This window comes from Sphingopyxis sp. CR5 (genome assembly GCF_059693785.1).
Map to the genome: position 1 here is coordinate 1 of NZ_JCATIE010000015.1, position 57,671 is coordinate 57,671.

Consider the following 57,671-nt stretch of genomic DNA (forward strand, 5'->3'; position numbering starts at 1 on the left):
TTCAACAAACTCAAGAATTGGCGCAGGGTCGCCACCCGCTACGACAAAACCAAGGAATCCTACCTCGGCTTCGTCGCGCTCGCCTCAGTTAAACTCTGGATACCCTTTGTCCACGAAGCCTAGCGACTTCCCGCCGACCGAATAACCGAGATACTCGGGCGAAAGGCTGATTCCGAAAGCGCCATAACCGGTCATCAGCAACGGCGTCTTGCCGGGGCTGGCCAGATCGCGCGGCCGCAGCAGATAATAGTCGACCAGCGTTCCATCTTTGGAGGCGGCCGTTTTCAGTTCCACGACGAAGCGGCTCGCATCGAACACCGGCTTCTCGCTGTAGAGCGTTGCGGGGCCCTTTGGGCCACCGACCAGTTCCAGCCGGTTCGGCATGAGGTAACCCGCGCGCTTCATGATCGCCACGTCGCTGGCAGGATCGACCCCAACAAACGTCACCGAAGTTCCGACAGGCTCGGGGACTGCCTCGGCGATTTTCCAGCCATCCGCCGTGGCGGTGGCCGTCGCGATGCGCTGAACACCGCGCTTTGTCAGGAGCATCTTCAGCGTCGAACGGCCGGGTGCCATGCCGCCATAGGGATCGCTCAGAAAATCTCCGTCACCCGGCGTATAGACGAGCGACAGCCGCTTGTCGCCAGGAACCGCGGCGTTCGTATCATAAGCGACGACGCTTTCGGCCGGATATGCGCGGCCATTGATGGTCGCGGGCTCGGCGAGCTGTGCAAACAGCTTGCCGCCGCCAACGGTTCCAAGGCTCATCTTGAGCTTGGAGGGAATTGCCGCCTTTTCGATGCGCCCGTCGCCGCGAACCAGAATATGCTCGAACGTCGAATAATCGATCACACGCGTGATGATGCCGACGCGGTTCTGGCCCTCCCCGGCGGCGCTGAGCGACATCAGCGCGTCGGTGGGCTGCGCACTGTAGACGATCTTCGCATCCGCGAGCGGCGTCCCGCGCGTCCAGATCGCGACACTCGCTGGCCAACCGGTGGGCAGCTTCGGCGCATCGCCGATGCTGTGCTCAATCAACAGTCGATCACTGTCGAGCCAGGTGACAAAGGAGCGGCTGGCCGGCGTCCGGAACCCGTCTTGCACAAAGGCCCCGGCAGTCAGGTCGAATTCGCGCAGCTCGACTTCGTCGCCGCCCTGCGGCGACAGCGAAAAAATGCATCGCGTATAGTCCGGCGGCGCGCAATTGGGGGTCCCGCCAAAATGTAGCTCATACGCCGTTCCCTCTGCCTTGCGGAGCGCATCAACGTCGAGCACATCGCGCCAGTCCGTGGGAACGCCGTCATCCCCCCGTTTTCCGACCGACAGAACGCCATGCGGGTGGGCAACCGACCGCTGGAAGCGAAGCGCGACAGAGCCCATCAGTTGATATTCGGGCGGCGGATCCCCTGCCGCGAGCAGCGCCTTCAGCTCGGCCTCGATTTCATCGTGGCCAGGCATCTTCCCAATACGGGCCTGGCTGTCCTGCGTTTCCTTCTTCGCCCACTCGAGGGCGCGCGTTTCCTGCGGCGCCTCGAGCCACTGATAGGGGTCCTGCGCCGCGGCGGACATCGGCGCCATAAGCGCGACCGCCGAACATGCTGCAAACCAAAGCATCCTCATTTCGTGACCCCCTTCAGATATTTGTCGAACCAGGCGACGGTGCGCTCAGCGGCGTCGATCTGGTTTTCGCGTTTGACGAAGCCATGCCCTTCCTCGGCATAATAACGGGCGTCCACGATCTTCCCCGCCGCCTTCAGCGTCGCGACAATCTGCTCGGCTTCATAGGCCGGGACGCGAATGTCGTTCTGCCCCTGGAGCACCAGCATCGGCGCCTTGGTGTTGCCAAGATAAGTGAGTGGGCTGACGCGCGCATAGACGTCGCGATCGGTCTCAGGGTCGCCGATGAGCCCGCGCTGATATTCGCGAAGTGCGGGCGAACCGCGCTCCCACATCGAATTCCAGTTGACGATGCCATAGGCTTCGACGCCCGCGGCCCAGAAATCGGGCATCCGTCCGAGCGCCATCACCGTCATGAAGCCGCCGTAGGACCCACCGGTAATCCCGATCTTTTTCGGATCGGCATAGCCCGATGCGACGAGAAACTTGGCGGCCCAGGCTTCGTCCTCGAGATCGCGGCCGCCGAGGTCGCGACGATTGGCCTGCTCGAAGGCGCGGCCATAGCCGGTCGAACCGCGAACATTGGGCGCGATGACCATATAACCGCGCGACGCCAGCGCCGCGGCCGTCGCATCGAAGTGGTCGGTCGTCTGGCCGGTGGGCCCGCCGTGCGCGACGACGACGACCGGGGCCGATCCGTCGCGCTTCAGGTTCCACGGCATCCAGAGCACAGCGCTGATCACCGTTCCATCGGCGCTCTTGTAGCGCACAATTTCAGTGCGAGGCAGCGTCTCGCCATCGACGCTGGCGAGACCCAGGCTGGTCAGCCGTGTGGCTTTTCCGGCGGCGATGTCGAAGGTCCAGTAGTCGAACGGCGCGCTTCCGGACGAATAGGGAAAAAGGAGCCGGCTGCCATCTGGCGAAAAGGCCGGCAAAGTCCCGAAATAGCCTGCGGATTTTCCCTGAGGCAAGGGCAACGCCCGCACGCGCTTGTTGGCGACGTCGTAGAGATAAACGACGTCGCGGCCATCGACATTCTCGATCGCAAGCAACTGGCGGCCGTCCGGCGAAAAGGCGCCGGCTTCCTGTGGCCAGGCGCCGGGATGGATGGCGTTGCGCTTGCCGGTCGCGAGGTCGAGCAGCACCGCCTGCCGAAGGCCCGCACCATTCTCGCTCGTCACCGACAGGCTCTTGCCGTCCGGAGAGAGCGCGATCGCCGCCTCATAGGGTGCGCCGGGGCCGCCCGCGATCTTCGTGGCGACGCCGGTTGCCACCTCGATGCGCCAGATCGAGCTTTCGGTCTGCCCGGCGTTGGAGCGATTGGCATAAACGTGGGTTGCGCCGGGATCGAAGCCGACGACCGCCCAGTAAATGCCGGCCTCCTTCTCCTGCGTCAGAAGTCGCACCGAACGGTCCGCGAGCGTCATGACGGCGACGTTCGTGCTGGGCTCGGTAGCAACGCGCCGGTTGAATGCCAGAAGCCTGGAGTCCCGGCTCAGCCGCAATGTACCGGTGTCCGATGCATCGGGCGTCGCGGTGAGGTTGATCGCCGCGCCGCCGTTCGCCGGGATGGCGAAGATGTCGTAAATCTCGCGTCCGCCGATGTCGGATGCGTAAAGGACGGTTTTGCCGTCGGGCGTGACGGCGGGATAGAAGGTCTTGTCTTCGGTTTGCTGCAGCTGCAGCGGAAAGCCGCCCGACCCCGGCACCCGCCAGAGGTTCATACGGCCGGTCAGATCGGTGGCCATCACGACATCGCCGGCCGGCGTCCAGGTCGCGAACCAGCTGGAACGCAGGAAGAAGAGATCGGCGATCGGGATCGGCTGGGCGTCGGAGCGCGGCGCCGAGACGAGCGACTTCGGATCGGTCAGGGGCCGTTCGGGCGTTCCGCTGAGCACGGCAACGCCGGGTCGCCGGGGATCGAGCCCATCCTGCGCGATGCCGGCATTGGCGACGAGTGCGCTCGTCGCCAATGCCGCGGCCAGAAGCGCGCGCATCAACGTACCGGCCCGCCGAAGCGCGCGGTCAGTTCGATCCCGAACGTCCGCGGCCGCAGGCGGTTGGACGTGATGTCGTTCACCCCCGGTGCGATTTCCTGGACGCCGCGATAGCTGGTGGCGCCGCGGTCGTCGGTCAGATTGTCGGCGAAGAGTGCGATAGAAAGCTGCTCGAGATCGACCCCGATGCGGGCATCGANCCCGGTGCGATTTCCTGGACGCCGCGATAGCTGGTGGCGCCGCGGTCGTCGGTCAGATTGTCGGCGAAGAGTGCGATAGAAAGCTGCTCGAGATCGACCCCGATGCGGGCATCGATGCGATCGATGGTGTCGCCCGGCAGATAGCCCGGGAAGGCCACGAACCGGCGCGGCGACGAATGCTGCCATCCGACGCGCGCAAAGCCGTCGACGCTGCCGGCGAGGGTCGTACGATAGTCGACCGACGCGTTCGCCGTGAACTTCGCGACATCGTCGACCACCGCGCCGTCGACGATGCCGGTGCCGGGCACGCTGCCCGAATAGGTCGCATCGACATAGGCGCCGCTGGCGGTCAGGGTGAGGCCACCCGCGGGACGCAGGACAACGCTGAGTTCGGCGCCTTTGGTCGTCGTTCCCTTGGAATTGATGAGGCCGTTAAACCCGGTGTTGCCGATCGGGATGCGGACGGTGACGTCCTTCCAGTCGCTATAGTAGAGCGCGCCCTCGAGCGTCAGCTTTCGGTCGAACAGCTCGGCCTTGCCGCCGATCTCGTAGGTCCAGATCGAATCCTGGCCGAGCGCGGCGGGGAGATCGATACCAAGCGGACCCGCCAGCGCGAGCGAAACGGTCGGCTGGAGCTGACCCGCCCGGAACCCCTTCGCCGCGCTCGCATAGATCGTGGAATTGGCGGTGGGATGCCAGGCGATCGACACGCGCGGATTCCAGCTTTCGTAGGTGTCGCCCGGTTGAGGCGTGATCACGCCGGCGTTGGCCTCGAAGCCGCGGAGCCGCTCGTGATAATAACGCAGGCCTGCCGTGATATCGACCGGCGCGAACGGCAGCGTGTAAGTGCCTTCGCCGAACAGCGCGCGCGCCTTGCTGGTCACCTCGCCCGTGTTGTCGATGCCGAACAGCGCGAACACGAAATCGTCAGCGCGGACCGCGTCGCGGGCATAACCGCCGAACGTCCATTGCAGCGGGCCGTCGCCGGACGAAGCGATCCGCGCCTCGTGCGCGTCGACCGTAATGCCGATATTGGCATCGAGCGTTCCGCCGAGCAGGCTACCCGACTGCGGCAGGTCGACCTTGTTGTGCGAATAGCTGTAGAAAGCCTCGGCACCGCCCAGATCGTAACGCGCCGTGGCGCCGTAAAGGCGATATTTAAACCCGCCTGCCAACACCGCCGTGCGCGACTGCTCGCCTTCGTCGCTGGCATCCGATCCGCCACCGGGGAAGCTGCCCTTGTAGAACCAGTAACTACCGGTGATCGACAGCCGCCCGGTGGGGTCGAAGCGTGCCTTGGCGCGGAAGGTGGTGAAGGTCTGATCGTTGAGATCGGTTTCGCCGGCCGCGGCATTGTCGATCCAGCCGGGGAAACGCTCGCCGGTGCCCGCGACGCGGACAGCGAGAATGCCGGGCACGATCGGCGCGTTGAACGCTCCCTTGATGCCGCGATTGGTGCCGCCATCCTCAGTCTGCGAGACGAACGCCGAGCCCTTCGCTTCCCAATTGTCGAGATCGGCGCCTTTGGTCAGGATGCGGACGGTGCCGCCCATCGATCCTTCGCCGAACAAGGTTCCCTGCGGACCGCGGAGAATTTCGACGCGGTCGAGGTCCCATGCCCGCACGTCGGGCGCGATCGGAACGGTCACCCCAGTGAACGGCAGATCGTCGAGATAATAGCCATTCTCGTTCGCGCCAAGCGACGTTGAAATCCCACGGATCGTGATCTTCTGGCTGCCCGAGCCTTGATCATATACGCCGACGCCCGGTGCCTCCTGAAGAAAATCCGAAAGATTCTTGGCCCCTCGCTGTTCGAGCGCCTCGCCGCTAATCGCGGTCAACGCGATCGGCACGTCGATCGCGCGTTCCTCGCGCTTGCGCGCCGTCACAACGATCTCATCGTTCCAGCTTCCCGAAGCTGCCGTCTCGGCGGGTGCATCGGCGCGGGTTGCCTGTTGCGCCATCGCCGGCAGGGCTTGCGCAGCGGCGATTGCCGCGAGTGAGATGCGGAACAGATGCTTTGCGTTCACGGTCATTGGAAGCCCCTTTTTGAATCTGCGTCCAAGGGGCAGGACGCACCACCGGCGCCGAGGGATAGCGGCCAGTTACATTTTTTCTGCAATTTTATGTCAGATGCCGGACGGTGCGGCGCGCGGTCTCGATGGCCGGTGCTTCACGTCAAGTGTGAACTCGAACCGACAGTTCTGGCCGGTGCACGAACCGCTGCGCGGATTAGTGCTAGGTGTTTAGTCCCAGCATGTGATGGTGTAAGATTATCATCATCACAGCGGGAGGGATTATGGGCCAGCTTTTACATGGGAGCGCCAAGACCACGCACGCCGTTCGAGCGGAACTACAGCGATCGCAAGCTCCGGTCGCGCAGCTCGCGAAGCGGTAAGCTGGCGCCGGGCCTGCGTGAACGTGCGACTGCCGCGGGTCGTCGGGCCCCAGATAGCGTCGGCCTCCAACTCCAGGCGGCGCAGCTCGTCGGATACACCGGTCAGGCCAGACCCCGCAGCGAACAGCGTGCGACCGACATCGTTCTTCGCCTCGACCATGGCTTGTCCGCCCAACCGGAGCGCCTCCTGATCCAGACTGAAGGAAAGGCCGAACGTGTCACGGGTCTGGCCGCGTAGCATCGCGGCGAGCGGCCCCTCGTCGATCGCGGCGTCGTCGGCACCAAGCAGCGTGCCGCCCGTCCCCTTCTTCCGGCGGCAAGCGAGCGTCGTGCCGCCGTCCTCGAGCACCGCGCCGACGCGGAGTAACGAATACGAGCGCTGACCGCAGCAGGTCCTCCGCGTCGTCCATGCACGCCCCGGCGCAGTTCACGTCGAGACGCGCCCAGCGGATCACATCGAGCTCGACCCGCTCCACCAACGCTACCTCGCCGTCGGCCACATCAACCAGGACCGCGCCCTTCGCACCGGTCTCCCTAATGGTCCGGCCCTGCACGTTACCGGGGAAGACGACGTACGGCTCGACGCTGACGACCTCGAACTCGTGAACGTGACCGAGCGCCCAGTAGTCGTAGCCGCGCGACCGCAGGTCCTCGACGCTGCATGGGGCATAGTCCGCGTGCCCCTGCCGGCCGGCCAGAGCCGTGTGGAGCATGCCGATGTTGAAGAAGTGCGGCTCGGCCGGCGGATAAGCGAGGACAAGGTTCTCGGTGACCGCCGGCGTCGAGAAGCTCTGGCCATGGATCGCTACGGCGAGGTGGACGAGGCGGTGCGGCTCGGGCCTCCTCGATCCAAACAGATGGACGTTGGCTGGCCAAGGGACAGTGCGCGAAACCACCGAGGCCGCGTCGTGGTTGCCGGCCAGCACGAATGCCGGGATGCCCGCCTGATCGAGCCGCCCCATCGCCTTCGCGAAGTAGAGGCCGGTTGCCATGTCACGCCAGTCGCCGTCGAAGAGGTCGCCCGCGATCACGACGAAGTCGACCGCCTGGTCGATCGCGAATTGCACGAGGTTGTCGAAGGCAGCGCGCGTCGCCGAGCGGATCTCGTTGACGGGCAGGCCCTCGTACCTCGACAGGCCGTGCAGCGGGCTGTCGAGGTGGATGTCGGCTGCGTGCAGAAACCTGAAACTCGTCAACTCATCCCCCCTGTGCCAGACCGGCCTCGTGTTCGGGCGCGCCGCCAAGCCAACCGATTGTGTGGGCAATTCGTCGCCGCTTACAAGGCTTAATACGGGTTCGCACCAGATCGGACCCAACAACGGGCCGTCGCACGATCGATCAGGCGGCCCTCATCGCCTTTGGGGATTCTAGCCGACAGTTACGAATTGCGTGCGTTGAAGGTCTGCGTTCAACAACCCTCTACGGGCCCTCTCTTCGACTCAGAACTTCTCGAATCTGTCAACTCACAGGTCGGTGACTGATGTCTGCTTTCGGGATCATGCCAGCACCCATTGAATGACCGTTGCGAGGCGCAAAGCCGTCACATCCCTCCATCGCGTCGCATCAATCCGCGATAACCGCCATCTACCATCCGCCGAGCCTCGCGCACCAGCCGCCTGACCCTTGAACGCAGCGAGTCGGAAACGGTGCGCCAGTCCGACGAAACCCTCTCGCCTCCGAACAGGACCACCGCGATTTCGCGCTGCGACGCCCCCGCGCTCAGCGCATCGGCGACCCTCAGGACATCGATCAGCCTTTCGACGCGGCGCTCCGCCGGGAAAAGCGCGGGCAGGAAACGCCCGGTCCGCAGCAGCCCTACCAGCCGGCGAAGCGGCAGGAGCCGCGCGTCGGTGTGCTGGCCGACGAAGCCTTGCATCGCGTAACGGAGAAGCACGGGCCGACCGCAGCCAAGACGCCCTTGCTCGATGTCGATCCGAATGCGCCGATAGCCGTCCGAGAGTACGGCGTGCTCGCGCCCCTCGGGATCGACGACGATATCGAGCCATGACGCGAACCGGCCAAGATCGAACCGGTCGACATGCTCGGCATCGACGGGCAGCGCATCGACGCGCAGGATATCGGGATCGACGCGCGCATGCCAAACCAGGCGCGCGTCGGGTGACGCCCGGGCCGGGTCCTCGGCGAAAGTGCAGGCCCCACGTCAAGCGATCGGCGGCGCCGGGCTGGTCGCGCGTCGCCTTGCTCGCCGAGGTATACCAGGCGACATAGGCAGGGTCGCGCCGCAGCCATTCCCACCGCATTCCCGCACGGTCGATCCCGCTGAGCCGCCGATATGGTGCCGGGTCACGCCAGTCGGGACGAGACGGCGGCGCCATTCAGCTCGCGCGCCCGATAGGCGTCCGATAGGACAAAAGGCCTGCAAACAACGGGTTGCGTCTCGTCGTTCGATCGATATGATCGGCCCTGGTTCCAGCACGCGGGCGCGGCGGATACGGAAAACCGCAAGGGCGCCCGGCCAGGCAGGAAGGGACGGCCCGGGGGGTCGCGGCGGCTTGAGACGCTGCCCGGGGCCGAGATCGCGCATGAGAGACATGCGTGCGGAGGTCGAGTGGTTCCTCGACGCGATCACGGTCGCGGGCGATGTCGATACGCTCGCGATGATCCTCGGCGAGATGACCGATCGCATGGGGTTCGCGCATTTCGCGCTGACGCATCATGCCAATATGACCGACGCATCGAACAAGCTCATCCGGCTGCACAATTATCCCGAGGCGTGGGTCGATTATTTCGATCGCAACCGGCTTGGCCTGTCGGACCCGGTCCACCGCGCGAGCCACAAGACGAGCGCAGGCTTTCGGTGGGACAGCATCGCCGAGCTGATCGCGATGACGCCCGGCGACCACAGGCTGCTCGCGCTCGCGCAGGACCACGGCCTCGCCGACGGTTTTACCGTGCCGGCGAATATCGTCGGCGAAGCGACGGGTTCGTGCAGCTTTGCGTCGGGACCGCACCACGACCTGCCGGTCGATGCCCTGCCCTGGGCGCAGCTTGCCGGGACAGCGGCGTTCGAGGCCGCGCGGCGGATCTGGCTCGCGCGCGCCGCTCCGCTGCCTCCCCGCCCGACGCTGACCGATCGCCAGCGCGATTGCCTGGTCTGGGCGGCGCGCGGCAAGACCGCGTGGGAAATCGGCCGCATCCTGGGGATCAGCGAAGCGACGGCGGTGCGCCATCTCAAGCAAGCCCGCGAAAGATATGGGGTCGATAAGCAGACATCATTGCTGATCCGCGCCCTGTTCGATGGAATAATCAGCTTCTCCGACATTTTCGGGCATTGATATGCCCATTTCTGGGAATAGCGCGATCGCGGCCATGGCCTGACCCTCCCGTGCACATACAAGACGGGAGCCTGAACCATGCTGCACCTCGTAGAAGCCGATTGCCGCGCGAGCGAAGACGATGTGCTGCGCGCGATGTTCGCGGCGCGCAAAGACGTCTTTGTCGACCTGCTGGGCTGGAGCGTCCCGGTCCTCGGCGGGCGGTTCGAGATCGACCAGTTCGACGACGAACACGCAAATTATCTCGTCGTGACGGGTCCCGATGGCGGGCATCGCGCCTCGGCGCGGCTGCTGCCGACGACGCGGCCGCATATCCTCGCCGATCTCTATGCGCCGCTCTGCGACGGCAAGGTGCCGCGAGGGCCGGGCATCGTCGAGGTGACGCGCTTCTGCCTCGACCGCCATATCGACACGCGGGCGCGGCGCGCGGCGCGTGACCAGCTCGTGCTGGCGATCGCGGAGTTTGGGCTCGCCGAGGGCATCAGCCTCTACACCGGCGTTGCCGAGGTCGGGTGGCTCGAGCAGATACTTGCGTTCGGCTGGCGCGCCTATCCGCTCGGCACGCCGCAGCGGATCGGCGGCATGCGCCTTGGCGCGCTCGCGATCGAGATCGACCGCGACACGCCGCAATTGCTCGCCGATGCCGGGATCGGCGCGGCGGCGACCCGCACGCGGGAGCCGCACCATGCGCTCTGAAACCCTCGCGTCGGCGGCAGCGAGCCTCGATCGATGGTCGGCCGATCTGGTTCGCGACGGCTATTGCATCATCGCCGACGCGATGCCTGAAGCCGAGATAAGCCGCCTCGACGAGGCGCTGCGCGCCGATTTCGAGACGACGCCCTTTTGCGAAGGCGGCTTTTATGGCGAGCGGACCAGGCGCTTCGGCCGCCTGCTGGCGCGCTCCCCGCTCGCCGCGCGCTTCGTCGCCCACCCGCTCATTCTCGGTATCGCCGAGGCGGTCCTCGGACCATGGTGCGACCGCATCCAGCTCAACCTGACGCAGGCCATTGCGCTGCATCCCGGTGCGCTGCCGCAGCTTCCGCACCGCGACCAGGACATGTGGCGCGGCGCAATTGGCGAGACCGAGTACCTGGTCAACGTGATGTGGCCGTTCACCGACTATCGCGCCGACAATGGCGCGACGCTCGTCTGGCCGAAAAGCCATGGCGCGGCCGCGCTGGCGCCCGAGCCGGCAGGCGATCCCGTCGTCGCCGAAATGTCGCCCGGGTCGGCGCTGCTCTTCCTCGGCTCGACGCTCCACGGCGCGGGAGGCAACATAAGCAACGACATCCGCCGCGGCATGATCGTGAGCTACTGTCTCGGCTGGCTCAAGCCCTATGAAAACCAGTGGCTCGCCTACCCGCCGCAAGTCGCGCGCCATTTCGATCCCGAGCTCGCCGCGCTCGTCGGCTATCGCCAGCACCGCCCCAACCTCGGCAATTTCGAGGGGCAATGCCCGTCGATCCTGCTCGGCGACCAGCTTCCCGAACGGATCGGCGCGATCGACGCGCTGCGGCCCGACCAGCAGCAATTGGTCGAAGCCTATGTCGCCGGCCAGCGGGCCTCGCCGTGACGCGCCCTTCATGAACGCGGGGGTGACCTCCGAGCGCGTTTACGACGCGCTCAAGGCGCGCCTGCTCGGCGGCGACGTCCTGCCCGGCGAGCGGCTCGAGCCCAAGAAGCTCGCGAGCCTGCTCGCCAGCAGCGTGACCCCGGTGCGCGATGCGCTGCACCGCCTCGCGGGCGAACAGATCGTCGAGATGCGCGCGGCCGAAGGATTCCAGTTCCCGCTCGTCACCGAGCCGGGCCTGCGCGATCTCCTCGGCTGGAACCACGCGCTGCTTCGCCTCGCGCTGCAGCGCTGGCCCGCGGGCATGCCTGCGCCGCTCGAAACGGTGCCGGACGGCAATGACGCCGGTAGCGACCGCGCGCTCTTCGGTGCGATCGCCGAACGGTCGGGCTCGGCCGAACTCATGCGCCAGGTCGAGGCGGCGAGCGACCGGCTCGCGACCGCGCGCGTCGCCGAGCGCGACGTGATTCCCGGAATCGCCGACGAACTCACCGACCTGGGGGCCGCGATCGCGGGCGGCGAGGCGCGGGCCGTCGCGCGCCGTGTCGCCGCCTATCACCGGCGGCGCCTTTCGCGCATCCCGGCGATCGTCGAGGCGATATACCGCCACGGCTGACGCGGCCGCGCATCGCGCGGTAATATTCGGCAAATATTCCGCGTATAAATTTCGGATAGCCGCCCGGCCTTCCTACTCTTCTCGCTGCCGCAATCCCGCGGCAGCAAGGAGAAGTCTCATGGATCGTGAACATGAAGAACTGATCGACCTCGGCGCGGCGAGCGTCGAGACGCTCGGCCCGCCCGACATCGGGGTCGAGCTCAGCGCCTTCACGCGCCCCCTCGGCATCAGCGACGAAGACTGATGCAGGCGGCGGGCGGGTCGCCGGCCCGCCCGCCAAGGCGCGCGCGGCCGCATGACCAATATCCGCCTCCGTCCCGGTATCGCGCATCGCAGTTTCCGCGACTGCGCGATCATTCTCGATGTCGATCGCGACCGTTACTGGCAAGTGTCGGGGCACGTCGCGCGGCTGCTCGACCGGCTCGCGAGGGGCGAGGCAGGCGCGCTGACGCCCGCCGATCGCGCCTGCCTCGAAAATCTCGGGCTCGTCGAGAGCGCCGGCGGCGATGGCCCGTCGCCTTCCCTCATTTCGCTCCCCGCTCCCGCTGCGAGCGCCATCGAGGAAGAGGTGCCGACCGGGCGCTTCCGGCTCGCCGAGGCGGTCGAAATCGCTTGGCTCGCGGTGGCCGCGCGCCGCCGGGTTCGGCGCCGCTCGCTGCGCTCGGTCCTTGCCGCGATCGACGGGTGGCGCGATGACGAAAGGCGGGATGCATCAGCCGACGCGGCGGCGCTCGCGCGCCGCTTCGCGCGCTATCGCCGTCTCGTGCCGCTCGCTCCGCTCTGCCTCCCCGACGCGATCGCCTTCCTGCGCTTCGCCGCGCGCCGCGGCTGCTTTCCGCGGCTCGTTTTCGGGGTCGAGGCGTGGCCGTTCGCCGCGCACTGCTGGGCGCAAGCCGACGATATCGTGCTGACCGACGCGCTGCATCACGCGCGCTCCTTTGCGCCGATCCTGGTCCTGTGAACCCGCCGGTCTTCCTCGCGATCTACGATCCGCGGCAGTCGGACGCTGCGGCAGCCTGGCGGCAGCGCGCCCGGCACCGAACGGCCCTCGTTCCAATTATCGACACGGCGGCGCTCGCCATCTTCGTGTCGCCCGGCACCGCCTGGCTTCCGCTGGCGCCGACGGGCGCGGTCATCGGCAAGCTTTTCGGGTCGGGGAGCGCGACGCGGGTCGAAGAGCTCCCCAGCGCGCCGCTCGACGCGCACGGCACGAACGGCACGAACGGCATGTTCGCCGAACGCTATTGGGGCGATTATGTCGCGATCGCGGGCGATGCGGGCGGCGCCCGGCTGGCCACTTTTCGCGCACCCTCGGGCGGCGTCCATGTATTTCGCACGCGGGTCGGCGAAGTCCTGTTCCTCGCTTCGCATGTCGAACTCCTCCGCGACCTCGAAATCGTCGCGCCGGCGATCGACTGGGAATTCGTGGCGCACCACCTTGCCTTTTCGCACCTGCACGGGCGCGCGACGGGGATCGCCGGGATCTCCGAGGTCTTGCCGGGCGAGATGGTGATCGACACGGGCGCCGAAAACAAACGGCACGTCCTTTGGTCGCCCTGGTCCTTCACCACCCCCGAACGGCGCCTCGATGATCGCGAAGAAGCGGCGCGGCAGGTGCATTACGCCGTCGGCCGCGCCGTCTCCGGGCTGGTCGAGCCCGGCGCGCGGGTCGCGCTCGAACTTTCGGGCGGGCTCGATTCGTCGATCGTCGCGGCAGCGCTTGTCTCGGCGGGCCGCTCGGCGGTCGGCATCAACCTGATGACCCCGGGCGGCGACGGCGATGAACGGAGCTATGCGCGGGCCGTCAGCAAGAAGACCGGGATCCGGCTGATCGAGGCGCCGATCGCGGGCGACATCGACTTGACCGAAGTCGAGCCGCGCCTCGAAGCGCGCCCGGGAATGCTCGCCATGCTTCGCCTCGCCGATCGCAGCATCGCCGCGATCGGCGCCGCGGAGAGGGTGAGCGCATTCGTCAATGGTACCGGCGGCGACTGTGTTTTCTGCTCGCTGGGATCGTCGGCGCCGGCGGCAGACCGGTTCCGCGCGCACGGCCTCGGCGCCGGCCTCGCGCGAACGATCGCCGATGTCGCGCGCGTTCATGACAGCCATATCTGGAAGGTGGCACGCATGACGATGCGCCGGGTGCGGCGCGCCCGCGCGTCGCCGGCCTGGCCGCGCGGCAGCCTTTTCCTCGCCGAGCATCGCCTACCCCGCGCTCCGGCGTCCCATCCCTGGCTCGACGAACCGCCGGGCACGCTCGACGGATCGCGCGCGCATGTCCACGCGATCCTCGCCTCCTATGCCCACCTCGACGGCTATGGTCGGCACATTGTCGCGCCCTCGCTCTTTCCGCTGCTCGCGCAGCCGGTCGTCGAAGCCTGCCTCTCGATCCCGAGCTGGCTGTGGGTCGCGGGCGGCCGCGACCGGGCGGTCGCGCGCGCGGCGTTTCGGCGCGAGCTGCCGGCGATCGTCGCCGAGCGGCGCTCGAAAGGGGCAATGGATGCCTTCTGCGCACGCACCTTCGAGACCAACCGCGCGCGGCTGCGCCCCTTCCTGCTCGACGGACTGATCGCCAGCGCGGGCCTGCTCGACCGTGACGCGATCGACACCTATCTCGCCCGCCCCTTCGCCAACCGCGACCGCGATTTCTACCGGCTGCTGCCGATCATCGACACCGAGCTATGGGCGCGCGCGCTCCTCGCCAGTGGGCGCTGAGCGCGCCGCCTTCATCGCCTGCCAGCGGCGATATTGCTCGGCCTTGGCGGGTTCGGGATCGACATGGTCCTGGAGCCAGAAGCGAAACCAGTCGAGATTGCGTTCATAGACCGCGAACTTGTGGCGCGGCTGGTATTTGAGATGCGTTTCCTCGGGAAAGGCCCAGAGCTCGACCGGCTTTCCTTCCTGTGCCAACCGCGCCGCGAGTTCGACGTTGAAGCGAAACTCGCGTTCGGGAAGCTGCATCAGCAGGGGCGCACGGATCCTCTCGGTCGCAAAAACGGGGGAAAGCCGCTTCCAGCGTTCAGGATCGTCCTCGGGTCGCCCGATACCCCAAACCTGCTTTAGAACGGGTGGGATCGGGCTGTCCGGAAGCGCGTTGAACCAATAATAGGTTGGCGACAGCAGGGTGTTGGCGATCGCGATCGCCGCGAGCATCTCGCTGTTCAGCGCGATCCACATCGTGGTCTCGCCGCCGAAACTGACCCCGCCCATTCCGACGCGCGCGCGATCGACGATCCCCTCGCCCGCGAGCCGGTCGATCGCCGCGGCGACGCCCTCCTGCCCGACGCGATATTGTTCGACCTGGTCGCCGAGCCCCGGCGACGTCGGGACACGGTTGATGCAGAGGACCGCGATTCCCGCCGCGGCGAGCTGGCGCAGCGGATATTCGTCGCCGACCCCGCCGCGCAAATATCCGTCACAATAATAATAGGTCACGAACAGCGGCAGATCGCGTTGCTTTCCCGTCGGCAGCAGCAACTGGCCGGTGAAGGCCTGGCCCGATGACCCCGTCCACTGCATCGGCGCAAACCGCAGCGTGCCGGGTCGCACGAGCGAGCGGTTCGGATCGGCGAGCGTCGTCATGCCCCCCGTCTCGAAATCGAGCCGGACAAGGCGCGGCGGGTCGTTCGCCCGGGCGGCGATGCAATAGGCCGCGCTATCGGTGATGGTGCAGCCGCGTTCGTCGCGCCCGCCGTTCCAGCGGCCGCCCGGCTCGCCGATCTGTCGCACGTCGCCGCTCGCAGGTTTCCACAGGCGGAGCGACTGCCCCGCCGCGGCATCGGTGGTGACGAAGATGATGCCGTCGCGCTGGCCTTGCCAGGCAATCTTGCCGATGCGCAGCCGGCAAGCGGGCCGATCGCAGGCGATCGACCTCCCGCCGGGTCGGCGCACCGCGAGGCGCGAAACCATGCCGTCGGCGACCACAAACGCATCGCCGCGCCGGTCGCCCGATTTCGCTTCCGCGGTCACCGCGCGCGCCTCCCCGACGCCAGGCGGAGGCGCCGGATCGGCGACGAGCTCCGCCTCCCGCGCGCTGGCCTCGCGCACGTCGCGCCTCGCAAGGTCGAGCCTGCGGAAGCGCGACGGCGTACCGGCGAGCAGGGTGCCGAAGCTGAACCAGCGACCCGACAACCGGTCGCTCGCCTTGCGTCCCGCGATCAACGCCCCCCGATAAAGCGGCCGCGCGGGATCGACCGTCGCGTCGATCAACACGCCTTCGTCATATTCGCGCTGCTCGGCCTCCTCGACCGCCGCGCGCGTCGCCCCGACGGCGTAGACGATCGTCCCCGGCGCCGGGCCGAGCGCGAACCGCCGGACATTGGCGGCGTCGCGGGTTAGCGCCTCACTTTTCGAACCGTCGGCCGCGGCGCGCCATAGCTGCACCTCGCCCCCTGCCACCTTGCGGAACAGAATGGCGCGCCCGTCGCGCGTCCAGACGGGCGGCTCGGATGCCAGCTCGCCGTCGCGCCGTTCGCCCTCGCCGGCGTCGGCGATCCAGCGCGGCGACGCCGAGCCGTCGGCCGGCACGACATACCAGCCCAGCGCGAAATCGTTTGTAGCGACCGACGCACGCTCGATGCGGAAGGCGAGCTGCCCACCGTCGGGCGAGACCGCGATGCTCGACATGTCGGCAAGCTCGATGATCTCGCGCAGCGACGGCCCGGCCTCGATTGCCCTGGTCGCGAGCGAGGCCGGATCGATCTGCCCGATATCGTCCCTTCCCTCGCCGATCGGCGCGGCGACGAGGAGGCTGATCGCGGGAAGCAGGCCGCCTACCATGTCTTCACCAGCTGCAGCGCGACGAGGCGGCCGACCGGGCTCGCATTGTCGGGGTCGTATCCCGACGCCGAGAAGATATTGGCGTTCTCGACATAGGGCGGTTCGCGATCGAAGAGGTTCGACACGCTGAGCGCGAGCCGCGTACCCGGCAGGATTTTGCCGAGATCGCGGCCGATCTGGACGTCGACGGTGGTCCAGCTCGATACTTGGGCTGCGGGTATGACCGCGGTGTTGCGGTAATCGTTCACATAGTTGACGAAAGCGGCGAGATTCCAAGGGCCGTTCGACAGGTTGAAGCGTCCGCGCAGCCGCAGGTCGACGGGGTTGCCGGTCGTCGCGACGACATCCTCGGTTGGCGCGGTCGGGGTGATCCGCTGGCGCTGGCGGAAAATCCATGCCCCGCTGACGCCTGCCGCGATGTCGGTCGTCCCCGCGGTGAAGGCGTAACCGAGATCGAAATCGAGCCCGTTCATGTGCACCGAGGAGAGGTTGAGCGTTCGCCCGTCGACGATCGCGCCGATCGCGCCTGCCGGGATGCCGAAGGGATTGCGGAAATTCTCGTCGCCATAATAGCGCGCGAGAAGGTCGGCGGGCGGAGCGTCGGTGATCAGCGATCCATAGAGGTCGCGATTGCTCAGAAACGACATATAGTCGGTGCCGAGATTGGCGATCCGGTTGCGATAGCGGATATCGAAATAGCCGATGTCGAGCCTGAGTCCCGGCAACGCCGGCGGCGCATAGACCGCGCCGAGCGTCCAGGTATCGGCCTTTTCGGGGCCGACGTCGGGGTTCGAGCCGATCAGCGCGAGGACGTTGGTCGTGCCTGTCGGCGAGGCGGGATCGGGAACCGGCAGCGGGATATAAGTGGCGGTCCCGCGCCCGGTGCGGATATCGGCAAAGCCCGGCGCGCGGAACGAGGTGCCCCAGCTGCCGCGCAGCGCAAGGCCTCCGCCGATCTTCCAGGTCGCGCCGATCTTGGGATTGGCGGTGGTGCCGAAGTCGCTGTAGCGCTCGAGCCGCCCTGCTAGCGAAAGGTCGAGCGCCTCGACCAGCGGTATCGCCTGGCCCGCGCCGACGAGCGGGAGCGACAGCTCGGCATAAGCGGCCGTCATCCGCCGCGCGATCGGGAATCCCGCCGACCCGCCATCGACCGGCTCGGGCGAAAAGTCGAAGGTGACCGAACGCGCGTTATAGCGCTCCGAGCGGATTTCGCCACCGATCGCGAGGCGCGCGGGTCCGCCGGGCAGCGCGAACAGCGGTCCATCGAGCTTGAGAGCAGCTGCCCGGACGCGCGACGTCCCGTTGTTTTCCCGAAAGCCCCGGACGCGCTTGATCGTCGCGCGCGGCGTGTGGGATCCGTCGCCGAACAAATTATAGGCGGTCGCCGGGTCGGGGTCGGCAAGCGCCTGCGCGAGACGAACATAGTTGGGGATATTGACCGACCGGTCGCGTTCGCGCTGGATCGCGTAGGAACCGCGCAGTTCGGCGCGCCAGCGCCCGAACCGCGCCTCGAGGCCGGCGTTGGCGCTCCACGCCCGGACGCGGACGCGCCGCGTCTGCGGCCCGAGGTCATCGGTGAAGTCATAGTTGACGACGACCGGCTGGCCCGTCCCGATCGGATCGACATAAAAGGGGTTGCTGACGGGAACGACGATATTGCCATAATTATCGGGGGTGGTGCGCACGTCGCCGTCGCGCACCGCGTAAAAGCCTTGCGCGCTAAAGCTCAGCCAGGGCGTAAGCTCCTGCGTCAGCGAGCCAAAGGCGGCGTGGCGCTCCTGGCGCGGCAAGATGTCGCTGTTCGCGCGCCCGTCGGCGAGATTGGACTGCCCCGCGAGTAGCTGGCCTGGCGTGAGACCGGACCCATCCTGCCCGCGCGGGATCCCGTAGACCGAGCCGTCCGTGGCCAGGATCGTCCCGGGGTTGGAGAAATTCTTGCGGTAATCGGGGCTGCCAAACGGGCGCAGGTCCTCGGTGACATAATCGCGGTCCGACGCCGCGAGATTACCGCGCCGGTAAAATTCATAGCCGAGCACCAGTTTGCCGCTCGACCATCCGGCACCGGCGAGCTGGCTGACCTGCCACTCCTTGAAACCGTCCGCCGCGCCGAAGCGCGCGCGCGTCTCCGCCCCTTCGAAGTCGTTGCGAAGGCGGACATTCACGACCCCGGCGACGGCGTCGGACCCGTAGATCGCCGACGCGCCGTCGGCGAGGATCTCGACGCGGTCGATCGCCGAGGCCGGGATCAGCGACAGGTCGACGAACATGCCCGATACGCCGCCAAGCGCGACGCGATTGCCGTCGATCAAGGTCAGCGTCGAGGTCGCGCCGAGCCCGCGCAGGTTGACGCTCGACCCATAGCCGAGATTGGCGTTGCTGTTGCCCCGGATCGTGAAGCCGATCGTCCCCTCGTTGGGACCACCGCCGAAATTCTGCGGCAGCGCCTGGATGAGCTGCTGCGTCGTCGCATAGCCACTGCGCTCGATATCGTCGCGGTCAATCGTCACCACGCGCGCGCCGGCAGGCGGCGCGCCGCGGATGCGGCTGCCCGTGACGACGATGTCCGCGTCGGCGACCGGCATGCTGCCATCGGCTTCGGTCGCCTGCACGCGGCGGATCGCCACGCCCCGCCCGGCAGGCACGGCAGTGAGGCCGCTGCCGCGCAGGAGCTGCGCGACCGCTTCCTCGAAGCTGTAGCTGCCTCCGATCGCGGGCGCATTCCGGCCTGCCACGAGCTCGGATGACGCGCTAACATTGCGCCCGAATTGCGCCGCGATCGCCCGCAGCGACGCGCCGAGCGGCTGCTCGGGCAAGCGCACGACCTGCCGCGCATCCTGGCTCGCAATCGCCGGGGCCGGCGCCAGCACCGCTGCCGAGCCCATCAAGAAAAGCAGTAAATCCCCGTTTCGCATCATCGTCTCCCGATCGAGCGGGCACCTTTTGTGCCCCCTTCGACCCCCGAGACGCCGATCCGCGAATTAACCCTGTGACTTTTTCATTGCGCGCCCGCTTCGCCCCTGACCGGCGCCTTCAATGGGCGCGCGCGCAGCACGAGGCTTCCATCCTTCGCGGGTTCGACCGCGAGCCCGAAGCTCGCGGCGAGCGCATCGGCGAACCCTTGTGGATCGTCGCGCCGGAACGCCCCCGATACGCGCAGCGCGGCAAGCCCCTCGCCTTCGAGCCGCACCGCCCGGCCGCTGCCGCGATTGAAAGCGGCGACCGCCTCGGCGATCGGCTCCGCGTCGAAGCTGATCATCGGCTCGGCCCAGGCGAGGCTCGCCGCGGACGCGCGCGCGGGCGTACCCACGGCGCCCGACCGAACCAACAATTCTTCGCCCGGGGCAAGAAAGCGCGCCGCGCCCTTGGCTGGCGCGCCGGTCGTCCGTCCGCGCACCTCGACCGACCCCTCGATCAGGGTGACGCGGACGGTACCCGCCTCGATCCCGACGTCGAAGACCGTCCCGTGCGCGACGACGCGGCTCGCGCCGCTATCGACGAAAAAGGGCCGCGCGGCGTCGTGCGCCACGTCGAAGCGCGCGCGCCCGCGTACGAGCAGGAACCGCCGTTCGTCGACGGTGCTGAGATCACGAAGTTCGGTGCCGCGATCGAGCGTCACCCGCGAGCCATCGGCGAGCCGGGCGTTGGTGACGAAATCTCCCGCGGCGAGCGGCGTCGACGCGACCGGCTCGTCCCCGGGCGTTCCCAGCCATCCCATCTGCTGCGCGAGCAGGCTGGCCGAAAGCAAGGTCAGCGCGGCGATGCCGGCCGCCAGCAGCGCGGCGGGCGGCGTCCTGCGGCGGGCCCGCGACAGGTCGCGGTTCCGCCCGACCGGACGGTTCGCGAGGAAACGGCTATCCTCCCAGCTTGCCTCGATCCGGGCATAGGCATCGGCGTTGGCGGCATTTTGCCGCCAATCCTCGAACGCGGCGCGCTCGGCGTCGGCGTCCGGGCCGCGCATCACGGCAAACCATTCTGCAGCACTGCGCGTGCTTCCGCCCGGCGCTCCCCGGTCGGTCATATAGTCTCGCCCGATCGGGCCAGGTGAGCGATAGCGCGCGTCATGTGCATTTCGACCGTCTTGATGCTGAGGCCCGTCCGGGCGGCGATTTCGGCATAGCTATAACCGTCGAGCCGGTGCGCGAGGAATATTTCGCGGGTGCGCGGCTTGAGACGGAGCAAGGCCTTCTCGATGCGCCGCAACCGGTCCCGCGCCTCGAGCGCCGCCAATTGGTCGGCAGAGCGTAGCGCGACCTCGTCGTCGCCGAGGTGAAGCGTCGCCGAGCGTCGCGCGTCCTGCCGCGCATCGTCGCGCAGCATGTTGTCGGCGGCGCGGCGCAGATAGGCCGCGGGCGCGACGATCCGCTGCTGCTCGCGCTCAGCCAGGCCGGCAAGTCGGCAAAAGACCCGCTGCACGATGTCGTGGGCGCGTTCGCCCTGCACCCGGCGGCGAATGAAGCGGACGAGACCGTCATGGTGCGCGCGGTAAAGCGTCTCGATGCAGACGCCGCGCGATCGCGGGCGCGCGTCGTCGGGCGGCAGCGGGTCGGCTTCGGCGACCGTCGCATGGTCGGGTACGGATTTCAGGTGCACCGCGGCACCCCGCGAGACCAGGTGTCCAGCGCGCGTCGACCGCACGCCGCGCGTACGATCGGAAAGCCCAGGGCCATGGGCTGTTCTCCGGCAGGGAGGCCAGCCGGCAATGCCGGTTGTCAGACGCCCGCCCGGAACATGCGCTGCCGCCTTTAACCGCCTGCGCGGCCTGGACATTCGCGGCTGCGGCCCGGAAACTAGATGCTCCGGCCCAATTTCCCGTATGCGCGGCAATCTTGCCTCGCGCGACCTGGATAACAGGCGCGCTTGATCAGCATAAATCTCCGCAGCGACAATGCAAGCCGCGCCGGAAACGAAGATACCGGGTGACGGAAACATGCTTGAGCATGTGCCGAAGCCTTTAGCGCCGATAGGGCCTGGACATTCGCTTCGGCCACCCGGTCATTCAAGGTGTTCGAATCACGACTTTTCTGCAAGCTCGATTGACTGTCCTGAACATTCGCGCGCGGCGGTAGGTTCGACGTTCAGCATCAAGCGCGTGCCCGCCGCCCGGCGGCATCCAAAATTCGCCTCGTCATGGCGAAGTCTCGACGATACACCCGCGATGTCGTGCGCCGGTACCGACGAACGCGAAGCGATGGTATCCGGGGGTCACTATCGCTCAGGCAGGCCCATGATCTGCCGCAGCCGCCGCCGCCGTGAAATGTCTATCAGCGCCCGGAACGTAACGAAGCCGTGCGCTAGATTGGCGTCCGGCATGCTCAAGGACGAGGTCAGGTCTTCGAGCCATCCCGCGAAAATGACGGAGGGAATATTTTCGATTCGCCCGATTAATCTCGATGACGGCGTGAAAATATCGCGGTCGAAGAAAATACCGATCCATTGCGACATCGCGCCTTGGTCGACGATGAGATCGACCGGCAGGGCAGCCTCACCGCTGACAAGCGCAAGGAGCCGCTTGACCACGTCGGGACATGGCAATGCCTCGGCACAAAGGAGGGAAAGTCGATCGCGCGGACACTTGGCGACAAAGGGGCAATTTTCCACGACGGGCTGGTTGGTCATTTCACGCTCGTCCGCTGTGACCGAAGATAGTCGTGGCGATCTCGTTGCCGTCGATCGGGAGGGGACACGCGCCCCTCCCGATCTCCCCGCTTACAACTTGTACGAAAGGTTGACGCCGAACGTCTGCGGAGCCCCGTACTGGTAGGTCCAGCCGATACTCGTGAAGAGCGCCTGCGTGCGATAGAGATTATCAAACAGGTTTTTTCCGAATACCGACACCCGAAAATGATCGCCGAGATCGACGCCAATCTCGGCGTTGCCCAGGAAATATCCACCCTCGATTGCCTCGGCCGGATTGCGAACAATGTCGAACGCAACGCGGCTCTGATAGACACCCGTCAGGGTGATATCGGCACGGTGTTGGTCGGAAAGCGCCCAGCCATATTTGATCGAACCGTTGAGCGTCAGCTTTGGCGCATTGGGAAGCCGGCTTCCTTCTGCCACGCCAGGAACGATCGACTTGGTGATTTTCGTGTCGACGAAACCGATCCCGCCACGCAGGTCCAGGCCGAGGGCCGGGCGCCAGCGAATATCGCCCTCGAGGCCGCGAACACGCGCATTGCCGACATTGGCGATGCCGAACAGCGTGCCGAGCGGGGAATCGAAAAGAGGGCCGTAAAATTGGGCGTCCTTATACTCATAGCTAAACGCCGCGGCGTTGACCTGGAGGTTGGAGAGAACCCGGCTTTTGATACCGACTTCATAAGCTGTGACCGTCTCGTCATCGAATGGCTGAATAGCCGCTGGGTCGAACGTCAACTGTCCTTGGAAACCGCCCGATTTCACGCCGCGGCTTATGGTTCCGTATATCAAGGTGTCATCTGCCGGCTTGTAATTCAGGCCAATTTTTCCAGAGACCCGCGACGTGGTGAATGTGCTGCTCGCGGGAGGAAAGGCGTTGGCGTACGCGCCATTGGCGCCGAAGAAGGTGGTGACGTTATCGAAGTCCTTGCTCTCGTGGGTGTAACGCAGGCCCGCGATTACGGTCAGCTGCGGCAGGAATGTCCACTCGCCATGAACGAAGCCCGCATAGGCCTCTGTTTTTTGACGATACGTGTTGCCCAAGGTGTCCCCAAAGTTCGGGAACAAGTCCGAAATCAGGTAGGAGTCGCGGGCGCTGACCTTGTCATGCGAATAATAGACGCCACCGATCAGCGTCAGCTCGTCGCTTGAGTAGGACAGCCGGAGTTCCTGCGTCTCCTGATTGATCGTATTGGCAAAGGTGCTGTCGAGTTGGCGAAGGCCCGTGCCATCTTGATCGGCCACGTTGACGCGCCGGAAATGCTCATAAGCCGAGATCGACGTCAGCGTCAGGCTGTCGTCGAGGTTCCAATCCATGGTGAGGGAAATACCGATCGACTTGTTGTCAAGGTGGGGATCATTGGCAGAGCCCGCGGTACGCGGCTGGCCGAGGTACGGATCGTCCTCGGTCGTCGTCAGATTATCGTCGGCCTTGTACAAGGCTTCGTCGGAACGATCATAGCCGGCATGGGCGCTAAGACGCGCGTTGAACGCCTGTGAAGGCGTCCACTCCAACTGCAGCCGTGCGGCGGTTCGGTCGATCTTGCCGTTGCGCTTGCCTGTCACGTAATTCGTCTGCCAGCCCGAATCCTGCTGATCCGTCACGAAGGCAAATCGCCCGTTCAAGGTCGAAGTGAGTTCACCGCCGACGGCGCCGTTGACGTGCCAGCTATCGTAGCTGCCATAACCGATTTCGAAATCGGCGCTCGGCGTCGCCGAGGGCCGCCGACTGATAACGTTGATTGCGCCGGCGGTCGTATTGCGGCCGTAAAGGTCGCCCTGCGGTCCCTTGAGCACCTCGACCCGGTCGACGTCGAACAGACCGAACGAGAGCATCGCCGGCGAGACCAGGTACACATTGTCCACGTAGACGCCGGCCGCGGGATTGTTGTTCGAAGCATAGTCATTGAGACCGATGCCGCGGATCGAGATGTTCGGGACGCTGTTACCAAGCGTATTCTTGATGTTGACGTTCGTGGTCAGGCTCGTGAGGTCGGTGACCTGTTTGACCCCACCGGATGCCAGCTCGGCACCCGTGAGCACGTTCATTCCGATCCCGACATCGTTGCCGCGCTGCTCGCGGCGCTGCGCGGTCACGACGATGTCGCCGATATCGGTGCTGTCCGCCGCAGAGATCTGGGGCTGCGCAGTTGTCGCCCCTTCCCCGCTCGCCGATTGGGCGGCCGCCCCGACCGGCCAAAGCATTACCGCGCTCGCCATCAACGTGCAGCGCGTCCTGATTCTGAAATTGCTCATGAAAGCCCCCTCCTCTTATCGTTACAGGAAACTTGGAATATCGAAGCCGATGATGGTCTTGGCGCGCGGAACCGAGTAGGTCCGCTTGCTATGCCGAAGGCCGCTCTTGGCGATGGCTTCCGCGACGCACACCGTTGCCGGGATCGGGTCGATGACAGGCACGTCGTGTCCCGCGGCTAAAAGATGCTGTTCGATGGCCGCCGCGCAACCGAGGAACCCGGTACAGCCGAGAACGATCACGTCGGCACCATCGCGTTCGATGGCGTCCTGGGCCTTCTTTGCCAGCGCTTGCTGCACCTCGGCCAACCGTTGCTCGAGTTCGAGCACGGGAATGTCCACGACGAGGACCGAGGCCAGTTTTTCGTAAACGCCGTAGACCTTGGCCGCATTCACCAGCATCGGTCTGACCGACTCCAGCACCGTCACGATGCTGAACTTCTGTCCCAACATGGCGGCCAGGTGCATCGAGGTTTCACCGGGACCGAGGACCGGGATGCGAACGACTTCGCGCGCGGGTTTCAGCCCCGGATCACCCATGCAATCGATGATGATCGCGTCTGCCCCATTACGTTCGGCTTCTATGGCCCGCACGATCGTGTCGGGCACGGCCAGGGCCTCGTCATATTCGGACTCGATTGACGGGGGGCCGCGGTCCAGGAATGAATGCGTGAACGAAAGAGTGGGACTCGCCAGATGGGCGATCTCGTCGAGGTTACGAATGTCACGGGTGGTAACCGGGGTAATGAGGTGGATCGTCGTCATCGTCGTTTCACCTTTCCTGTTGCTAGGGGTTCGTCTCACGGCTGCGGTTCGCTACGAAAACCTGTCTCGAAAGGAGGCTGGGTAACAAGTCTGGCGATAGGGAGAGCATACCCCCTGCCTAGTAGAAACGGATTGTCAGCTTTGGTTTGTGACTACCAACTCTAGTAGCGCCCAGGATTTTATATTCCGCGACTCCATGCTACGGAGTCGAGCGACGTCGACTTGCAACTAGAGGTCGGCGCCACGCGACGTCGAGCAACGGGAGCAACGCGATGGTTGTCGGTCAAACCGGAAATGCCGATATTCGATCGTTGGCGCTCGCCGAGCGGCTGCTAGCCTCTTCCAACGTCGTAATCGTCTGCGCGCCTCCCGGATTCGGAAAATCCGCCCTGCTGCGCTCGGCCGAAGAATTGGCGCACCGCGAGGGTCGTGGCCGTGTCCAGCGCTTCGATGTTACCAGCCACCGCGCGGATCCACGGGCCGCCGCAGGTGCTCTTCTCGGTGCGGGCACCGGCGACATTATCATCGTAGACAGTTTGAGGGGCGCGGATGTGGGAATGCTGTCGGAGGCGCTCAACGTCCGCTTCCCTGCTCCCGACGCGCCGCAGGCCTGGATCGCGCTGCATCACCTGAAGCAGCTTACGCTGGCCCGCCTCACGGTCGATGGGACGGCGCAGATCGTAGATTGGCGCAACCTGAGAATGCTCGATGCGGAGGTTCGTTCGCGGACAGACCGTATTCCCCCTCGATTTCGCAAACGCGTCATCGACCTCGCTCGAAACTGGCCTGCGGCTTGCACTCTCTTGTGCCGGTGGGCGGAACAGGCCTTGCCCGAAGAGTCCGATTGGGAGACGACGGCCATCCTCGCGGCCTCTGGTCTCGACGAATATATCGAACAGGAGGTCGTGCCCGTGCTGACGCGCGAGGAACTGGAAACCCTCATCCATGCCAGCATTGCGGAAACGATCGAAGTTGAGCCTGAGAAGCGCGGAATTGCGAGATCGCACGCGCTACAGGCCATCACGAGGACCAGCGTCAAAATTGCTGGTCTGATCGAGCGACACGGGAACCAGTTGTCGCTCCATCCCATTTTACGCCAATGGCTCGCCGCGCAGTTCGAGGCCCTCCCGCAAGCGAACCAAGTCGAATCGCTGGCCCGCGCCGCGGAGGAGTTCGCGGCCCGCGGCGATCTTGTCGTAGCCGCGCGGCTGTATCGAAGCGCTGGCCTCGAAGCAGAAATCGAACGCGCGGTCGTCGATCGCGGGTCACTGCTGATCTGGATGACGCACGGGTTTCCCGCCATTCGCGAAGTCGTCGAGCAGGCCGGAGATACGATCGTCGCCCGATCGCCTATCCTCCAGCTCATGCGCTGCATCGTGCTGATGAAGGCGGGCCGGATCACCGAAGCGCAGGAAACATTCGATGCCCTGGACGCGAGCAACCTACCGCAAACGCCTGACTTCGAGCGTGATCGCGAAGTCGTGCGGGTGACGTTACTCGTCTATGGCTGCGGCCTGCAAAGGGAGGCCGACCTCGAACGCTTTCGCTCGATCGTGGCGAGGGGCGCCGACGAACCCGATTGGAAATCGCTTCTATCGACGCTGTCCTGCATTCTCCACGCGCAACGCGCACAGTTCGATGCCGCCCTTGCAAATCTCATCGATGCGCGCGTCCACGCGCGCAGCGCGGACTCGCGGTACAACCTGCTGTTTCTTTCGCTCCACGAGGCAAACATTCTCTTGGCCCAAGGAGATCTCAAGAAAGCGCGCGGCGCACTTGGCGACGCGCGCAAACGCTGGCGGCAGGAGTTCGCGAACGACCGAGGCGCTGAGACCGTGATGTCCGCACTCATGGCATCTTTGGAATATGAACTCGGGCAGCTAACGAGCGCGCGCGGTTCCGTCCGCAAGTCCGCGTATCGAATGCCCGACTCCGAAGCGTGGTTCGACATTTATGCCGCGGCCTATGAGCCGATGGCGCGGATTATCGCCGCCGATCATGGGCTCGGTCCGGCGCAAGAGGCCTTGGCCGACCAGCGACGCAAATTGGCCGCACAGGGGCTACCGCGCGTAGCAGCCATGCTGCAAAATCTCGCGATCGTGCTGGCCGGGGAACAATGGATCCGGGATGGCACCGGTGGGAACGATCCTTGGGAACCTCTGGCACCAGTCGATGCCGCCGGTACGTGGCAGGAACAGGAGACGTTCCATCTCGCCAGCGCCTACCTGGCAGCAAGACAAGGTCGTCGGACCGACGCCGAGAACGGACTTCACGATGCATTGAAAACAAGTGATCGGTTAAAGCTGGCGCGGTCGAGCCTCCGCTACCGTATACTCCTCGCGACCCTTCTGCTCGATGGCGGTCAGGAAAGTGCCGAAGCCGAGCTGCGAAGGGCGGTGCAGCTTGGGATCCGGCTGGGCGCCCGGCAGGTCTTCCTTCATACGATGAGCCCAGCGTTCGCCCTGGCGTTGGCGAGACTCGCTGCGGAACCAGAGAGCGCCAGCTCGGGCCGAAAGCGGTTCATCGGTGCTCTCCGCGCGCCCAGCAAGATGGTCGCAGGCAGCCAACATGTTCTCCTGTCGACGCGCGAGATCGAGGTTCTCCAGGCACTTAGCGAGGGCGGCAGCGATAAGGTTATCGGTCGGATGCTGGACATGAGCGAACACGGGGTGCGGTTTCACCTCAAGAGCATCTATCGGAAGCTCAATGTGCATGACCGCCTGTCGGCGGTGCACAGGGCAAAGGAACTGCACGCGATCTGAACTACCCGATCGAGTAGTATGAGTAAATCGCTAGCATTATATAACTCCTAAGTAGAACATCCGCCTCCCAAGCATCGCGATTGAACCCCGCCACGTGGAGCGTGCAACCCGGACGCATCCAAGGAGGGGCATGAAAAGCGATGAGAATCGGAGTAGATGTCGGCGGCACGAATACCGATGCGGCCTTGATTTCAGGGCGCAACGTCATCGCCGCGATAAAGCGTCCCACGAGCGCGGACGTCGTGAGCGGCATCATCGACGCGGTGCAAACGCTCATCGACGAAGCGAAAGTCGGTCCCGAAGCGATACGCGCGGTGATGATCGGCACGACGCATTTCACCAATGCGTTCGTCCAACGCCGTAGCCTGGCAAAAGTCCTGGCGATCAGGATCGGCGCACCCGCGTCTCGCGGAATTCCGCCATTTTCTGGGTGGCCCCAAGATGTTCGCGATGCCGTGTTCGGCGACAGCGTGCTGGTCGGTGGGGGATTCAATTTCGACGGGCAGCCGATTGCCCCGTTCGATGCCGAAGAAATAGCGGGCGCCGCCCGGCGCGCGAAAGCCGCCGGCATTACGCAAGTCGCCGTCTCCTGCATCTTCAGCCACATGAACCCCGAACAGGAAGTCCAGGCTGCTGCGATCATTCAAGAGAATGCGCCGGGTCTCGAGGTGTCGCTTTCCTCCGAGCTCGGCCGCGCCGGGATGCTCGAGCGCGAGAACGCCGCTATCATGAACGCGAGCCTTCGCCCACTTGCCGCCATCGTGGCCAAGGCCTTCGGTGATGCCCTCCATCAGCTGAAACTGACCTGTTCTTGGTTTGTCAGCCAGAACGACGGGACGCTGATGAGCGCCGACCAACTTCGCCGACATCCGGTCATGACCTTTGCGGCCGGCCCGACAAATAGCCTGCGAGGCGCCGCCTGGCTGACGGGGCAGACCGACGCGGTCGTGATCGATATCGGCGGGACCACCACCGACGTTGGCGTTCTGGCGAAGGGTTTCCCTCGCCAGTCATCGGTCCATGTCGACGTCGGCGGGGTCCGGACGAATTTTCGCATGCCCGACATTCTGTCGGTGGGCCTCGGCGGCGGTAGCCTCGTCCGCGATCAGGGTGGATCGGTAAGCGTCGGACCGCAATCGGTCGGTTTCGCGCTCCGCGAGAACGCGAAGATATTTGGCGGCGACATTCTCACCGCAAGTGACATCGCGGTCGCATCGGGCTGGGCTGATTTCGGCGACAAGTCGCTGGTCGGCGATCTCGACGACGCGTTGCTGGACTCGTCTCGCGAGGAGATGAAACGGATCATTGCCGACGCTGTGGATCGGATCAAGACGACGCCCGACGCGACGCCCGCTATTCTGGTGGGCGGGGGTAGCATTCTCCTGCGCGACGCACCGCCTGGCGTTTCACAGCTGCATCGCCCGGAACATGCGGGTGTCGCGAATGCTATCGGGGCAGCGATCGGGCAAGTGAGCGGGGAGATCGACCGCCTCTACATGATCGCCACGCCGGCGGACAAAGAGGCGGCGCTTGTCGAAGCCCAGGAATTGGCCACTCAGCGAGTCATCGAAGCTGGCGGGACGAAGGAGGGCGTAGAGATCGTCGATCTAGAGGCGATCCCGGTTCAATATATGTCAGGAGGAGCAACCCGGGTGATCTGTCGGGCGGTTAGCGACTTGGCGGCAACGGAGGCACAGGCATGATTTCGCAAATCGGGCTCGAAGATATCGAAGACCTTGCCGCAGGTTCAACCTTTCTCGGCACAGGGGGCGGTGGAGATCCCTATCTCGGTTCCCTGCTGTGCCACGAAGCGATTACGCAGCATGGGCCCGTGCCCCTTCTCGACCCTGCCAAGCTGGCCGACGACGACGCCGTGTTCGTCGCAGCGGCGATGGGCGCGCCGACGGTGATGATCGAGAAGCTGTTATCCATCGACGACCAAGATCGCGCCGTGCGTGCACTCGAACGTTATCTTGGCCGGACCGCAACCGCCGTGATCGCGCTCGAGATTGGTGGCTGCAATTCAATGATGCCGGTGGCCTATGCCGCAATGCGCGGACTCCCGATTGTCGATGGCGACGGCATGGGACGCGCGTTTCCAAAGCTGCAGATGACCAGCATGAACATCAATGGCATCCGGTGCGCGCCGATGGCGCTGGGAGACGAACATGGTAACGTGGTCATGTTCGAGACCGACGATGGACAGAAAGCGGAAGAGTTGGCCCGCCCCGTCGTGGCGGCGATGGGTGCAGCCGCGTGCCTGTCCTGCTATTCGATGACAGGGGCGCAATCGCGCACTGCGGTCGTTCCGCAGACGCTATCGGGTGCAATCTCGATCGGACGAGCGATCAACGGCAAATCCCACGCCGACCGCGCTCCGGTCGATCGCTTGATCGCGGCCTTGTGCGAATTGCCACTTTACGGCGACGGGCGCTGCGCGTTCGAGGGGAAGATCGTATCGATCGAACGCGATACGCGTGACGGTTGGGTGTTCGGTACCTGCACGGTCAAGGCGCTCGAAGGAAAAAGCGCCGCGTCGATCGATTTCCAAAACGAAAATCTCAGCGTGCGTGTCGACGGGGAATTGCGCTGCATCGTGCCGGATCTCGTAACCATCGTCGACACGGAGTCGGGGCATGCCATTCCTACCGAGCGACTAGCCTATGGTCAGCGCGTTTCGGTGATCGTCTGCGCAGCGCCGGCTCAACTTGTAACGCCGGCGGCACTGGCGGTCGTCGGGCCTGAGGAGTTTGGTCTCGACACCCACTACCAACCCCTCGCCTCGCTCATGGACTAATCCGCGTGGATTCCTGGCAATGGCAAAGTGCTTGCCCAGGACTGCGAAACCGAAACGCCGCGGTGCGATCGGATCGGACCGCACGCGCCGCCAAGGCGGAACGTCGATCGCGGCTGTCGGTTCGATACAAAAGCCCACGCGCAGCTTAGTCCGACCCGCGCTTGTGGGAGATGCCGGGTGACGTGAACATAGGCGCGACACGTGCCATGCCGAGGTTACCGAGGGAAAGCGTCCCCTAGGCCTCCGCCTCTAGGCCAATCGCTACGAGAAGTGGCGGCACCGCGCACAGAACCGAGGTGTCTGTTAGCGTGATGCCGCCGAGATGCCAACCGAACGGGTCGCTGCTCGGCTGGCAAAAGACCGGGGATAGCCCCGCCGACGGGAGCCCTCCGCGTCGCTGAGCGCCTAATAGATTGGCCTTTGCCGTTACGGAAACAAGAGATACAGCGGGCGAGACAAGCTAAACTTTCGTGGCGCTTTGCAACGAGTTAACTGCGCCCCAGTGACCACCGCTTTGCCTTTCATAATGGCGCCTATAGTCGCCTGGGTTTCCTAGCTGGAGCAACGACCCGGCCAAGGGTGAACTCCCCCGCCCGGGAGCAACAAGGCTATGTTGGTCGGAACGACAATTTTAAGCGAGTAGTAAGCAGATGAAGACAAGGCAGATTAGTCGGCGTGCATTGTTTGATCGCGCCTGGTCGAGACCGATGACCACCAATGCAGCCGAACTCTGCACCTCGGCACCAGCGCTCACTGCGTTGGCGCGCCAACTTGGACTACCCCTGCCCCGTGCTGGCCACTGGATGAAAAAGGAGCGAGGCAAGGAAGCGCTCACACCAGAATAACCAGCGGAGCCCACGCTCGACGACAAGTTTTACACAATTCCTGCCTCTCCAAGGGGACGTTCTGTTCGGCCGCCGACAATCCACGTTGCTGACCAAGAGGTGGAGGACGCGCCTGTCGCGAATGACCCTGTGGGCGCTTAGAAAATTGACGTCTGCGCGCATCAGCGCGTTTCGAGCACGCGAAACGCGATCCTGAAAAGCCAATCGGCCGACCGCGTTTCGATCCGGGGCCGGGGGAAGTTCAGGCTCCTGGTGTCACCGAACAGCGGCAAACGCGCGTGCGAGGTTCTTGACCACCTCGTCACGGCCGCCGAAACACAAGGTTGGCGGCTCGAAAGTACCGACCAGGGATATGCGATCATCGCAGATGGCGAGACCGTCGGGTTTATGATCGAAGAGAAGCTCGACCGCGTGCCGCACGTAATCACCGCCGCCGAGCTTAAGGAACAGGCCGAATATGAGCGCAAGCGCGCGCTGGCCGATCGCGGCATAAGCTATCGCCCATGGCGCGCGCGATCGATTCCCGACCATGACTATGTCCCGAGTGGAGACCTCGTTCTGAAGTTCGATCACGATTATGCCGCGGGCGGCACCCGGCGAATCTTCTCGGATGGGAAGCGCCAGCGCCTCGAAAACCTTGTTCCGTCCATGATCGATGCGCTCACACGATGGGCGGCTGCCGTGAAGGCCCGCCGCGAAGAAATCGCGCAACAGAAGAAGGAATGGGCCGAACAGGAAAGGCGGAGAGCGGACCGCGAAAGACAGGTCCGGGTGGAGGGCTACCGAATCACGTTTCTTCAGCGCCAGGTCGAGCGACAAAGAGAGATCGACGGCCTCTCGAGCCTCCTCGTCAACTGGCAAAAGGCAGAAGGTGTCGATCCCAAGTTTGCCGAGCTGGTAGAGTTCGCGCGCCTCTATCAGAATTGGTTGGAGGCCAAGATAGCGCCGACCGCGATTGCCGAGCGCATCGCAGATCTCAAGCTGATGGATGACGACGTCTACATCTATGACGCGAAGCGCCTCGATTGAGTGCGCCTCATGCTGAACGCTGACCGCCGAAATTCGGCTTGAGGACCTTGGCGCCGTCGCGAAGCCGGTCGAGTTCGTCCGACCAGAATTGCATCATCGTAACACGCTCATCCCAATATTCACCCCGAGTGTAAGCACGCCGAACACCGTCATTCTCCATGTGCGCCAGTTGCCGCTCGATGGCGTCGGGATTGAACCGCCCGCTCTCGTTCAGCAGCGTTGCCGCCATGGCGCGAAAGCCGTGGGCGGTCATTTCCTCCGGCCCGAACCCGAGCGCGCGCAGGGCCGCGTTGACCGTGTTTTCCGACATCGGCCGACGATCGGTGCGGAACGAGGGGAAGCAGTAGCGCCCCGTCCCGGTCAACTCCCAGAGTTCTTCGAAGAGGCCGGTAACCTGAGTTGAAAGTGGTACCCGGTGGGCACGCCGCATCTTCATTTTCTCCGCGGGGATGTTCCAGACGGATCGGTCGAAGTCGAACTCGCTCCATTCGGCCTGGCGCAGTTCGCCCGGCCGAACAAATAGGTGCGCCGATAGCCGCAGCCCGAAGAGGGTGATTGCGTGGCCGGTATAGCCTTCGATCGCGCGCATCAACTCGCCGGCGCGGTTCGCGGTCGTAATCGCCGCGAGGTGCTTGGGCTTGGGCACCGTGAGAGCGCCGCGCAGGTCGCTCGTGGGATCACGCTCGGCCCGTGTTGTTGCGACGGCATAGCGGAACACCCGGCCGAGGACGCTGCGCATGCGGCGCGCACTCTCGTATCGGCCGGTCGCTTCGACCGACCGTAAGACGACGAGCACCTCGTGGGCAGTGATTTTGGCGATCGGGCGATCGCCAATTTTTGGATATGCCTTGTCGAGCAGCCAGCGGATCTTGCTCAGCGTGATCTCGGCCATGCCTTCGCGCTCGTTCTTGGCGATCCATTCAAGGGCGACCGATTTGAAGCTGTTGTCCTCTTCGATACGGGCTTTCGCCAAATCGACTTTCCGCTGATGCGCGGGGTCAGTGCCCAAGGCCAGCAAGCGTCGCGCTTCATCGCGCTTCGTCCTCGCATCCGCGAGGCCCAGGTCCGGCCATTGCCCGAGAGACTGTGTCTTCTGCTTGCCGAGCCAGCTGTAATTCAGGCGCCAGAGCTTCGAGCCGTTCGGCTTGACGAAGAGGTACAGCCCTCCGCCGTCGAACATCTTGTAGGGACGCTCGCGGGGTTTCGCGTTCGCAATGGTGGTGGCAAAGAGCGTGCTCATAGGGGTATCGCCTTCTCGAAAAGGCGAAATCGATACCCATCAGGATGCCCTATTTGTTCCCGATTGGTGCCGTATCCGCCCGGATTTGACCGGACGGCTATAGCACAAAAAACGGCGGAAATCTCCCGTTTTTCGGACGTTCTCGGACGCCCCCGGAAGAACAAATGGTGCCCAGAAGAGGAACTGAACTGGGCATCAAAGCGGCGGAAATCCGATGCAATCAACAACGAGATACCGCTGAAACCATCATAGAAACCATCACAAAATTTGGCAAGGGCTGGACGATATCGGAAGCCGATTTTTGGTTGCAAATTCGCTCGCGATCGCAGTCGCAGCTTTTCAAGCTCGCCGGCAGAAAAATCGCCGACCGAGTAATCATTTTATGAGCGTCGAATTCGAGCTGGCAACTTGCTAGCTATTGCGGCCCAGTCCTGTTGACGAGGCCAATAAGGTCGAGACCACGCGTTCGAGTTCGGCCAGTGCGGCAATTGCCCCCATTCCCAAGAACGACCGCGCGCGCCCGGCGCTGGCCAACGGGCCGCCTTGCGCCGATCGCCTCAGAGAGTTGCCGCACATCCGCCAAAGGACGACAAATGGAGGCTTTGAGCGTCGATCATAACGGTCGAGTTCGCGCCTCGCGCTGTCGCCCGGGTCGTCTTGCAACTATGTACGGTGCCCTTCCGACCAGGCCAAAACAAATCCCATAGCTCAATCCCAGAGCCCACGCGGGTTCCCCCATCAGAGGCTTTCGTACGCTAAAGCGCCCGAGCCCTTCGCGTTAGGATGTGGATTAGCGCCAGAATGGGGCTCTGACTCACTTTTGGTGCAAGTGCGTTGATAGTGGCGAGTTTTTCCCCGAAGGAGGAGATCGCCATGCATGGGAGAGGTTTTCGCGAAGCCATTGCGCCAACAGGATTGGTGATCGACAAGGTCGAGTATGCCGCCGATCAGATACGGATCACCCGGCGATCCCGATTTCGAGTTTCGATTTACCCGAACTGCTGCCGCCCATCTGCGCGTGTCCACAGTCGATATCACTGTACACTCGCCGATCTACTCTCTCATGGCCGACCGGTTCGGATTACTCTTGTCGCCCGGCGTTTTCGCTGCGCCACATCCCGCTGCACCACGCGGATCTTCGTTGAACGCTTTCCTCCAGATGTGACTGCAACATTTGCCCGGCGTACGGCCCGCCTGGATTCTATCGTACATCACCTTAGGCTGGCGCTGGGTGGGCGTCCGGCGGCCAGCTTGGCGCGCCGCCTTGAGGTGTTCATCGGCGCGGGCAAGCGGCGGGAGTGGCCGCCCGAGGTGGAGGCCTCGATTGTCGCGGAGTGCTATTCGGGCCGCAAGGGCGTCAGTCCTGTGGCGCGCCGGCATGGGCTGGATCCCTCGCAGCTATACGCCTGGCGGCGGGATTTGCGTAAACAGCTTGAGGCCGAGGGTGTGATCCTGCCATCGGCACATTCGGAAGATCGGCGAGGATGTGGCCGAGCGCCTCGATGTGGTGCCGACCACCTTCCGCGTCCTGGTCACCCGGCGGCCGCGTTATGGCTGCCGTTCGTGCGAGAGCGCGATCGTGCAGGCTCCGGCGCCAGCGCGGATCATCGAGGGCGGTACTCCCACCGAGGCACTGATCGCCCAGGTGCTGGTATCCAAGTATGCCGATCACCTGCCGCTTTACCGGCAGGCCCAGATATACGCCCGGCAGGGCATCCGGCTCGACCGATCCACTTTGGCCGACTGGGTCGGGCGAGCGGCCTGGTATCTGCGCCCCTTGCGTGACCACATTCTCGACGAGCTACGACGATCCGAGCGGTTGTTCGCCGACGAGATAACCGCCCCGGTCCTCGATCCGGGCGCGGGCCGACCAAGACAGGACAGCTCTGGGCCTATGCTCGCGATGATCGACCATGGGGCGGCTGCGATCCGCCGATCGTTGCCTATGTCTATGCGCCAGATCGCAAGGCAAAACGCCCTCACACGCACCTTGGTGATTTCGCGGGCATCCTGCAGGTCGATGGCTATGGCGGCTACGCCGCGCTCGCCCGGCGGCGCCAGCAGATCCGGCTCGCTTTCTGCTGGGCGCACGTCCGCCGCAAGTTCTACGAACTGGCCGACACGTCGCCGGTCGCCACCGAAGTGCTGCGCCGCATTGCCTTGCTCTATGGTGTCGAGGACGAGGTGCGCGGTTCACCCGCCGAGCAACGCTGTGCCGCTCGGACCGAACGCAGCCGCGTCATCGTCGGTGATCTTCATCAATATCTTGCCGCCCCTGGCCGCCAAGTCAGCGCCAAGAGCAAGCTCGGCGAGGCGATCCGCTATGCGCTCACCCGCTGGGATGGACTGTCCCGGTTCATCGACGACGGCCGCATCGAGCTCGACTCCAATACCGTCGAACGCTCGATCCGCCCCCTCGCATTGAATCGCAAAGATGCCCTGTTTGCCGGTTCCGACGAAGGCGGCGACAACTGGGCGGTGATCGCCACGCTCATCGAAAACTGCAAGATCAGCGGCGTCAACCCGCACGGGTGGATGACCCAGACCCTCGTGAAACTTGCCAACGGTCATCCCGCCAACAATCTCGCCCAACTCATGCCATGGTCCACCGTGGCCTGAAAACACCGGTTACATGCTTTCGCTGCTTGGCACTGTTTCGCCTTCCCGTTCTATCTGGTGCGGCGCGAACGATGGCTTGAACGCCGCAACGGCATGGCCGGCGAACGCTGAGTGGCAGCTCCCTTTCCCGGCAGGCAAGGTCTGGCAAGCACCGCACCTGCGGGAACCCGGGGCGAAGGACAACCAGGATCAGGCTGCAAGTGGCGGTGCAGTGTGCGTATCCCAAAGGGCAAGAATGCTGCGGAGTGCGGTTACAAAGGCCAAAGGCTGATCGAGCATCAGATGGTGACGGGCTTCAGGCACCGCGATGATCGGAATGTCACCTCCACCCAGCTCGCGGACGTATTCGGCCGATTCCGGGGTGAAGAGTTGGCTCATACCGCCGTGCACGATGGCCTTCCGGCCCGGTGCCTGCACCAGACGCTCGCCCATGGTGAGCCATTCGTTGGGCTTGTTGCTCCTCCGAAAGACCTCGGTTGAAAACTTCCACGTCCACTCGTCTCCATCCTGTCGCAGGGAATGATAGGCCATGTAGTCCAGAAGGAATGGCTCGCCGACCGGCTGGGGCGGGGAAAGGATGTACCGCTTACGTGCCGTTTCATAGCAAGGATAACGCTTGCTGGGCTTGTCCGGATCGCCGGAACCAGGGCTTGACCGCCTGAGGTTCCAGTACTCTTCCAGGAGAGCGGGCCGCATGATCATGAGATCGCAAACCACCACTCCGGCAAAGGCCTCGGGCCACTGGGTCACGGCTGTCAGGGCTGCGCCCGACCCGAAGCTGTGCGCGATGATTGTCGGCTTTTGGCCATCCGCAAACATATTCAGCGCCTCGGCAATCTCGCGAAACTCGCCCCCTCTCGCCAAGAGGTCGGCGCGACCACGCATGTCGCTGTCGCCCATGCCGGCCAGATCAAACGCCACCACGTCATAATCTTCTGCCAGAAACGGTGCAATGAAGGCAAAGCAGCGCGCATGTGCCAGAAAGCCATGGGTCATCAATACCTTGGGCTTGCTGGGGTCACCCCAGCGGAAATAGTGCGCCTTGGCCCCATCTATTTCCACATAACCTTCTTCGCGGGGCACCTTGAGCGCCGACACGAACCATTCGGGCAGATGTGAGCCGTCGCCAGCCCAAACAGGATCAATGTCCACTGGAAAGTCACTTATTCTGAACATCTCATTCATCAGGTTGCGCTGTCCTTGTTCGCTGGTGTGCTGGCGGCAAAGCCGCGGTAGGCATCGCGTGCCACATCGCCGCAAATCGCAGCATAGGTCGACACGCTTGGAAAATTGATGAGTTGGCGCTTCTTACCCGGGATGTTTGCGCCCATGTACCAGGAGTCCGCTTCGGGAAAGAGCGTCATAGCGCCAACCTGAGCGACCATTTCGGTCCAGTCCGCCTCTGCTTGCGGATCGGCGTCGAAAAGATCGTAACCGTTGTTTCGCAGCCAGACCATGAAATCGCAGATCCAGTCGCCCTGCATTTCCGCGCTTGTCGGGCCGTTGGAAAAACCCGAGGGGCTCAGGGGTCCGTAAGCGAACAGCATGTTGGGGAAACCCGATACCGCCATTCCCAGATAGGCGCGCAGCCCGTTGTCCCAAGCTTGCGACAGTAACAGGCCGCCCCTGCCGGTGATGTTCATGTCGATCAACCCGCCCCGCCCCGCGTCGAAGCCGGTGGCGAAAACGATGAGATCGCATTCGACCTCGCCGTCTGCGGTTGTGATTGCGTGCGGCCCGACACGGGTGATCGGGTTTGCCTTCAGATCAACCAGCGCAACATTGTCCTGCGCGAAAATCTCGTAATATCCCTGTTCCAGCGAAGGTCGCTTCGTGCCGAACGGATGCGGCGGTTCGGATGGGGCGAGTTTCTCGGCCAGATCGGGATCGGCGATCCGCGCGCGAACCTTGTCGCGCCAGAAATCGTAGGCGTGGCGATTGGCTGCGCGATTGGTAAGCAAGTCGGCGAAGTTGTGGTACCAGAACCTCAATCCGCCTCGCTGCCATAAATCTTCGAAGTGGGCATTGCGCTCAATCTCGTCGACTTCGAGCGCCGAGACTTCAAGTGACTGGCTTTCAAATCCTCCGCTCGTCTGCCTGCGCTGTTCGAAAAGGGCAGGATAGCTGTGCTTTTCGCGTTCCTGATCCTCCCGCGTCAGCCGCTCCTGCCGCATCGGCAGGGCCAGGATCGGGGTTCTTTGGAACAGGATCAGCGCTTCAGCCCGCTTGGCTGCTTCTTGGGCGACCTGCACACCGCTCGCTCCGGTTCCGATCAGGGCAACTTTGCGCCCATCGAGATCAATACCCTCCTGCGACCAGCGCGCCGTGTGGCACCATTCGCCCTCGAAATCCTCAATGCCCGGAATGTCGGGGATATACGGCTTCGACGCAAAACCGAGGGCTGGGAGCAAGAAGCGTGTCGATACGGATTGCCCGCCCTCAAGCTGTAGATTCCATAGTCCCCGCCCTGCATCAAAATCGGCGCTTTCGACCCTCGATCCCATCCGCATCAGCGGCCAAAGGTTCAGCGTATCGCAGACATGGCGGAAATAGGCCCTGAGTTCTTCCCAGCCGGGAAAGCGCTCACTCCAAGTCCATGTCCGCCACACTTCGGGGATCGAGAATTCATAGAGCGGAATCTGCGAATCCACGCGTGCGCCGGGATAGCAATTCCAGTGCCAGATGCCGCCCGGATCGGTCGCAGCATCGACCAGCAGCACGTTGAACCCGGCGTCCCGCAACTTGTGGAGCAAGTAGATCCCGCTGAAGCCAGCACCGATGATCACAGCGTCATAATCGGGCGAAGTCTGATTCGTCATGAAGCGGCAGTCAGGCTCTCGGCAATTGCCTTCGCCGTTGCATAGTCGGCCTTGCCGTTCGATGCGCGCAGGGGGATCTTCGTTGGATATATGGCCTTCGGTGTTTTGTAGCCTGCCAACTGCCCCCGCACATGATCCTTGACGGCTTGCTCGTCGAACGCAACGTCGCCGCTGAGGTGGACGACGGCGGTGACGGCCTGACCCCATTTTTCGTTTGGCACGTCCACGACCAGCGCGTCACCAATCGCGGGATGGGTCTTGAGAATCTCCTCGACTTCCTCGGGGTAAACTTTCTCGCCAGCAGTGTTGATGCAAACGCTGCCACGGCCCAGCAAGGTCAGGCTGCCATCGGCCTCGACCGTGCACCAGTCGCCCGGAATCGAATAGCGGACCCCATCGATTGTGCGGAAGGTCTTGGCGGATTTCTCGGGATCCTTGTAATAACCCGCTGGGATCGCACCCATGAGGGCGATAAATCCCGGTACGCCGCTTCCCGGCGTCACTTTCTGGTCGTTTTCATCAAAGACATGACAGAATTCGCCAATCGCAAATTTCGCGGTGTTGGTGCCCCCTTGCGCGGTTGTGATGGAGCGGCCGAAGCCGAGCCCTTCGGAAGCGCCGAAGCTGTCCATCAGCACCACCTGGGGGATATGCTTGCACAGCCCAGCCTTGACTTCCTTGCTCCACATCACGCCGGATGAAACGATGGTGACGAGGCTGCTGGTATCCCAGCGGCCGGGATTCCGGTCCAGCGCCTGCAGCATTGGCTTGGCAAAGGCATCGCCCACAATTGCGATGCTTTGCACCTTATGCTTATCAACTGTTTCCCACAACTCCGTCGCATCGAAGGACGAGTCTGCGAGTGTAACGATGGCGCCGCCCGACATAAGTGTGCCGATCGCGGTGATGAAGCCGGTCCCGTGCATCATCGGGCAGGATGGCAGGGTGCGGTTGCCGGGCCCTTGACTTGTGATCAACGCGACGTGTTCTTCGAGTGTCTGAGGAACGGGGGCGAGCAGCTTCTGGGCCTCGAGCTGTGCTTTGCGCATTTGGTCGTGATGCCACATCACGCCCTTGGGCATGCCCGTCGTGCCGCCGGTATAGATGAAGAGCTGATCTTCGGGAGAGCGCACTATGCCGAGCGCCGATCCGTCGCCTTCTTGCGCGAGTGTTTCGTAAGGGATCGCAAAAGGCGCGATTTGCGAAGCCTCGCCAATTTCCACAAAGGTGTGAACCTTCTCGAGCCGATCCTTGAGCTCGACGATACAGTCGCGGAATTCCGAGCTGTAGACGATCACTTCGCTATCGGAATCGTCGAAGATATAGAAGACCTCCTCGGCGACATAGCGGTAATTGATGTTCACATGGATCAGGCGCCCCTTGAAGCAGGCTGCCATCAACTCGCCATATTCGGGTCGGTTGCGCATATAAAAGGCAACCTTGGCCCCATTGCCGGCTCCGCGCTGCCGGAGCGCGCGGGCAACATTGTTCGAACGTCCCGACATTTCGGGCCAGGTGATGATCCGGTCGCCGTGTATCAGGGCCGGCGCATCCTTTGGCATGACGGGCTCGATAGCGTCGAGAATGTCGCCGAGATTCCAGTCGATCACATTAGTTCCCCTCTCCGAACGGGGTGGCGGCTTTGGCGCACTTCCCTTGGAAGAAACATCACGCAGCTTTGGTCCAGCCCTGAAGTGCCGCAGCCTCCGCCCGGACCGCTTCTGGCCCACCCAGAACCTGCCGGTCGAATCCGATCCGTTTGAACCAGTAATGCAGGCCAAGCAGGTCGGTGAATCCCATTCCGCCGTGCACTTCGGTGGAAGTGCGTGCGACAAATCGATAGACCTCGGCCGTGTGCGATTTGGCATGGCAGGCAAGCAGTGATGCCTCATTCGGCACCGCGTCGAAGGCGTGGGCGGCGTACCAGACGAGCGAACGGCACGGTTCATGCCGCGCGGCCATCTCGGCGCACATATGCTTTACGGCCTGGAAACTACCGATCAGGCGGCCGAACTGTTCGCGCTGACCAGCATAATCGACAGCCCTTTCGATCATGGCCTGACCTGCGCCAAGGCTGTCTGCGGCGAGGATCACGCGGCCCGCATCGCGCAGCCGGGCCACTGTAGCTCCGCCATCGTCAGCCAGTGGTTCCGCTTCGTCCCCGTCAAACCGCAATTCCCCGACGCTACGGGTGCGATCGATGGTCGTCAACGCGATAGCTTCCAGCCCGGACGCCTTGGCACCGACAAGGTGCAGCCTGCCACCGGAATCGGCGACGACGTAGGCATCAGCTCCTTCGAAATCGAGCGCGAACAGGGCGGTGCCGTTGAGCTTCCCGCCGGCAGAGGAAACTCCCGCGCCGTCGCGCACCTCGATCGTCTCGGAAATCGCGACACCGACACGCGCCTCGCCGCTCGCTATCTTTGGCAGCCAGTGGGCCTTTTGCTCCTCGTTGCCAGCTTCGCGCAAGGCGATCGGTGCGAGAACCTGACTGGCGAGAAACGGCACCGGTGCGACCGCATAGCCAAGCTGTTCCGCCACCACCGCCGCGTCGAGCAAGGTCATGCCGAGCCCGCCATGCTCTTCGGGGACGAGCATTCCGGCAACGCCCAGATCGTGGAGGGCGCGCAACACCTGGTCGCTCAACGGATTGTCCCGCTCCGCACATTCGCGGACGTGACTGAGCGGGCTGGTATCGGCGAGGCACCGCGAAACGGCGTCGCGCAACATCTGCTGGTCCTGCGAAAGTCCAAAGTCCATCAGTCTGCTCCCTGCTTCTGTCGCGCCATGTCCGCGGGGTTCGGCTCACGTGGCATTTCAAGGCCGCGTTCGGCGATGATGTTCTTCTGGATCTGAGCGGTCCCGCCGCCGATGATGAGACCGAGTTGGAACATATAGTTCCATTGCCACGCCCCGCCGTCCCGCTCACGCGGGCTGTGGTGATAGAGTATGCCCAGTTCGCCCATGGCGTCGATTGCCAGCGCGGATATCTGGTGAGCGAGTTCACAGCTTTGCAACTTGACGATCAGCTTCGCCATGCCGCCCGGCTCTCCCCTAAGGCTGTTCGAAAGGATGCGCATCCCATTGTATTTCATCGCCGCTACTTCGGCCTGAAGTGCCACTAGCCGGTCGCGCAGTACCGGATTGTCGATCGCGCGACCCTGGCCCAAACGCTCTTCCTGCATCAGTGCGATCAGCGCCTGCAGCCGGTTTTCGAGCGCGTCGGGATCGCCCAGCATTCCGCGCTCATGGCCTAGGGTTGCGTTCGCGACGAACCAGCCCTGGCCCCGCTGGCCGACGATCTGGTGCATGGGGACGCGCACATCGGTGAAGAACGTCTCGTTGAACTCGGCGTGACCGGTCATCGTCTTCAAGGGGCGAACCTCGATGCCCTGCGTGTCCATCGAAAAGATCAGGTAGGAAATGCCGCCATGTTTGGGTGCGTCAGGTTCGGTCCTGACCAGGCAAAAGATCATGTCGGCCTGCTTGGCGGTGCTGGTCCAGATCTTCTGGCCATTGATAACAAATTCGCCGTTTTCGATGTGCGCGCTGGTCTTGAGGTTGGCTAGGTCCGACCCGGCACCGGGTTCGGAATAGCCCTGGCACCATACGATATCGCCTTTCAACGTGGGTTCGATCCAGCGCCGTTTCTGTTCCTCGGTGCCGAGTTCAAGCAGGGTCGGCACGAACATCGAGATTCCCTGATTAGAAAGCCCGCCCGGCACCCTGGCCCGCGCAAATTCCTCTGCGATGATGCGCGATTGGAGAATGTCCGGCTCCGCTCCATAGCCTCCATACTCCTGCGGGATCGTTCGCGCGGTATACCCATGCTCGATCAACAGCTTCTGCCATTCGACTGCCTTGGACGAAGGTCGGGCCGCCCGGTCAGCAGAAGGCGGCGCGAGATGGCGGTGCGCTTCGATGAAAGCCCGCACTTGCTTGCGGAAGACATCGTATTCGGGCCCGTAATCAAGATCCATGACGCTTCTAACTTTCACGCAGGCGGAAAACAGGAAGGCGGAAGTCCTCACCGATCAATTCGAATTCCACTTCCACCGGAAGGTCGAGCGCTAGGCGCTCGTGATCGCAACCAATCAGGCGCGTGGCCATGCGTACGCCCTCTTCCAATTCCACCACCGCCGCCACGAAGGGAATTTCGTCGGCAAAAGCCGGGTGGAGGGCCTGGTGGGTAACGGTCCAGGAAAACAGCGTGCCCTTGCCACTGCTGCGTTCCCAGGAGAATTCCGGCGAGCCGCACTTTGCGCACATATAGCGCGGTAGGTGGCGGAAGCAGCCGCAGCCGCCGCAGCGCTGGAAATAGAGATTGCCGTCTTGGCACCGCTTCCAGAATTCCTGCTCAACCGGGTCTTGCGGGCGAGGTCGCGGTTTGGGCGGCGCAACCTGCGCGGAGGGCCGCATTTTGGGAGGCAGATCGCTCTCGCTGCTCATGCAAACCTCCTGAGAATGGCAATGCTTCCATCGCCAAGGTCACCCCAGCCGGTCACAAGACCAGTTTGGGCTCCCAGCACCTGGCGCTCGCCGCAGTCGTGACGAAGCTGGCGCACTGCCTCGACCACGTGGTTGAGTCCCCAGACATGCGCCTCACTGAGCAAGCCGCCATGGGTGTTGATCGGATAGCGGCCACCCAGCTCAATCTGGCCATTGGCGACGAATTCGAACTGTGCACCCGGTTCGCAATAGCCCATCGCTTCCAGTTGCAGCAGAACGACATAGGTAAAGCAGTCGTAAATCTGCAGGAAATCCATGTCCTCGCGCTTGACGCCCGCCATGTCGAAAGCGCGCGGGGCAGCATAGCTGAGGCCAATCTTGAAGGGATCGGGCCGCGAGGGGATGTCGTCGGCGGGATAGGGGTGGCCTTCCGCGGCACCGGCGATGCTGACGGGCACATGCGGCATATCCCTGGCCCGATCCATTCGCGATATGACTACCGCGCAGGCGCCATCGGTTTCAAGGCAGCAATCGTAAAGGCGGAAGGGCTCGGATATCCAGCGCGCCGAATGATAGGTTTCCGCGTCGAGTTCGCGCCCATAGGTAAAGGCGCGCGGATTCAACTGCGCGTGACGCCGGCAGGCTAGCGCTACCGCTGCCATCGCATCCGCGCCCACGCCGTAAAGCTTCGAGTGACGGGTCGCCAGCCAAGCATACATCTGCACCGGCAGGAACACACCATAGGGGATGTAATAGCCCTGGATAGTATTGGTCAGCGTGTTCATGTTCATCGCCCGAGTGGGCGGGGCACCCGGCTTGGGCCTGAGGGCGGAATAGCCGTTCCAACCGAGCGTCACCAGCACGTGATCGCAAAGCCCGCTGGCGATCGCCATTGCCGCGTTCTGCAGCGCCGTCGTCGGGCTGGCGCCGCCCATGTGAACGGTGGCCGCATAGCGCAGCACATCAATGCCGAGATTGGCGGCCATTTCCTCCGAGGTCGTATAGATCGGCGGCGGCACCATGCCGTCGATGTCGCAAGGTTTCAGCCCGGCATCTGAGATTGCGCGGCGCGAGGCTTCCAGCATCATGTCCACCGCGGTCCGTTCGGTGCCCTTGACGAATGCGGTTTCGCCCACACCGGTTATGGCGGCCTTGTCGGCAAAGGATAAGGTCTGCGAAGCGTTCATACAGCGTACCCGTCTTGCCGCAATTCAGGAATAGAATCTGGCATCGGCCAGCGCCCTTTCGGCCCCTTCGACAAGATCGCGCATGACCTCTGCCGCTGGACGGATCGAATGGATCAATCCAATTCCCTGCCCCGCGAAGCCGGGCATGATATCCTTGCGCTGAGCCTTTATGCCCGAAGCCATGACCGGCCCTGAAATCATCGACTGGTAAGGCATCGGAAGCGGCTCCTTGCCCGCCGCAACCCAAGCATCGGCCCATTTGTTGCGGATCATGCGCGCAGGCTTGCCGGTCAACGAACGGCTAACGACGGTATCTGCATCGCCGCCGTCGGTTATTGCTTCCTTTTGGAACCGTTCAATCCCTGCCTCTTCGGTTGCCAGGAACGCCGTTCCGACCCACGCGCCCAGAGCGCCCAGCATCATCGCTGCGGCGACTCCGCGGCCATCGGAGATTCCACCTGCTCCGATCACGGGAACCCGATCGCCCACCGCGTCGACTACCTGCGGAATCAGCGAGAAGGTTCCGATCGGGGAGTTGTGCCCGCCGCCATCGTGGCCCTGCGCCACAATCATGTCGATGCCGGAATCGACCACCTGCTGGGCGTGCTTGACCTTGCCGATCACCGCCATGACCCTGGTGCCATTGGAATGAAGGCGGTCCATCCACGGTCCGGGATTGCCGAGGCCGGCGGCATAGACTGGCACCTTTTCCTCGATTACCACTTCCATCTGCGCCTCGAAAAACTCCCGCGTGAACAGCTGCGGACCGCCCTTGCCCATTTCCGGCGCGCCAGCCGCGCGCATGGCCATTGCGGCATCCACTTCGGGCAGATCCTCGCGTTCCATGAAATCGCGGGTGAACTGCTGATATTCGCCAAGCAGTGCCATCGGGTTTTCGAGCGAGGCGCCGCTCTGCGGTGCCGAACCGCGCCTGACGGAGGCAGGCAGAAGGGTGTCGACCCCAAATGGCTTATCGGTCAGTTCGCGGGTCTGGCGGATCCAGCTGCGCAACTGGTCTGGCGAGCAGGCCGCAGCGCCAAGAACGCCAAGTCCCCCGGCATTCGATACTGCGGCCGCGAGCGCGGGGACACTCGCCCCGCCCATTCCGGCCAGAAGGATCGGGTATTCGATCCCGAGAATTTCGCATATGCGGCTCTTGAGTGCCATCGTAATACCCTCTCCATCCAGCGCCACCCACCGGCGCCCGTTTTTTACGTCTGTCCCCACCTGACCTTCTGGGACACAAGCTCAGGGCTTCTCTGTGCGAGATAGGAGGCGGAGCCCGCCACGAGACGCGCCATAGCCTGCCGCGCTCCTTCGGCATCGCCCTTGCGCACAGCTTCAAGGACGCGGCGCAAGAAACGCAACTGGACCGCACGCTCTTGCGCCGAATACCCCAGCGAGAGCGAGAATTCGCGGGTAAGCATATGCAACGCGGAAGTCAGAAGGCCGAAAAGCGGATTGCCGCTGGCCCAGCCGAGCATATCGTGAAAACGGCGATTCAGTTCCTCGAACTGGCTGCTCGCTTCGTTTCGCTCCAGCTCTTTGAGGCAATCGGCAAGTGCGCTCAGATCACCCGTGGTCGCGCGCTGGGCGGCATAGGCTGCAACATCCGCCGCAATCGCTTCGCGCAATTCGAGCAAGCCCCTCAAGTCCGCCTCCATGAAATGCAGGATCAGCGAGAGGCTGTTTGCGAAATCGCCAGTCTGCGGGCGAGCGACCACCGGCCCGCCACCGCGACCTAGTTGAAGATGGATAACGCCTTGGAGTTCAAGGAAGCGAAGCGCTTCGCGCAAGGTCGCTCGGGCGACATCGTATCGCGCAAGCATTTCGTCCTCGCGCGCCAACCTGTCGCCCGCAACATGCGCCCCGGCTTCGATATCGCGTACGATGTCCTGCGCAAGCGTGAGCGCACGCTTGGCCTTCCTCGAATCATCGACCTTCGGTTGCATCACTGGGAATCGCTCCTCTGATAAAACCTTATAAGAGTTTATCGGATGGCATGTCCAGCATCAGTCTATGAAGTTTGCAGTGCGGTCAAATGTCGCAACAATCCTTATAAGCTTTATTGACCACACCCTGCGAAACATCTACCTGTTTGATAGCAAGGTGAGTCTGCTTGCCTGGGATGGAGGACGAGACATGAGCATCGACACGATGGAGCTGGATACTGCCGGAAAAGTTGCAGCCATTCCGATCGACGAAATTGATGTCGCACGGCCGAGTCTTTTTCAGCAGGACACGATCGGCCTGTATTTCGACCGGCTGCGCAAAGAGGAGCCGGTCCACTATTGCCGCGAAAGCTATGTTGGGCCTTACTGGTCGATCACCAAGTTCGACGATATCATGGCTGTCGACACCAACCACAAAGTCTTTTCGTCGGAGGCAAAGCTCGGCGGTATCGCCATTCAGGACATGCATTCGGTGGAAGGCGCGCTCGAACTTGAAATGTTCATCGCTATGGATCCTCCAAAGCACGACCAGCAACGCAAGGCCGTCACCCCCGCTGTAGCGCCGTCCAACTTGCTGTTGCTCGAACCGACAATCCGCGAACGAGCGTGTCAGATTCTCGATGATCTGCCGATAGGCGAGGAATTTGATTGGGTTGACAAGGTCTCAGTTGAATTGACCACGATGACCCTTGCTACCCTATTCGATTTCCCGTGGGAGGAACGCCGCAAGCTCACGCGCTGGTCCGACGTCACAACGGCCGCCCCTGAAACCGGCATCGTCGAATCGTACGAAGCGAGGCGTGAAGAACTCATCGAGTGCGCGATGTATTTCAAAGGACTGTGGGAGCAGCGCATCAACGAAGAACCGAAGAACGATCTGATTTCCATAATGGCGCATTCCCCGGCGACACGGGATATGCCCTTCCTCGAATTTCTGGGTAACCTGCTGCTGCTGATCGTGGGCGGCAACGACACCACGCGCAATTCGATAAGCGGCGGTGTGCTGGCGCTCAATCAGAACCCCGATGAATATCGCAAACTGAATGACGACCCTTCGTTGATCGCCAGCATGGTGCCGGAAATCATCCGCTGGCAGACGCCGCTGACTCACATGCGCCGCACTGCGCTGCAGGACTGGGAGATTGGCGGCAAGCAGATCAAGAAGGGCGACAAGGTCGTGATGTGGTACCTGTCGGGCAACCGCGACGAAACGGTCATCGACCGGGCTGACCGGTTCATCATCGACCGCAAGAATCCGCGCCATCACCTGTCATTCGGTTATGGCATCCATCGATGCATGGGTAACAGGCTGGCAGAACTGCAGTTGCGGATCATCTGGGAAGAAATTCACAAGCGGTTCGCCAAGGTCGAAGTGACCGGCGAGCCCGAGCGCCTTTTCTCAAACCTTGTGCGCGGGATCACCAATCTGCCGGTGCGGCTGCACGCGCGCTGATTTGCTGAAGCAGAAATACGGAGTGTATGATGGTCAAAGTGACGTTCGTATCCAGCGATGGAACGCGGCGGGAAGTCGAAATTGCCGAGGGCGAAACCGCACGCGAGGCGGCGCTCTTCAATGATGTACCGGGCATCGACGGCGATTGCGGCGGTGTCTGCGCCTGTGCGACCTGCCATGTCCATGTCGATCCGGCCTGGATCGACAGGGTTGGTCGCCTGGTCGAAGGGGCAGCGGAGGCAGAGCTTCTGCAATTTGCCGAAGGTGCCAACGAATACAGTCGCCTCGCCTGCCAGATACCCATGGTGGAAGGAGTGGAAGGTTTGATTTTGCACGTTCCCGAGCAGCAATACTGACCAGACAGAGCGCAGCCCTGTCGTGCGCGTGCGGCGTCGCAAATTCAGTTTTGAACGGAGGTTTCAGTGCCAACTCAGCTAGAACCTGATGTCTAGACGAGCGAAGACGCATTTCGCACCGAAATGCGGCAATTCCTCGCCGCCCATTTCCCTGACGAATTAAGGGGCGCGGGCAATATGCTGGCCGGGCCCATTGGCAGCTTCGGCTTGTGGATCATCCTGGCCGACGCGCATCCGGAAGCTTCGAGGGACAGCTCCAGCGTGTCGGTGACATCCCCGGCCCGCATGGTGGTACACAGCTTCCAAAGGATGACATAACGGGAGAAGTCGTCGAGCACGGTCGACAGGTACACCAAGCCCCAGCCGATGATCTTGAAGTAGGTGAAGTCGGTCTGCCACATCTCGTTCGACCGCGTCGTCTTGGTGTGGAACCCGTCGGCGGCCTTGATCACGATGAAGGCCGGACTGGCGATCAGGTCATGGGCTTTCAACATACGGTAAACCGTGGCTTCCGACACGAAGTAGCGCTTCTCGTCGGTGAAGCGCACCGCGAGCTCGCGGGGTGACAGGTCGGTTGTATCCAACGCCATGTCGATGATCTGCTGCTGGATATCATCGCAGATGCGGTTCCACACCCGCCTCGGGGCCGATGGCCGATCCTCCAGCGCCTCCGGCCCGCGCTCGAGGTAGCGGTCGTACCAGCGTTAGAAGGTCCGGCGCGGGATGCCCAACTGCTCCAGCGTGCGCTTGGCCGGCAGGTGCGACTGCTCGACGATCCGAATGATCTCCAGCTTCTCGGATGCGGGTTACCTCATTCGTCGTCGGCCCTATCCGCGATCATGCTTTTTTTGAGCAACCGGTTTTCCAGCGTCAGATTGGCCACGCATTCCTTAAGGGCACGGGCTTCGCGGCGCAGGTCGTGCACCTCGCCGGTGGTCGCGGCACGGGCGGTGTCGCCCGCCAAGCGCCGCTTGCCCGCCTCCATGAACTCCTTCGACCACGTGTAATACAAGCTCTGGGCGATGACATCCTTGCAGCACAGCTCGGCGATGCTGTCCTCGCCGCGCAGGCCTTCCAGCACGATCCTGATTTTGTCCTCTGCAGAGAAGTGCCGGCGCGTCGCACGCCGTATGTCCTTCACCAGCCGCTCAGCAGGGGCCTTCGGCGCCGATTTTTTCAAGGAGGATTGGGCTTCATCCTCGTTCCTTAGTCACTACGACGAAGCCCAAATCCTCCTTAAATCACAACCTCAAATCTGTGCCATTGGTGCTGACGGCGGACAGCACCGGCAATCCGCCCTCACATGAAGCGCTCGGGTTGAGCCATGTCGGTCTCCACGCAGAGGTTCGTTTCTTGGTAGACAACTCGTTGCACGAAATAGCTCGTCGGTCAATTGGCGCTGGCACGCGAAGCCAAGAGCGGCCCGCCTCGCGGGAGGGCGCTCACCGCCGAACGATTGCCGGCTCGATCGGACTATTCTGCAACACGGCGGGAGGCAGGTAGGGCTCCGTGCCGCGATATTCGCAATTAGTTAGCCGTCAGTGCTGGCAACCTGATGCAGCGGGGGCAGAACGGCCGCGGCGCGCCGCCTCAGACGCGAGCGGTGCCAGTTGGGGATATCGGCTTGCTGACGATGAATGGCGTCGGCCATTTCAAATCTTCCACGGCTCCTATCGAGGAGGCATGTCTTCCGATCCGCTTTCGAGATTGCCGGACATTTTCGTCAGCAATGAGCGCATCGCGCGTATCTCAGTTGGGGAAATCATATGGAGCAGTCGCGCGTAGATCATGTCGGCTTCGGCGCGCAGCTGAGGCAGGATTTCGATCGCTCGGGGCAAAAGATGAAGTTCCCAGACGCGCCGATCGCCCTTGGCAGCGCGCCGTTCCGCGAGCACCATTCTTTCCAGCTGGTCGACAACATGGCCAACGCTGGCACGCTCCAGTTCGAGGCATTTGGAGAGGTCGGTTTGGGTCATGCCCGGGGTCCGATAGATATAGACGAGCGCGCGCCACTGGGTTCGCGTCAATCCGAAGCGCGCCGTTGAGGCATCAAACTTCCGACGCAGTTTGCGGGGCACTTCCTCGATGAGAAAGACAAACTCGTCTGAGGCCGTCAGAAGACTTTTCGCGGGAGAGATGCCGCTTGTATTGCGAGGTTCAACCATCGTCATGGACTGTAGAGCCAACATCATATTCTGAAAACCCTTTACTGTAAGATATGATATAGTATGATCGTGGAATGATTGATCAGTCGATCACGCTTGCCGGGAAAGCGGGCCATGAAATCGCAGCGTCGGTTGATGGCCCGGAACTCGGATTACCGGTAATCCTCGCGCACGGCGGCGGACAGACCCGAAGGGCATGGAGGGCGGTAGCCCACCGGCTCGCGAGCCATGGTTTCCGGACCATCGCAGTCGATATGCGCGGGCACGGCGAGAGTGCATGGGCCAGCGACGGAGCCTATGATATCTCCGATTTTGCGGCCGATCTCGTCGAGATCGCTGCGGCGACGGCGAGCAAACCGGCGCTGATTGGCGCGTCTCTTGGTGGCCTGGCCGGGATCATCGCCGAGGGAAAATGCGCACCGGGAAGTTTCGGATCGCTGACGCTGGTCGACGTCACACCTCAGATGGAACCGAGCGGCGTCGCCCGCGTGGTCGGTTTCATGGCGGCGCATGCGCGCGATGGTTTTGCGTCGGTGGAAGAGGCCGCACAGGTCATTGCCGACTATCTGCCCCATCGCCCCAGCCGGAAGGCTTCGGCCGGGCTAGCACACTATCTGCGCCGCAAGGACGATGAACGCTTCTATTGGCACTGGGACCCCGCCTTCATCGAAAGAGTGACGCAGCAGGGCGGCGGCGTTTCCAGCGACCATGGCCGCACCGAGCTCAGCGCGGCCGCTGCCTGCTTGACCTTGCCGGTGCATCTGATCCGCGGCGGGTCAAGCGATCTCGTCTCGCTGGAAGCCGTCAAGCATTTCCAGGGCCTTGTCCCTCATATGGCGTATAGCGACATTGCGAATGCGACTCATATGGTGGTGGGGGACGAGAACGACGCTTTCGGGCAATCGATCCTAGAGTTTTTGCTCGGCATCCATGAAGCGGAAATGAAATCATGAATGCCCCCGCCGTCCCGGGGCTTGAGGAATTACGTGACCTATTGGCGCTGGCCCCTTTTCACCGCTGGCTCGGGCTCAGCATCGCTGAGGTCGGCGCCAACGAGTTGGTGATCTCCATGCCTTGGCGAGACGAAATCATCTCAAATCCGACGGTCGGCGCGGCGCATGGTGGCATCGTATCGGCTTTGATCGATCTGACCGGCCTCTATACGATCATCGCGATGGGGGGTGCTGCGCGGGCGACGGCGGACCTCCATGTGGATTTTCACCGACCGGCCAAGCTGGGGCCGCTTCGCGCGATCGGCAGCCCGGTGAAATTAGGGCGGCAGATAAGCGTCGCGGCTACCCGGATCCTAGCCGCAGACGGAACCTTGGTGGCGAGTGGTAGAGGGGCCTACGTCGCCTGATAACCGCCCGAGGCGAGCCAATCTGCGCGGCCAGATGCATGCCCAGCAGCTTTCGGAGCCGAGGCAGTGGCGGCAGCGACACGCTTTTTGGCGACGTGTCCCTAGGCCGAACCCACGACCGGACGGCCGCGCATCGGCCATTCAGTCAAATCGGCTCCCTGCCGGTCACACGCGGGTTTGGCCGCTCGCCTTTGAGCCGTCGACTTTGCCTAGTCCGACAGGCCAGCCACGCAGCGCATGGAGATCAAGTTCTCCTGTGCTGCGTGACTAGACTGCTGGGTCAGGTCAGGGCGCCGGGGTGCGATTCGCGATCGCATCCTCGATCAGATCCTGCATGACCTGTTCGAGCTCGACGCCTTTCCGGTCGCCTCCGCTCGATATTTCGGTGGCGATCAAAGCGTAATAGCCGGTCTCGCGATCGATCCAGCCGGTCCAACCATAGGCACCCGGTGAGGAATTGATCTTGGACGTCGCGCAGGCCGAAGGCGTGTCGCATTCGACAAAGGAGCCGAGCGCATATTCCCAATTGCCCGCGCTCGCCGGCACGAAAACGCGCGGCAAGCCTGCGGTACGTTGCTGGGTGAAGCTTGTCATATCGGTAATAAAGCTGCCGCCAAGGAAGGCACGCAGAAGTTTCGCATAGTCGCGCGGCGTCGAATAGGCGCCGCCCGCGACCCACGGGTTGGTGGGAGCGCTTCCCGCAGGGTCATACCAGGTCGTGCTCGTCATCCCGAGCGGGGTCGTCACATGCTGCGCGAACAGTTCGTGAAAATTGCGCTGGCGTGCCGGTGACGTGCCGGGCGCAATGCTTATATCCTTTGCCTCCAGATAGGCAGCGGCGACCTGAAGGCCGTGCGGTCCATAGCTATATTGCGCGCCGGGCGCGTTGCCCGGGCGCAAAATATCATAGCGCAAATCGTGGATGCTCTTCGCGCAATTGTAGAGCGTCATGGCCGGAAGCAGCTGACAGCCGCCAACGAGCGGGCTCGCATTGAAGCCCGACGTCATCGACAGCGCATGCTTGAGTTGGACATCCTTCTTCGTTCCGATCGTGGTCCAGAAGGCAAGCGGCGGCCGCATCGGATCGTCGAGCGTCGCGATGCCAGCCTGCACCATGCGCATCCCCAGCGCGCCGGCGAACCATTTGGAGGCCGACGCAAGCGGGGTCACCCGATCGATACCAAAGCTGCCCTTCTCGTAAGCGAAGAGATAGTCGGGATCCGAAGCATTCCCGACGATGAAATAGCCGTTATCGACCTCGGTATCAGCGTCGATTGCCGACTGTAACGCGGTCCAGTCATAGGTATAACCGCCGACGGTGGCCGAAAGGCTGGCGGCCGCGGGCGCCGATGCCGCCGACGTCGACGCTTTAGCAGCGGGCGCCGCAGGCGGAAGCTGCACCATGGGACGCGCCTCGCCGCCGCCGTTGCCCCCGAACCCGCCCTGCGCCGCAAAGGCCGCAGCCCCAGCCATCGCCGCACCAGCGGCAAGCCACATCCATTTCGTTCTTCCAGCCATTTTCTCTCTCCCAGCTTCGTTGCACATCGTCGAAACGGAGGGCCTAGCGCGGCCGGACGGGCTAGGGCCTGGGCTGGCCGTTCCCGAAGTGAACATTGAGCAGATGGTCGAGCTGCGCCTTGCGAAAGCCGGCGACGACGCCAGACTCGGGCGCAAATTTTGCGAGACGGTCGCTTGCCGCATCGTAACGCGGCCAGTCGCGAACGAGTGCGCAGCCAGGAACGCCCGTCTTGGCGAAGCCAACCCAGCAGGCGGCGATGCCTTCGCCGAAGCGGCGATCCTCGTCACCGACGGCGCCGGCGACCGACGCGAAATAGTCGAGCGTCCCGAACAGATAGGGGATTTCAGACCCGTGCGCGGCGCCCTTGGCGCGGTCGCGCCGCGCCGCTGCGACATAGTCGAAATGATAGAGATACGAAGGCGCCCCTCCCGCCGTCCGGGCCGCGAGCCAGCGCGCCGGGGCGACGAACCAGGCGTCGCCCAACACCTGGCGCGCCAGTTCATCATCGGCCAGCCCCATGCCATAGGCGGCCCGGCCCGCCGCCTGGTCGCGCCCTAGATAGGCGAGCGCGGCGGATGGCGGCACGCCCATGGCAAGGATGACGCTCGCCTCGTTGCTGTTCGCGCCGACGAGGAGCGGAACGTCGATCGGCTCGCTACGCGCAAAGACGCGCCAAGGCGCTTCGCGTACCAGGTCGCCGTCGAGGATGGGGCCGGTCATCGCGCCCGGCGTCCGGACCTCGCCAGCGGCAACGAGCGCGGCGGCGGGCAGCGCGCGAAGCGCGTCGAGCGATGCTGAAGGCGGCGCACCTGCGCGCGCTGCCAACGCCGCGCCTAGCGCTTCTTGCTCGCCAAGCGGGCGCGGATCGAGGAGACCAACGCCCGACTGAACGATCGCCTTGGCGAACAGGCCTTTGGCTTCGGGCTGGGCAAGGATCGTCGTCACTCCGATCGCCCCGGCGGATTCGCCGAACAAGGTGATCTGGCGCGGATCGCCACCAAATGCGGCGATATTTTTCTTCACCCACCGCAGGGCGGCCAATTGGTCCATCAGGCCGTAATTGGCGAGCGCCTCGCCGCGCGGCTTGGCCGCGCTGAGCGCGGGATGGGCGAAATAACCGAGCGCGCCCAACCGATAGTTGATCGTCACCAAAACCACACCTTGCCGCGCGAAGGCGGTGCCGTCGAAAACCGGGAAGGTGCCCGAACCGACCACATGGGCGCCGCCATGGATCCAGACCATCACTGGCAGCTTTCGCGCCCCCGCCGGGCGCCAGATGTTCAGCTGGAGGCAATCCTCAGACTGATGCTCGGCTACCCCGCCCGCGACAAGTGCGGGGCGCACCGTCTGCGGACAAGCCGGGCCGAGTTTTGCGGCATCGCGGACGCCCCGCCAGCGCGGCGGTGCCTGCGGCGCCCGCCAGCGAAGAGCGCCGACCGGTGCGGCGGCGAAAGGAATATCAAGGAAGCGCTCGACGTCCCCCGTGCGCGCGCCCGCAAGGCGCCCCTGCGCGATTGTCGCCGCGGGGGCCGTCTCCGCCGCCGCGACAGACACCGATCCGGTCAGCATCGCGGCACCGAACAGTGCTGCCATCACCAAATGCCGCATTGCGCCCTCCTACCCTTCCCGACCAGCGGCTGGAGGCCGCGGACGGGAGCGCGACCTAGAAAGAAATGCGTCCTTCGACGCCGACGACGCGAGGCTGGCTGTACCGGTTGATCGTCGGCGCCTGCGCGACGAAATAAACCTTGTCGAAGACGTTGTTCGCGAACGCGCTGACGCTGATCTTGCCGAAGTCGACGCCGACCCGAAGATTGACGAGGACATAATCATCGAGGTCGACCGAGGTCGCTGTCAGCTCCTGTTTGCCGCCCCATTGACCACTGATCAGGACATTGCTGGTCAGCGCGACATCCTTGGTGACCGGGTAGCGCAGATTGAGGTTGGCCGAGGCGAGCCAGTCGGGAACCTGCGCAAGGTCCAGCCCGTCATAGCGGCCGCTCTTGACCTTGCCCTCTTGCCGCGAGCCACTCAAGGCGAGGCGGCCATTGCCTTCGCCGAGATCGAAGCCCTGGCTATATTCGGCCTCGATACCCCAGCTTTTCGCATCGCCTGCGTTGGTTAGATAGGCGACCGCGGCGATCGGGCACGCCGGATTGGTGAGCGCGCAGCCATCGTCGACCTGCGCGATCAGGTCTTCAAGCTCGGTGTAATAGCCCGCGATTGCGAAATAGCCGCGGCGGATCGGACTGCCCTTGATGCCGACTTCGTAAGACGTGCTGTTTTCGTTGCCGAACAGCACCTGCACAGGACTCGGCGCGCGCGGATCGGAGAGGCGCGTGTTGAACCCGCCGGCCCGATAGCTGCTGCCGACCTTGCCATAGGCGAGGATGTTCGACGTGAGCTTGTACGAGAGGGTCGCATTGTAGGAGAGATTGTCGGCGTTGATGCTGTCGTCGATGATCCGCGATGGCCCGCCGGTGGGCAGGCCAGTCCCCAAATCGTAAAGCCGCGCCGAGATGCTCCGGCTGTCGCGGGTATAGCGCAGTTCGCCGGTCAGGTTGAGGCTGTCGGTGATGTCGAAACCGAGCGAGCCATAGGCCGCATAGCTTTCGAAATGCAGCCGCGCGGGCGCGATATTGCCCGGCGACGGATTGGCGAGCGTCGGCGTGCGCGTCGTCGCCACCGAGAAATCGCTGTCGAGCAACAGCATTTCGGCGCCGACCAGCCATGTGAAGCGATCGCTCGCCCCGCTGACATGAATATCCTGCGAAAAATTGTCGGTCGTGTCGACGACGTAGGACGCGGTGCTGGCATCGAGCGGCGTGAGAGCGCCGATCTGCCCCGCGGCGCGCGCACGCGCCAGCTCGGCGGGGCTGATCGCGTCATTGTCGAGATCATATTCGGACGTGCGCTTGCGAAAGGAGGTTGTCGACGTCAGGTCGGCACCGCCCAGATCCACGCGGACGAGCGCCTGAAGGCCGTCCACGTCCTGGCTGGCGCGCGGCGCGGTGTTCCAGGGGTAGCGAAAGCGATCCTGCGTATAACCGCCGGGAAAGCCTGGCGTGCCCGCGGGAATGGATATCTGGTAATGGATCGTCGGCGTGGTCAGCCGCTGGGTCTCGGCCGTGATGATCGCGTCGACCGGCCCGCGCTTCAGCCGGATCTGGCCGCGCAGTCCGTGGCCCTTCTGCTGGTCGAAATAGACGTCGTTGTCGGGATTGTAGAAGAAGCCCTTGTCCTGCTCGACGAGATCGCCGCTGATGCGGATCGCCAGGCCATCGGCGAGCGGGACATTGATCGCGCCCTGCGTCTGGAAGCTGTTGTTCTCGAAGCCATAGCGCGCGCTCGCCCAGCCCGAGAGATCGAATTCGGGCTCGGCCGAGATGATATTGATCGCGCCGCCGACCGCGTTGCGGCCGTACAGCGCGCCCTGCGTCCCGCGCAGAACCTCGACGCGGCCGATGTCGAGCAGGTCGAGCCGCGTGAAGTTGCGACCGCCCACCGGACCGCCGGCGATATAGGCACCGTTGCGATAGAGCCCGACGCTCGGGTCGCCATTGGTGGCACGCGCGGTCGACGAAGCGCGGATCGAGATCTCCGACGTGACGGACGAGTTCAGATTGTTGAAGCGAACGCTTGGCTGATCGGCGAGGAGTTCGCCGCTGCCCGTGGCGCCGCCGCGATCGGTGAGCGACGTGATATCGATGACCGACGCCGCGGTCGGCACATCGGCCAGCCGCTCTTCGCGGCGGCGCGCCGTTACGACTATGGCGCCGTCATCATCCGCTTCAGCCGCGTCCGGAAGAGCTTCGGACGGTGCGTCTTGAGCGAAAGCAGGCGGAGCGACGGCTACCCAAATCGCGGCCGTGCAGAAAAGAAGGTTCGCTCTGCGTCCCATGGTCACTCTCCCCATCTTGTTATCGCAATTATTATCGATAATTTTGTGCAAAACCGTCGGCAAGTCAAGCCGGAAAGCGCAATGTCTTTG

The 57,671-nt window shown here is 63.7% G+C and carries 43 protein-coding genes and 7 pseudogenes; 20 read left to right on the top strand and 30 right to left on the bottom strand.

The features are described from left to right. Positions 1–123, top strand: a pseudogene (locus tag AC58D2_RS18770) (IS5 family transposase); the annotation flags it as partial. Here AC58D2_RS18770 and AC58D2_RS18775 read toward each other — a convergent pair. The 3 genes from AC58D2_RS18775 to AC58D2_RS18785 all read right to left on the bottom strand — a co-directional run bounded on the left by AC58D2_RS18775 (position 85) and on the right by AC58D2_RS18785 (position 5,850). Further along, a complete protein-coding gene (locus AC58D2_RS18775) occupies positions 85–1,578 on the bottom strand; it encodes a prolyl oligopeptidase family protein (protein ID WP_497392615.1) in 1,494 nt (497 codons plus the stop codon). The pseudogene AC58D2_RS18770 and the gene AC58D2_RS18775 sit on opposite strands and share 39 nt — an antisense overlap. A 38-nt stretch (positions 1,579–1,616) precedes the next feature. Continuing rightward, positions 1,617–3,614 (bottom strand): S9 family peptidase, encoded by a 1,998-nt coding sequence (locus tag AC58D2_RS18780; RefSeq protein ID WP_497392616.1) that lies wholly within the window; start codon positions 3,612–3,614, stop codon positions 1,617–1,619. A gap of 136 nt (positions 3,615–3,750) precedes the next feature. Then, on the bottom strand, positions 3,751–5,850 hold the full coding sequence (locus AC58D2_RS18785; protein WP_497392617.1) for a TonB-dependent receptor: 2,100 nt from the start codon (positions 5,848–5,850) through the stop codon (positions 3,751–3,753). A gap of 263 nt (positions 5,851–6,113) precedes the next feature. Between AC58D2_RS18785 and AC58D2_RS18790 the strand changes: the two are divergent. Continuing rightward, positions 6,114–6,209: pseudogene (locus AC58D2_RS18790) on the top strand (IS481 family transposase); the annotation flags it as partial. A 40-nt stretch (positions 6,210–6,249) separates the two neighbouring features. Here the strand turns inward: AC58D2_RS18790 and AC58D2_RS18795 are convergent. The 4 genes and pseudogenes from AC58D2_RS18795 to AC58D2_RS18810 all read right to left on the bottom strand — a co-directional run. Next, positions 6,250–6,525: pseudogene (locus AC58D2_RS18795) on the bottom strand (AAA family ATPase); the annotation flags it as partial. After that, positions 6,431–7,531 (bottom strand): metallophosphoesterase family protein, encoded by a 1,101-nt coding sequence (locus AC58D2_RS18800; RefSeq protein WP_497392618.1) that lies wholly within the window; start codon positions 7,529–7,531, stop codon positions 6,431–6,433. The gene AC58D2_RS18800 and the pseudogene AC58D2_RS18795, both read right to left, overlap by 95 nt. A gap of 221 nt (positions 7,532–7,752) precedes the next feature. Next, complete coding sequence (locus AC58D2_RS18805; protein WP_497392619.1) at positions 7,753–8,106, bottom strand: DNA -binding domain-containing protein; 354 nt, start codon at positions 8,104–8,106, stop codon at positions 7,753–7,755. A gap of 259 nt (positions 8,107–8,365) precedes the next feature. After that, positions 8,366–8,548 (bottom strand): annotated as a pseudogene (locus AC58D2_RS18810) (transcriptional regulator domain-containing protein); the annotation flags it as partial. 207 nt (positions 8,549–8,755) lie between these two features. Here AC58D2_RS18810 and AC58D2_RS18815 point away from each other — a divergent pair. The 7 genes from AC58D2_RS18815 to AC58D2_RS18845 all read left to right on the top strand — a co-directional run bounded on the left by AC58D2_RS18815 (position 8,756) and on the right by AC58D2_RS18845 (position 14,409). After that, positions 8,756–9,508 carry a helix-turn-helix transcriptional regulator gene (locus AC58D2_RS18815; protein WP_497392620.1) on the top strand — a complete coding sequence of 251 codons (753 nt, stop codon included), beginning with the start codon at positions 8,756–8,758 and terminating at the stop codon, positions 9,506–9,508. 78 nt (positions 9,509–9,586) lie between these two features. Continuing rightward, a complete protein-coding gene (locus AC58D2_RS18820) occupies positions 9,587–10,204 on the top strand; it encodes an acyl-homoserine-lactone synthase (protein WP_497392621.1) in 618 nt (205 codons plus the stop codon). Beyond that, positions 10,194–11,081: a phytanoyl-CoA dioxygenase family protein gene (locus AC58D2_RS18825; protein WP_497392622.1), complete on the top strand. Its 888-nt coding sequence runs from the start codon at positions 10,194–10,196 to the stop codon at positions 11,079–11,081. Before AC58D2_RS18820 ends, AC58D2_RS18825 begins: the two co-directional genes overlap by 11 nt. 10 nt (positions 11,082–11,091) lie before the next feature. Then, positions 11,092–11,694: a GntR family transcriptional regulator gene (locus AC58D2_RS18830; protein WP_497392623.1), complete on the top strand. Its 603-nt coding sequence runs from the start codon at positions 11,092–11,094 to the stop codon at positions 11,692–11,694. Positions 11,695–11,812: 118 nt separating this feature from the next. Next, positions 11,813–11,938: a benenodin family lasso peptide gene (locus AC58D2_RS18835; protein ID WP_497392624.1), complete on the top strand. Its 126-nt coding sequence runs from the start codon at positions 11,813–11,815 to the stop codon at positions 11,936–11,938. A 51-nt stretch (positions 11,939–11,989) separates the two neighbouring features. Next, positions 11,990–12,655 carry a lasso peptide biosynthesis B2 protein gene (locus AC58D2_RS18840; RefSeq protein ID WP_497392625.1) on the top strand — a complete coding sequence of 222 codons (666 nt, stop codon included), beginning with the start codon at positions 11,990–11,992 and terminating at the stop codon, positions 12,653–12,655. Further along, on the top strand, positions 12,652–14,409 hold the full coding sequence (locus AC58D2_RS18845; protein ID WP_497392626.1) for an asparagine synthase-related protein: 1,758 nt from the start codon (positions 12,652–12,654) through the stop codon (positions 14,407–14,409). Before AC58D2_RS18840 ends, AC58D2_RS18845 begins: the two co-directional genes overlap by 4 nt. On the opposite strand, the gene AC58D2_RS18850 is transcribed toward AC58D2_RS18845, so the two are convergent. The 7 genes from AC58D2_RS18850 to AC58D2_RS18880 all read right to left on the bottom strand — a co-directional run bounded on the left by AC58D2_RS18850 (position 14,374) and on the right by AC58D2_RS18880 (position 25,128). Continuing rightward, positions 14,374–16,473: an Atxe2 family lasso peptide isopeptidase gene (locus AC58D2_RS18850; RefSeq protein WP_497392627.1), complete on the bottom strand. Its 2,100-nt coding sequence runs from the start codon at positions 16,471–16,473 to the stop codon at positions 14,374–14,376. The genes AC58D2_RS18845 and AC58D2_RS18850 overlap by 36 nt on opposite strands. Next, positions 16,467–19,355: a TonB-dependent receptor domain-containing protein gene (locus AC58D2_RS18855; protein WP_497392628.1), complete on the bottom strand. Its 2,889-nt coding sequence runs from the start codon at positions 19,353–19,355 to the stop codon at positions 16,467–16,469. Before AC58D2_RS18855 ends, AC58D2_RS18850 begins: the two co-directional genes overlap by 7 nt. Before the next feature lie 113 nt (positions 19,356–19,468). Beyond that, positions 19,469–20,491, bottom strand: a complete 1,023-nt coding sequence (locus AC58D2_RS18860; protein WP_497392629.1) for a FecR family protein — start codon at positions 20,489–20,491, stop codon at positions 19,469–19,471. Next, positions 20,488–21,063, bottom strand: a complete 576-nt coding sequence (locus AC58D2_RS18865; RefSeq protein WP_497392630.1) for an RNA polymerase sigma factor — start codon at positions 21,061–21,063, stop codon at positions 20,488–20,490. The genes AC58D2_RS18860 and AC58D2_RS18865 overlap by 4 nt, the downstream gene beginning before the upstream one ends. Before the next feature lie 615 nt (positions 21,064–21,678). After that, positions 21,679–22,089, bottom strand: coding sequence for a hypothetical protein (locus AC58D2_RS18870; protein WP_497392631.1), 411 nt, complete (start codon positions 22,087–22,089; stop codon positions 21,679–21,681). Positions 22,090–22,179: 90 nt separating this feature from the next. After that, a complete protein-coding gene (locus AC58D2_RS18875) occupies positions 22,180–24,366 on the bottom strand; it encodes a TonB-dependent receptor (protein WP_497392632.1) in 2,187 nt (728 codons plus the stop codon). A gap of 21 nt (positions 24,367–24,387) precedes the next feature. Next, a complete protein-coding gene (locus AC58D2_RS18880) occupies positions 24,388–25,128 on the bottom strand; it encodes an aspartate/glutamate racemase family protein (protein WP_497392633.1) in 741 nt (246 codons plus the stop codon). A 272-nt stretch (positions 25,129–25,400) separates the two neighbouring features. On the opposite strand from AC58D2_RS18880, the gene AC58D2_RS18885 reads away from it, so the two are divergent. The 3 genes from AC58D2_RS18885 (at position 25,401) to AC58D2_RS18895 (ending at position 30,687) form a co-directional block, all read left to right on the top strand. Next, a complete protein-coding gene (locus AC58D2_RS18885) occupies positions 25,401–27,890 on the top strand; it encodes a LuxR C-terminal-related transcriptional regulator (protein ID WP_497392634.1) in 2,490 nt (829 codons plus the stop codon). A gap of 140 nt (positions 27,891–28,030) precedes the next feature. Further along, a complete protein-coding gene (locus tag AC58D2_RS18890; RefSeq protein WP_497392635.1) occupies positions 28,031–29,593 on the top strand; it encodes a hydantoinase/oxoprolinase N-terminal domain-containing protein in 1,563 nt (520 codons plus the stop codon). Next, positions 29,590–30,687 carry an S-methyl thiohydantoin desulfurase family protein gene (locus tag AC58D2_RS18895; protein WP_497392636.1) on the top strand — a complete coding sequence of 366 codons (1,098 nt, stop codon included), beginning with the start codon at positions 29,590–29,592 and terminating at the stop codon, positions 30,685–30,687. The genes AC58D2_RS18890 and AC58D2_RS18895 overlap by 4 nt, the downstream gene beginning before the upstream one ends. 1,100 nt (positions 30,688–31,787) lie before the next feature. On the opposite strand, the gene AC58D2_RS18900 is transcribed toward AC58D2_RS18895, so the two are convergent. Further along, positions 31,788–32,105, bottom strand: coding sequence for a hypothetical protein (locus tag AC58D2_RS18900; RefSeq protein WP_497392637.1), 318 nt, complete (start codon positions 32,103–32,105; stop codon positions 31,788–31,790). A gap of 75 nt (positions 32,106–32,180) precedes the next feature. Between AC58D2_RS18900 and AC58D2_RS18905 the strand changes: the two genes are divergently transcribed. Further along, a complete protein-coding gene (locus AC58D2_RS18905) occupies positions 32,181–32,561 on the top strand; it encodes a hypothetical protein (RefSeq protein WP_497392638.1) in 381 nt (126 codons plus the stop codon). A gap of 7 nt (positions 32,562–32,568) precedes the next feature. On the opposite strand, the gene AC58D2_RS18910 is transcribed toward AC58D2_RS18905, so the two are convergent. Then, positions 32,569–33,801 carry a tyrosine-type recombinase/integrase gene (locus AC58D2_RS18910; RefSeq protein ID WP_497392639.1) on the bottom strand — a complete coding sequence of 411 codons (1,233 nt, stop codon included), beginning with the start codon at positions 33,799–33,801 and terminating at the stop codon, positions 32,569–32,571. 164 nt (positions 33,802–33,965) lie between these two features. Here AC58D2_RS18910 and AC58D2_RS18915 point away from each other — a divergent pair, with 164 nt between their 5' ends. From AC58D2_RS18915 to tnpC, 3 genes and pseudogenes are all read left to right on the top strand, one after another. Further along, on the top strand, positions 33,966–34,187 hold the full coding sequence (locus AC58D2_RS18915) for a hypothetical protein (protein ID WP_137871680.1): 222 nt from the start codon (positions 33,966–33,968) through the stop codon (positions 34,185–34,187). Positions 34,188–34,674: 487 nt separating this feature from the next. Further along, positions 34,675–35,232, top strand: a pseudogene (locus AC58D2_RS18920) (transposase); the annotation flags it as partial. 22 nt (positions 35,233–35,254) lie between these two features. Next, positions 35,255–36,420: pseudogene (gene tnpC, locus AC58D2_RS18925) on the top strand (IS66 family transposase); the annotation flags it as partial. 189 nt (positions 36,421–36,609) lie between these two features. On the opposite strand, the gene AC58D2_RS18930 reads toward tnpC, so the two are convergent. Genes AC58D2_RS18930 through AC58D2_RS18970 form a run of 9 tightly spaced genes read right to left on the bottom strand, consistent with a single transcriptional unit; the run spans position 36,610 to position 46,827 of the window. After that, complete coding sequence (locus tag AC58D2_RS18930) at positions 36,610–37,605, bottom strand: alpha/beta fold hydrolase (protein ID WP_039575348.1); 996 nt, start codon at positions 37,603–37,605, stop codon at positions 36,610–36,612. Next, positions 37,605–39,239 (bottom strand): flavin-containing monooxygenase, encoded by a 1,635-nt coding sequence (locus AC58D2_RS18935; protein WP_054588684.1) that lies wholly within the window; start codon positions 39,237–39,239, stop codon positions 37,605–37,607. The genes AC58D2_RS18930 and AC58D2_RS18935 overlap by 1 nt, the downstream gene beginning before the upstream one ends. Then, complete coding sequence (locus AC58D2_RS18940) at positions 39,236–40,849, bottom strand: acyl-CoA synthetase (RefSeq protein ID WP_054588685.1); 1,614 nt, start codon at positions 40,847–40,849, stop codon at positions 39,236–39,238. Before AC58D2_RS18940 ends, AC58D2_RS18935 begins: the two co-directional genes overlap by 4 nt. 58 nt (positions 40,850–40,907) lie before the next feature. Then, a complete protein-coding gene (locus AC58D2_RS18945) occupies positions 40,908–41,999 on the bottom strand; it encodes an acyl-CoA dehydrogenase family protein (RefSeq protein ID WP_054588686.1) in 1,092 nt (363 codons plus the stop codon). Continuing rightward, a complete protein-coding gene (locus AC58D2_RS18950) occupies positions 41,999–43,270 on the bottom strand; it encodes an acyl-CoA dehydrogenase family protein (protein WP_497392640.1) in 1,272 nt (423 codons plus the stop codon). Before AC58D2_RS18950 ends, AC58D2_RS18945 begins: the two co-directional genes overlap by 1 nt. Then, a complete protein-coding gene (locus AC58D2_RS18955; RefSeq protein ID WP_054588688.1) occupies positions 43,227–43,688 on the bottom strand; it encodes a Zn-ribbon domain-containing OB-fold protein in 462 nt (153 codons plus the stop codon). Before AC58D2_RS18955 ends, AC58D2_RS18950 begins: the two co-directional genes overlap by 44 nt. After that, a complete protein-coding gene (locus AC58D2_RS18960; protein ID WP_054588689.1) occupies positions 43,685–44,875 on the bottom strand; it encodes a thiolase C-terminal domain-containing protein in 1,191 nt (396 codons plus the stop codon). Before AC58D2_RS18960 ends, AC58D2_RS18955 begins: the two co-directional genes overlap by 4 nt. 24 nt (positions 44,876–44,899) lie before the next feature. Further along, complete coding sequence (locus tag AC58D2_RS18965; protein ID WP_054588690.1) at positions 44,900–46,042, bottom strand: NAD(P)H-dependent flavin oxidoreductase; 1,143 nt, start codon at positions 46,040–46,042, stop codon at positions 44,900–44,902. A 44-nt stretch (positions 46,043–46,086) separates the two neighbouring features. After that, a complete protein-coding gene (locus tag AC58D2_RS18970) occupies positions 46,087–46,827 on the bottom strand; it encodes a FadR/GntR family transcriptional regulator (RefSeq protein WP_039575369.1) in 741 nt (246 codons plus the stop codon). Between the two features lie 190 nt (positions 46,828–47,017). On the opposite strand from AC58D2_RS18970, the gene AC58D2_RS18975 reads away from it, so the two are divergent. After that, positions 47,018–48,280: a cytochrome P450 gene (locus tag AC58D2_RS18975; protein WP_039575372.1), complete on the top strand. Its 1,263-nt coding sequence runs from the start codon at positions 47,018–47,020 to the stop codon at positions 48,278–48,280. Positions 48,281–48,309: 29 nt separating this feature from the next. Next, a complete protein-coding gene (locus AC58D2_RS18980) occupies positions 48,310–48,636 on the top strand; it encodes a 2Fe-2S iron-sulfur cluster-binding protein (protein ID WP_039580993.1) in 327 nt (108 codons plus the stop codon). A gap of 197 nt (positions 48,637–48,833) precedes the next feature. Here the strand turns inward: AC58D2_RS18980 and AC58D2_RS18985 are convergent. Beyond that, positions 48,834–49,816, bottom strand: a pseudogene (locus AC58D2_RS18985) (helix-turn-helix domain-containing protein); the annotation flags it as partial. A 490-nt stretch (positions 49,817–50,306) separates the two neighbouring features. Then, a complete protein-coding gene (locus AC58D2_RS18990; protein ID WP_223181259.1) occupies positions 50,307–50,807 on the bottom strand; it encodes a MarR family winged helix-turn-helix transcriptional regulator in 501 nt (166 codons plus the stop codon). Between the two features lie 68 nt (positions 50,808–50,875). Between AC58D2_RS18990 and AC58D2_RS18995 the strand changes: the two genes are divergently transcribed. Then, positions 50,876–51,754, top strand: coding sequence for an alpha/beta fold hydrolase (locus AC58D2_RS18995; RefSeq protein ID WP_039575377.1), 879 nt, complete (start codon positions 50,876–50,878; stop codon positions 51,752–51,754). Next, on the top strand, positions 51,751–52,161 hold the full coding sequence (locus tag AC58D2_RS19000; RefSeq protein WP_054588691.1) for a hotdog fold thioesterase: 411 nt from the start codon (positions 51,751–51,753) through the stop codon (positions 52,159–52,161). The genes AC58D2_RS18995 and AC58D2_RS19000 overlap by 4 nt, the downstream gene beginning before the upstream one ends. A gap of 285 nt (positions 52,162–52,446) precedes the next feature. Here the strand turns inward: AC58D2_RS19000 and AC58D2_RS19005 are convergent, their stop codons facing one another. From AC58D2_RS19005 to AC58D2_RS19015, 3 genes are all read right to left on the bottom strand, one after another. Next, a complete protein-coding gene (locus tag AC58D2_RS19005; RefSeq protein ID WP_136173728.1) occupies positions 52,447–53,679 on the bottom strand; it encodes a serine hydrolase domain-containing protein in 1,233 nt (410 codons plus the stop codon). A gap of 61 nt (positions 53,680–53,740) precedes the next feature. Then, entirely contained in the window at positions 53,741–55,288 is a 1,548-nt protein-coding gene (locus AC58D2_RS19010; protein WP_082665267.1) for a carboxylesterase/lipase family protein, read from the bottom strand. Positions 55,289–55,343: 55 nt separating this feature from the next. Beyond that, positions 55,344–57,581 carry a TonB-dependent receptor gene (locus tag AC58D2_RS19015; RefSeq protein ID WP_054588694.1) on the bottom strand — a complete coding sequence of 746 codons (2,238 nt, stop codon included), beginning with the start codon at positions 57,579–57,581 and terminating at the stop codon, positions 55,344–55,346. Between the last annotated feature and the right edge of the window lie 90 nt (positions 57,582–57,671).

Coding starts and splice junctions, on each gene's coding strand:
- AC58D2_RS18955 (WP_054588688.1), bottom strand. CDS start 43,688: ATGAGCAGCGAGAGCGATCTGCCTCCCAAAATGCGGCCCTCCGCGCAG.
- AC58D2_RS18870 (WP_497392631.1), bottom strand. CDS start 22,089: ATGACCAACCAGCCCGTCGTGGAAAATTGCCCCTTTGTCGCCAAGTGT.
- AC58D2_RS18975 (WP_039575372.1), top strand. CDS start 47,018: ATGAGCATCGACACGATGGAGCTGGATACTGCCGGAAAAGTTGCAGCC.
- AC58D2_RS18830 (WP_497392623.1), top strand. CDS start 11,092: ATGAACGCGGGGGTGACCTCCGAGCGCGTTTACGACGCGCTCAAGGCG.
- AC58D2_RS18995 (WP_039575377.1), top strand. CDS start 50,876: ATGATTGATCAGTCGATCACGCTTGCCGGGAAAGCGGGCCATGAAATC.
- AC58D2_RS18915 (WP_137871680.1), top strand. CDS start 33,966: ATGGTGCCCAGAAGAGGAACTGAACTGGGCATCAAAGCGGCGGAAATC.
- AC58D2_RS18775 (WP_497392615.1), bottom strand. CDS start 1,578: ATGGCGCCGATGTCCGCCGCGGCGCAGGACCCCTATCAGTGGCTCGAG.
- AC58D2_RS18855 (WP_497392628.1), bottom strand. CDS start 19,355: ATGGGCTCGGCAGCGGTGCTGGCGCCGGCCCCGGCGATTGCGAGCCAG.
- AC58D2_RS18860 (WP_497392629.1), bottom strand. CDS start 20,491: ATGACCGACCGGGGAGCGCCGGGCGGAAGCACGCGCAGTGCTGCAGAA.
- AC58D2_RS18885 (WP_497392634.1), top strand. CDS start 25,401: ATGGTTGTCGGTCAAACCGGAAATGCCGATATTCGATCGTTGGCGCTC.
- AC58D2_RS18935 (WP_054588684.1), bottom strand. CDS start 39,239: ATGACGAATCAGACTTCGCCCGATTATGACGCTGTGATCATCGGTGCT.
- AC58D2_RS19010 (WP_082665267.1), bottom strand. CDS start 55,288: ATGCGGCATTTGGTGATGGCAGCACTGTTCGGTGCCGCGATGCTGACC.
- AC58D2_RS18890 (WP_497392635.1), top strand. CDS start 28,031: ATGAGAATCGGAGTAGATGTCGGCGGCACGAATACCGATGCGGCCTTG.
- AC58D2_RS18780 (WP_497392616.1), bottom strand. CDS start 3,614: ATGCGCGCGCTTCTGGCCGCGGCATTGGCGACGAGCGCACTCGTCGCC.
- AC58D2_RS18910 (WP_497392639.1), bottom strand. CDS start 33,801: ATGAGCACGCTCTTTGCCACCACCATTGCGAACGCGAAACCCCGCGAG.
- AC58D2_RS19000 (WP_054588691.1), top strand. CDS start 51,751: ATGAATGCCCCCGCCGTCCCGGGGCTTGAGGAATTACGTGACCTATTG.
- AC58D2_RS19005 (WP_136173728.1), bottom strand. CDS start 53,679: ATGGCTGGAAGAACGAAATGGATGTGGCTTGCCGCTGGTGCGGCGATG.
- AC58D2_RS18820 (WP_497392621.1), top strand. CDS start 9,587: ATGCTGCACCTCGTAGAAGCCGATTGCCGCGCGAGCGAAGACGATGTG.
- AC58D2_RS18815 (WP_497392620.1), top strand. CDS start 8,756: ATGAGAGACATGCGTGCGGAGGTCGAGTGGTTCCTCGACGCGATCACG.
- AC58D2_RS18960 (WP_054588689.1), bottom strand. CDS start 44,875: ATGAACGCTTCGCAGACCTTATCCTTTGCCGACAAGGCCGCCATAACC.
- AC58D2_RS19015 (WP_054588694.1), bottom strand. CDS start 57,581: ATGGGACGCAGAGCGAACCTTCTTTTCTGCACGGCCGCGATTTGGGTA.
- AC58D2_RS18840 (WP_497392625.1), top strand. CDS start 11,990: ATGACCAATATCCGCCTCCGTCCCGGTATCGCGCATCGCAGTTTCCGC.
- AC58D2_RS18835 (WP_497392624.1), top strand. CDS start 11,813: ATGGATCGTGAACATGAAGAACTGATCGACCTCGGCGCGGCGAGCGTC.
- AC58D2_RS18905 (WP_497392638.1), top strand. CDS start 32,181: ATGATCGATGCGCTCACACGATGGGCGGCTGCCGTGAAGGCCCGCCGC.
- AC58D2_RS18990 (WP_223181259.1), bottom strand. CDS start 50,807: ATGACGATGGTTGAACCTCGCAATACAAGCGGCATCTCTCCCGCGAAA.
- AC58D2_RS18970 (WP_039575369.1), bottom strand. CDS start 46,827: ATGCAACCGAAGGTCGATGATTCGAGGAAGGCCAAGCGTGCGCTCACG.
- AC58D2_RS18945 (WP_054588686.1), bottom strand. CDS start 41,999: ATGGACTTTGGACTTTCGCAGGACCAGCAGATGTTGCGCGACGCCGTT.
- AC58D2_RS18875 (WP_497392632.1), bottom strand. CDS start 24,366: ATGAGCAATTTCAGAATCAGGACGCGCTGCACGTTGATGGCGAGCGCG.
- AC58D2_RS18850 (WP_497392627.1), bottom strand. CDS start 16,473: ATGGTAGGCGGCCTGCTTCCCGCGATCAGCCTCCTCGTCGCCGCGCCG.
- AC58D2_RS18880 (WP_497392633.1), bottom strand. CDS start 25,128: ATGACGACGATCCACCTCATTACCCCGGTTACCACCCGTGACATTCGT.
- AC58D2_RS18825 (WP_497392622.1), top strand. CDS start 10,194: ATGCGCTCTGAAACCCTCGCGTCGGCGGCAGCGAGCCTCGATCGATGG.
- AC58D2_RS18930 (WP_039575348.1), bottom strand. CDS start 37,605: ATGAATGAGATGTTCAGAATAAGTGACTTTCCAGTGGACATTGATCCT.
- AC58D2_RS18965 (WP_054588690.1), bottom strand. CDS start 46,042: ATGGCACTCAAGAGCCGCATATGCGAAATTCTCGGGATCGAATACCCG.
- AC58D2_RS18980 (WP_039580993.1), top strand. CDS start 48,310: ATGGTCAAAGTGACGTTCGTATCCAGCGATGGAACGCGGCGGGAAGTC.
- AC58D2_RS18895 (WP_497392636.1), top strand. CDS start 29,590: ATGATTTCGCAAATCGGGCTCGAAGATATCGAAGACCTTGCCGCAGGT.